Below are 56,025 nucleotides of genomic sequence, written 5' to 3'. Positions count from 1 at the left end.
TCTCCGCAGGCGCGGTGTTCATGGGCGCCAACACCTATATCGGCAATGCGCCGAACTTCATGGTCTATGCCATAGCCCGACATCGCGGCGTGAAGATGCCGGGCTTTTTCGGCTATATGGCATGGTCGGGCCTGGTGCTGATCCCGACGTTTCTGGTGGCGGGTTTTCTGTTCTTTGGGTGAGCCGGCGAATAATCACATGCGGTTTGCGCCGCCCCTCATCCGCCTGCCGGCACCTTCTCCCCGTATAGAGACGGGGAGAAGGGAGATGGCCGCGACGCCGGCGCGCTTCCTGCAACGCTGATGACTGGCGAAACCATTGCGGAAGGCTTCCTTCTCCCCGTCTCTATACGGGGAGAAGTGCCCGGCAGGGCGATGAGGGGCGGCGCTATCGTTTGCAGACTGTCATTGCGGCTGCCTCAACCCACTCCCACATAGCGCCTGACCGCCGACGGATCGGCGCGCAATTGCTCGACATCGACCGTCTCGCGGTTGCGGCCGTTTTCGATGAAGGCAACACGGTCGGCGACCGAAAGCACCGCATCGACCCGTTGCTCGACCAGGATGGTCGAGACGCCCATGCCGCGCAGCGTCGACACCGTCTCGCGGATCTTGGCGATCATCGACGGCATCAGCCCCTCGGTCGGCTCGTCGAGCAAAAGCACCTGCGGTTCGAGGCACAGCGCGCGCGCCATGGCCAGCATCTGCTGTTCGCCGCCGGACAGCGTACCGGAGCGTTGCCTCAGCCGCTGACGCAGCAGCGGAAAGAGGTCGAGAACGTTTTCCCGCGTCGCCTTGCCCTTGCCGCGCGCCATCAGGCCGATCTCGATATTTTCGGCCACCGTCATCTCAGCGAACAGCCGCCTTCCCTGCGGCACATAGGCGACGCCGGCCTTGGGCACCTCGTGCGCCGGCAGTCCTGTCAACTCTAGGCCAGCCAGTTTGATCGAGCCGGCGCTTGAGGGAACCAGCCCCATGATGGCTTTCAGCGTCGTCGTCTTGCCGGCGCCATTGCGGCCGAACAGGCACAGCACCTCGCCCTTGTTCAGCACGAGGTCGAGCCGGTAGAGCACCTGGACCTCGCCATAGAAGCAGTCCAGCCCCGAGATTGCCAACGCGTCGGACTTTGCATCGGTCATGGGGAAGTCCCCAGATAGGCTTCCTGCACCGCTGCGTTCTCGCGGATCGCTTCGGGCGTGCCTTCGGCGAGGATCTTGCCTGCATTGAAGACCGTGATGCGGTCGGCCAGCTGCATCACGACAGGCATGTTGTGCTCGATCAGGAGCACGGTTGCGTCCCTGGCGATCTCGCGCACCAGGGTGATGAAATTGTCGATCTCGCTGTCGGCCAGGCCTTGCGTCGGCTCGTCGAGGATCAGCAGGCGTGGCTTCAGCGCCAGGCCCATCGCCACTTCCAGCAGGCGCTGGTGGCCATAGGACAATTGCCCGGCCGGCATGTCGGCGCGGTCGGCCAGGCCGGTGCGTTCGAGTGCCGCCATGACAGCGGCCTGTATCGCGCTCTTGGAAGGGCCGTGCCGCAGCGTCAGTTGCACGGGCAGCGCGACGTTGGCGTAAACGGACAGGTTGGCATAGATGCTGGTGATCTGGAACGTGTAGGCGATGCCCTGGCGCACCCTGACATAGGTCGGCAGGTTGGTGATGTCGGCGCCGTCGAAGATGATGGCTCCCGAAGAGGGCTGGATGCGGCCGCTGACCATGCTGACGAAGGTGGTCTTCCCGGCGCCGTTGGGGCCGATGACGGCGCGGATCTCGCCCGGCATCAAGGTAAAGTCGACATTGTCGACGGCCCGCAGGCCGCCGAAATTGCGCGACAGGCCCTTGGTGGTCAAAAGCGGCGTCATGGCAGCCACTCGAGCCAGCGCTGGCGAATGCTGCCCAAAATGCCTTTTGGGAAAAACAGCACCAGCAGGATCAGGGCAACGCCGACGATCAGCAGATAGGCTGATGTGTAGCCACTGCTAACGTCGATGACATAGTACATGAACAGCGTGCCGATCAGCGGCCCGAGCGTGGTGGCGGCGCCGCCGAGCAGCACCCACAGCAGCGGCAGGATCGAGTATTGCACCGAGGCGAAGCTCGATCCGACATAGCCGAACAGCAGCGCGTAGGCAGCACCCGACGCCGCGCAGATGGTGCCGGAGACGACGACGGCGGCGAGCTTGTTCGAAAACGTGTCGTAGCCCAGCATCTTCGTCCGCTCCTCGTTCTCGCGGATAGCGACCAGAACGCGGCCATATCTGGAGCGGACTATAGCAAGCGTGACGAGCAGCACGATCGAAAACAGCGCCAGCGCCGTCATGTAGCGCACGGTCGGGTTGGTGAGATCGAGCGATGTCGCACCGAAGGTGAGGATACGCGCCGGCTGCGGCACGACCATGCCCTGGTCGCCGCCGGTCCACGTCGCGAAATAGAGGATGATCAGGTAAGACACCTGCGCGAACATCATGGTGACGATCATGAAGGCAACGCCCGTGGTGCGCAGGGCCAGCAGACCAATGGCCAGCGAAAGAACGGCGCCGCAGGCAATTCCAGCGGCGAAGGCCGCCGGCACGTTCCAGCCGAGATGGATGACGGCAAGGCCGGCGCCGTAAAGCCCGGCGGCAAAGAACATCGCATGGCCAAGGCTGAGCAGGCCGACATAGCCGAACAGCATGTTGTAGCCCGTGGCGAACACCGCCAGCACCATGATGCGGGCGAGCAGGCCGTGATAATACTCCGGCAGCAGGAAGCTCAGCACGAAGAGCAGCGCGATGACGCCGAGATGCAGGCCGTAGGCCTTTGCCGGCGAAGCTTCGCTCATCGCGATGCCGTCCCGAACAGGCCTTGCGGCCGGAACACCAGCACCATGGCGACCAGCAGCGTGGCGATGATCTTGGCCAAAGTCGGCGAGAAGAACATCGAGATGATGCCGTCGGACATTCCGATCAGCACGGCGGCGACGACGGTGCCGCGCAGCGAACCGAGGCCGCCGATGATGACGACGATGAACGACAGCAGCAGCGGATCCTGCCCCATCAGATAATGCGCCTGGCTGATCGGCACGATCAGCACCGCGGCGATGGCCGCCAGCATGGCGCCAAGCGCGAAGACGCCGGCATAGACGCGGCCGACGGGGATGCCGAAGGCCTGCGCTGTCTCGCTGTCATACTGCGTCGAGCGCATGACGAGGCCGATCCTGGTTCGCGTCAGCACCAGCCACGTCGCGATCAGCAGCAGCGCCGAAGTGGCGATAACAGACAATTTGTAGCCGGAGTAGCCGAACCACGGCAAAAGGATGCGGTAGCTGAACGGCGGCTCCACCGGCCGCGCCTCGGGACCATAGAAGGTCAGCGCCAGCTGCTGGATGATGTAGAGCATGCCGATGGTGGCAACGATGGTGGCTTCAGGATTGTAGTTGAGCCGGCGCAGCACCAGCCGTTCGGCGACCAGCGCGATGGCGCCGACGATCAGCGGCGCGATCACCAGCGCCGCCAGGAAGCCGAGCGCAGGATGGCCGCCGATGGCCGTGGTGATCGCCCAGGCGAGCACGGCGCCCAGCATGAAGAACTCGCCATGCGCGACATTGACCACCCGCATGACGCCGAACACCAGCGACAGCCCAAGCGCCGTCAGCGCCAGCACCGCTGAGGTGACGAGGCCTTCGAGGGCGGCGAGGAGGAGGTGAGGACCGAAGTGCATTCAGGGGCGCCCTTACCCTCCCCCTCGTGGGGAGGGTGACCGCGAAGCGGTCGGGTGGGGGGTGGGGCATGGGCCGTCGCAGCCCCCACCCCGTCTCACAAGCTTCGCAAATGCGAAGCCTGTTCGCCGACCCTCCCCACAAGGGGGGTAAGGCGCCTCACAGCGCCTGCGTCGTATAATCCCCCTCGGCCTCGTAAAGCCCGTCCTCGATCTTGGTCTTGTGCACGACCTTGAGTTTGCCGCCCTCGACCTTGGAGATATTCTGGATGCCAAAGCACTGGTGGATCTTGCCGTTGAAGGTTTTCGGTCCCTGCGGATGCTCCGGACCTTCGGCGAATGCAGTCAGCGCCTCGGTCGCCTCGACCAGCTTGGCGCGGTCTTCCGGGCCCTTGTAGCCGGCGTCTTCCATCGCCTTCTTGACGACATAGAGCGTTTCCCAGCAGCCGAACATGTGGGCCGCGGTGGAGACGTCCTTGGGATCGCCGACGGCGGCGCCATTGTCGTCGATGCCGACAGCGGCGCGATAGGCCTTCTGCGCCTCGGAATCATCGGCCTGAGCGTAGCGTGGCGAGCCTTCCCAGAAGTGGCTGCCGTCGAGGAATTCGAGGCCGGGGCTGTTGATGTCGGTGGCTTCGAGCGAATCGATGAAGCCGAACAGTTGCGGCCGGTTCGAGCCGTAGAACTCGCCGAGCTCCTTGACGAAGGTGAGCACGGCCGGGCCGACCATGACGTGGTAGATCACCTCGGTCTCGGCCGGGATCTGCGGGAAATACTTGGTGAAGGACGATTCCGTCGGCGGGATGGCGATCTGCGCGATGACCTCGGCGCCCTGCGCCTTCAGCGCCGGCGGCAGGTAGTCGCGGTGGTCGTAGCCGAAGGCGAAATCGGGGAAGATCTGCGTCACCTTCTTGCCGGCATTGGCCGCGATCCACGGCGCCATCGACTGGATCTGGCTTTTCACGTCGGTGATGCCGGGCTGGAAGACATAACGGTTCAGCTTGGTCGAGGCGACGTGGTGGCCTTCGCTGACGACGAAATAGGGCATCTTGTTTTCGCCAGCGGCGGGCGCCGAGCCGATGACGACATGCGAGAACAGCGTGCCGAAGACGATGTCGGTCTTGTGCTGGGTGGCGAACTTGCCGACAACTTCGGCGCCACGGCCGGGATCGGTGCCGTCATCCTCGATGATCACTTCGACCTGACGGCCATTGATGCCGCCGGCGGCATTGATCGCCTTGACCGCGGCAGCAGTGGTCTTCTCGTACCACCGGCCATAGGCAGCGCCGATGCCGGTGCGGTGCGACTGGAAGCCGATCTTGATCGGCGCCGAGATCTGCGCCTGGGAATAGCGGACGAAGCCGGGCGCAAGGCCGAGGCCGGCGCCCGCGGCCAGACCCTTCAGCGCCGTGCGGCGGGTGAGACCAGTCTTGGAGAGGTCGAAAAATCCGTTCTTGTCAGCCATGTTCGTTCCCCTGTTTTCAGTTTTGACCAACGATAAGGCGGCTTCGGCATCCTCGCTCGGAGGAGGCAAAAAATTGCATGTGTACAAACTAAATCACCAAAGCCTTGGTGTGGCAAGCGAGCTTCCCCAAGGATATCGAGGCCGCTCTTTTCTCATCCGCCGGTCGGCGTGGCAAGCAACCAGAGGCCGAAGACGGTGTAGGCGATCATCAGCAAGGTAAGCGGGAACTGGCTGAGTGCCGCTCGGGAAGGCTGCGGGTGCAGGCGCCAAGCGAAGCCGTGGGCGACGAGGACGGCCAGCACATGGCCTGATATGATGGCGCCGGCCTGGACATTCCACAGCCACCACGCCGAGTCCGCCCCGGCAACGATGCCGGCCTCGACCTGCATGTCGGCGGTGCCGAACAGGTTCCAGCCCAGCGCGAACGGGTCGGACAGTGCAGCAAGCGCATATTGGCCGTCGACGAGCAGCGCCGTCAGGTAATGCGCGACATGATAGGCGAGTGCGATCGGCACGATCGACCACACCAGCAGGCCGGAGGCCTGGCCGAGGGCGTGATCGCTGCTGGCAAGACGCTGGCCAAGCCAGACGGCGAGCAGGAACACCGCCGCCAGCAGCACGAATGTCAGGACGAGCCCGAGCGTGCCGCTGCCGATCACCGCGCTGCGGCCAGGGAATTCGAGCGGGTTGATGCCGAACAGGCCGAGCCAGAAGAAGGTTTTCGACAGGCCGTCGAAGGACACCGACGACAGGGCCAGCAGCAGGAAGGCGATGCCGCTGGTTGGTAGCGGCTCCGCAGCGAGCAGTTTGGCGCCCGGCCAGCAAAGTGCAAGCCGGCCGTCTTCGTTGCGCTCGACGACGGCGAAACGCGCCACCATCGAAAAGAAGACCGTCAGGAATTCGCCGCAGCGGCTCCAGGCGCGATAGCCGAACGCTAGCATGGCCAGGAAAGTGAACAGCCAGTAGAGGCCGGCGGCCAAGGCCAGCCGCGCCGGGTCGTCGGGCGCCGGATCGATGAGTTCGAACCAGGCAAAGGCGAAGAACAAGAGGACAGCCGGCCAGCAGCCGATCCATCGCGGCAGACGCCATCTTCCTTCACCGAACAGGCGCGAGACGAGACGCCACGGGCCAACCCAAGGGTTCAGCCATGACCAGAGGTCGCCGAAGACACCTTGCAGCAAGGTGACGCCGGCCCACAGCAGGGTCCAGATCACCAAAGGCAGTGGGTTGGAGAGTGGGTCGCGGCTGCCGAAAAGGCCCGCGGTAATGAGGATTGCAAAGCCGGCAAAGGATATCAGGCTGATGGTGGTGTGGGCGGCGTCGCCGAGAGCGAATAACGGCAGGCGGCGGCGCCAGAAGCGATCGAGCGAATCCGCCGGCAACAGCGCCAGGACGAGGAAGCTGACGGCAACGGCGAAGGCGCCGCCGATCAGATAGTAGCCGGTCGGCAGGAGCAGGACGTGGCCTCGGTCGGAGGCGTGGGCGAAGGCGGGGGTGGGGAGGAGGGCAGATGCAGCAATGGCGAGAGCTAACCCTTGACGACGGCACCCTACGGCGCCCCCCTCTGTCCTGCCGGACATCTCCCCCACAGGTGGGGAGATTGGCAGTTCGCGCGATTGGCGCCCTTCTTGCGACGTTGAAAATTGGCGAAAGTGAGGATGAAATCCAATCTCCCCCCTTGTGGGGGAGATGTCCGGCAGGACAGAGGGGGGCGCGAAGGAACTCATCCTATCCAAGATTGCCATCTTGGCTGGCGTGGTCACCTCTCACACCTTGACCAGTTGCTCCACGCGGTCCTTTTCCCCGAAAATCCTGATATACCGCTCGATCTCTTTCTCGTCGCCCGTCGCCTTGGCCGGGTTGTCGGAGAGCTTCACCGCCGGCCTGCCATTGGCCTCGGTGACCTTGCAGACCAGCGATATGGCGTCCAGGCTGTTGGTCTCCGTCGGCGCGCAGCCTTCGAAGTCGTTGGTGAGGTTGGTGCCCCAGCCGAAGGACATGCGCACCTTGCCCTTGAAATGGCGGTAGGTCTCCTCGATGGTTTCGACCTCGAGCCCGTCGGAGAAGATCAGCAATTTCTGCTTGGGATCCTTGCCCTTGTCGCGCCACCAGGACAGGATTTTTTCGCCGCCTTCGATCGGCGGCGCGCTGTCGGGCCGAAAACCCGTCCAGTCGGCCACCCAGTCCGGCGCATCGCGCAGGAAGGACGCCGTGCCGAAGGCATCGGGCAGCACGATCAGCAGATTGCCGCCATAGTAGCGCTGCCAGTCCTGCAGCACTTTGTAGGGCGATTGTTTCAGCTCTTTTTCCGAATTGGCGAGGGCGGCAAACACCATCGGCAGTTCATGTGCGTTGGTGCCGAGCGCTTCGAGGTCGTTGTCCATGGCCAGAAGCACGTTGGAGGTGCCGGTGAACGCCTCGCCGATGCCTTCCTTCAGCGCTTCGACGCACCAGCGCTGCCACAGGAAGGAATGCCGCCGGCGCGTGCCGAAGTCCGAGATGCGGATGCCGGGCAATGCCTTCAGCCGCTCGGTCTTGGCCCACATCTTGGCCTTGGCGCGGGCATAGAGCACGTCGAGCGCGAACGGTCCGAACGCCCGCATGGCGGCGCGAGATCGGAGTTCGTTGATGATCGCCAGCGCCGGGATCTCCCACAGCGTCGTGTACATCCACGGCCCGCTGAAGGTCAGTTCATACTGGCCGTCGCGCTTGGACAGCTCGTATTCGGGCAGCCGGAAGCCTTCCAGCCAGGCGAGGAATTCCGGTTCGAAGATCTGCTTGCGGCCGTAGAAATTGTTACCGCCGAGCCAGATCATCTCCTTCTTGGAGAACCGCAGCGTGCGGGCATGGTCGAGCTGCTCGCGCAGTTCGCCTTCATCGATCTCATCGGCAAGCCGCACCGAAGTTGTGCGGTTGATCAGCGAGAAGGTGGTGTCGACCTTGGGATACATGCCCCAGATCATCTGCAGCATCAAAAGCTTGTAGAAATCCGTGTCGAGCAGGCTGCGCACGATCGGATCGAGCTTCCAGGTGTGGTTGTAGACCCGCCGCGCAATATCGGTCTTAGCCATGTTTCAACACCGCCTTCGCTGCCTGCTATCCACAACCGCGACAGGCCTCATAGCATCGAATTGGCCAAAACGCTGCCCGGTTTCAGGCTGGCCCGACAAAAAGAAAACCCTGCATGCGACGGAAAGACCACTGACGGCGGCCGCAAGCCGAAGGCCCGGTGTCAGCTCCCGGTTTTGGCGCCGATGACCCTGAGCGCCGGACGCTTTCGGCGGCTGACGATGCGGCCCGCCACCGGGGCGTCGGCGCGGCCGTCGTCCTGCGCCTTCTCGGCGAACAGCCAGTCGATGAACACCTGCACGATCGGCGTCGCTCTCATCTCGTTGCGGCAGACGACATAGAAATCGTCGACCGCCGGCACCGACAGGCTGAACGGCGCCACCAGCATGCCCCTGGCCAGCAGCGCGCTTGCCGTCACCGAATCGCCCAACGCCACGCCATGGCCATGCACTGCCGCCTCGGTCGCCATGCGCGCATCGCCGAGATGATGGCGGCGGCCCCTCTCCAGGTCCAGCGCATCGGCGGCCGCCAGCCAGGTGTGCCATTCGCGGCCGTCGTCGCCATGCAGGAAGACGTGATCGGCGAGGTCGCGCACGCTGCGGATCGGGCGGTTGTTGATCAAGGTCGGGCTGACTACGGGAAACAGTTCGAGGCCCGACCATTTGCGCATCCAGCAATCGGTCCAGCTGCCGTCGCCATAATGCACGCAGACATCGATATGCGGCGCCCGCAAATCCTTGGGGTCGTTGGAGGGGATAAGCGTCAGCCTTATGTCGGGATATTGCGCCATGAAACTGCCGAGCCGCGGGGTCATCCACAGCAACAGCAGCGCCGGCACGCAGGAGACCGAAAGCGTGCCGCTGCTCGCCGGCCTTGTCATGCGCTGGGTGGCGGCGGCGATGCTGTCGAAGGCGCTCGATACCGCCGGCAGAAGTTCGGCGCCATGCGGTGTCAGTTTGACCCGCTGGCCGACACGCTCGAACAGCTTGACACTGAGCGACTGCTCGAGAGCCTTGATCTGGTGGCTGATGGCGCCATGCGTGACGTTCAGCTCACTCGCCGCCTTGGTCAGCGAGCCATGCCGGGCCGTCGCCTCGAAGGCGCGCAGCGGATTCAGCGGAGGCAGGCGTTTGGCCATGGGTATCAACTTTGTTGTGAGATTTTCTCACAGGAAACACCCTAACAATATCAATTGATTTTTCAATGCCGCTGCCAGACACTTGAGCCCGGAACAGCATCAAGACGTGAAATCTGCAGGCAGCCAGCGGGACAGCGGCCCGGCCGGATGACGGTCGGTTCGCTGGCGTCACCGGCGGCACTGCATCAGCCCAGGAGGAGCGGATATGGGTTACGATCGCGGCAAGCTCGACGCGTTGCGTCGCAAATATGGCGAGAGCCATGGCGGCGAGATGTTCGACCCGAAGTTCTGCAAGGTCGCCGACAAGATCTTTTCCAAGACCGGCACGCGGCTCGCGCCCTATTCCGGCATCCCGACCTTCCTTGCCGCGCCCTACCGCGAAATAGCGGCTGACAATCCGGATTTCGGCGACCTTCAGGTGGCGATGATCGGCGTGCCGATGGACCTCGGTGTCACCAACCGGCCGGGCTCGCGTTTCGGGCCAAGGGCGCTGCGCGCCATCGAGCGCATCGGCCCCTACAATCACGTGCTGGAATGCGCGCCGACGCATGAGCTCAGGGTCGCCGACATCGGCGATACGCCGTTCCGCAGCCGCTACCGGCTGGAGATCAGCCATGAGGATATCGAGCGCCGCACCAACCAGATCGTCGATGCCGGCGTCATCCCGCTGTCGATCGGTGGCGATCATTCGATCAGCCATCCGATCCTGAAGGCCGTCGGCAAGAAGGCGCCGGTCGGGTTGATCCATATCGACGCCCATTGCGACACCAGCGGCCTGTTCGACATGACCAAATTCCACCATGGCGGGCCGTTCCGCAACGCGGTGCTCGACGGCGTGCTCGATCCGACGCGCACCATCCAGATCGGCATCCGCGGCTCGGCCGAGTATCTGTGGGAGTTCACCTACGAGTCCGGCATGACCGTGGTCCATGCCGAGGAGGTGACCGGTCTCGGCATTCCTGCCATCATCGAGAAGGCGCGCAGAATAGTCGGCGACGGCCCGACCTATGTCTCCTTCGACATCGACAGCGTCGATCCGGCCTTCGCGCCCGGCACCGGTACGCCGGAAGTCGGCGGGCTGACGACGCGCGAAGTGCTCGAACTGCTGCGCGGCCTCAAAGGTCTCAACATCGTCGGCGGCGACGTCGTCGAGGTGGCGCCGCAATACGACGCGACCACCAACACGGCCCATGCCGCCGCACAGGTGCTGTTCGAGATCCTGAGCCTGATGGTGTTCAGCCCGGCGATAACAGGCAAGGGAGCCTGACGGACTTCAGAAGCAAAGGCGGCCGCCGCGCTGGAGCCGGCGGCCGTATCAAACAAACAAAGCTTCCAGACAGGGGAATAACAATGACGATCCGCAGGACATTCACATCCATCGCTGCCGTGCTGATGCTTGGCACAGCCGGTTTCGGCCTTTCAATTCAGGCCGCCAGCGCCGATGCGCTGGCAGACATCACCAAGGCCGGCGCCATCAATGTCGGCGTCTTCGCCGACTTCCCGCCCTTCTCCTCGGCCAGCGCCGACATGAGCCTCAAGGGCTATGACATGGATGTCGCGCAATACATTGCCGATACGCTCAAGGTGAAGCTCAATCCCGTCGCCGTCACCGGCCAGAACCGCATCCCGTATTTGAACGACCACCGCGTCGACATCCTCATGAGCGTCGGCTATTCGAAGGAACGCGAGCAGGTCATCGACTTCGCCGCCGCCTACGCGCCCTACTACATCGCCGTGATCGGTCCGGCAGCACTTGCGGTCAAGGGCAAGGAAGACCTTGCCGACAAGTCGATCGCCGTCAACCGCGGCACGCTCGAAGACACCTCGCTCACCGAGGCGTCACCCGCGTCGGCCGATATCAAGCGCTTCGACAACTACAATTCGGTGATCCAGGCCTTCATCTCAGGCCAGACGCAATTGATGGTCGTCGGCAACGATGTCGGCGCGCAGGTGCTGGCCAAGCAGGACGCGCTGAAGCCGGAGCAGAAGTTTCAGCTTCTGACCTCGCCTTCGCATATCGGCCTCAACAAGAACGAGGACAGCCTGAAGAAGGCGGTCAACGATGCCGTCGCCAAGATGCTGGCCGACGGCAAGCTGGACGAAAGCTCCAAAGCCTGGCTGAAGACGCCGCTCAACCCCGACAACCTCAAGGATTGAGTTTCCGTGGCCTTTGCCTGGCTTCCAGGTGCTGTCGGCGACATCGCGCGCGGAGCACTCACGACGATTCTGTTGATCGCCGTGACCACGCTCGCGGGAACGTTCCTCAGCATCCTGGGCGCCGCCGGAGGCCGAAATGGCCCGGTGCTGCTCAAGCGGGCAATCGCCTGGTATGTCGAAATCATCCGCAACACGCCGTTTCTGGTGCAGCTGTTCTTCATCTTCTTCGGGCTGCCCAGCCTCGGCATCCGGCTCGATCCGGTGCTGGCCGCCATGCTGGCGATGACGCTCAATATGGCGGCCTACACCATCGAGATCGTCGGCGCCGGGCTTGACGCCGTGCCCGGCGGACAGACGGAAGCAGCCCTGGCACTAGGCTTGAGGCCACGCCAGGTGTTCATCAAGATCGTGCTGCCGCAGGCGCTCAAGGTGATCTTTCCGGCGCTGACCAGCCAGATCGTCATCATGATGCTGGAGTCGGCCGTGGTGTCGCAGATCGCGGTGCGCGAACTGACCTATGAGGCCGACATGCTGCAGGCGCGCACCTTCCGCTCCTTCGAGACCTATTTCGTCGTGACGCTGGTCTATCTCGTCCTGTCGATGGCCTTGCGCCGGCTGTTGGTCACGGGCGGGCGCCGTGCGCTCGGGGCTGGCGTGTCATGATCGAATTCACCTTTTGGGACATCGTGCGCAACCTGCTGCTCGCCGCCCGCTGGACGGTGCTGCTATCGCTTGCCGCCTTCGTTGGCGGCGGCATCGTCGGGCTGATCGTGTTGTTCTTCAGGATCGCCAAAAACAAATGGAGCCGGCGCATCGCCTCCGGCTACATCGCCCTGTTCCAGGGGACGCCGCTTCTGATGCAGCTGTTCCTGATGTTCTTCGGCCTGCCGATGCTCGGCCTGCGCATCGAGCCATGGACGGCGGCGGTGCTCGGCCTCACCTTCTTCGCCAGCGCCTATCTCGCCGAAATCTGGCGCTCCGGCGTCGCCGCGCTGCCATTGGGCCAATGGGACGCCGGCGCCAGCCTCGGCCTGCATTATCTGCAGGAACTGAGGCTGATCATCCTGCCGCAGGCGTTTTCGATCACCCGTGCGCCGACGGTCGGCTTCCTGGTCCAGCTGATCAAGTCGACGGCGCTGACCTCGATCATCGGCTTCGAGGAACTGGTCAGGACCTCCAACGCCATCAACAACGCGACCTTCGAACCGTTCAAGGTCTATGGCCTGGTGGCGCTGATCTTCTTCGTCATGTGCTTTCCGCTGACGCAATACGCGCGGAGGCTTGAGAAGCGGGTGCCGGCGCGCTGAGTCCTGGAAGCTGCCATACTTTCACCTTCGGCAGATGTTGCGCGAACGGCGATATGATAAAATATCCCGGCACCCGAACGTGAACCTTGGTCCGAAAGCCCGGCTTGGCTAGAGTTCCAAGCATGCTGAATGCCATTCACCACGTAGCGCTCATCTGTACAGACTACGACCGGTCGCGACGGTTCTATGTCGAACTCCTCGGTCTCGATCTGATCCGGGAGGTCTTTCGGGAGGAGCGGCAGTCATGGAAGGCCGACCTGCGGATCGGCTTCGCCCAGTTGGAATTATTCTCCTTTCCCGACCCAGCGATGCGGCCGTCCCATCCAGAGGCGACAGGCCTGAGACATCTGGCATTTGCCGTGGCGAATCTTGATCCCGTAATTATGCGCCTGGAAGCCGCAGGCGTTGCCGTTGAGCCAATCCGGATCGACCCATATACAGACCAACGGTTTACCTTTTTCAGAGACCCAGATGGATTGCCGCTGGAACTCTACGAAGCCCCATAAGGAACGGTTCGCTTTCGCGACGGGCGCTGTGCACTGACGGTCTGATGCTGCGCAGTTCGGCCTGAAGGGGTACTGACGGTGAGGCGCGTGCGCGCCAAAAATCATTCCCGCCAGAACGGCTTCGCGATCTCGGCTTCCACCTGTTTCATGGTCAGCCCGATGTCGTCGATGAGCTCCGGCAGATCCATCGCCATACGTGCCAGCTCGTGCCGGAAGTAGGCACGACCGCGCCACGCCTTGATCAGGCCTTTCAAACTGGGCCGGTTCTGCGTGTGTCCGGCCGCCTTCGATTGCCGTTCGCTGGGGTTGAGGCGCATCGCGCCGTAGACATCGGATAGGTTGGTTAGAATCGTTCTCATGGGTGCGATCCTCGATATCAATGGCCCGGTCTGCGGGGGTATGCTGGGAACGTGAGCCTCGGCGAGGGAACGCGCCATCGGTCAGATGCAGTGTTTCGCGTCCTGCATTTGTAGTATTTTGCTGTGGTAGCAGTTGAAACCATGCCGATCCGATGACAGGGACCTTTATGGACCGCCCCGCGACGTCTTCACCGGCTGACGCGCTATCGGGCCGCGAGCGCGCGGTGGCGGAAAGATTTGCCTCGGGCCTGACCTATCGCGAGATCGGCGAGGCGCTGTTCATCGCGCCGTCGACCGTCCGCACCCATCTCGCCGCGATTTACGAGAAGCTCGGCGTCAACAACAAGATCGCGCTTGCCTCGCACATCAATGGCGCCGCACGCGCCGTGCTGGCACCCTCGCTGGCCGATGCCTCGCCGGTGCTCGCCATGTTTCCGATCGAATGCCTGAGCGGCGAGGAACGCTGGCGCCGCTTCGCCGACGGCCTGTCGTCGGACATCAGCATCGATCTCGCGCGCTATGCCGATCTGCCGGTCATCGCCTTCCACACCATGAAGTCGCTCGGCAGCGCACCCGCCGATTTCGTTGCCGATGGCAAGGCGCTGGGCGCCACGTATATCGTCTCGGGCCAGCTGCGCGCCGACGACCGGCGGGTCAGGCTAACGATCGAGCTTGCCGACGCAGGCAACGGCGTCAGCCTGTGGAGCGAGCGCTATGACCGCCCCGTCGAGGACATTTTCACGCTGCAGGATAGTCTGACCGAGAGCGTCATCAACGTGATCGCCGGCAGCCACGGAGCGCTCGCCACGGTCGGCCGCAATGCGATCCGCCGCAAGCCGCCCGCTAGTCTGCGCGCCTATGATCTTTATCTGCTTGGTGTTGAACGGCAAGACACCTTTAGCCGCGCCGGCATTGCCGAAGCGATTCGCCTGTTTTCACGCGCGCTGGAGCTTGACCCCACCTTGGTCAGGGCCTGGACCCAGCTTGCCTATGCCTATTCGATGGAGGCCTGCCAGGGCTTCAGCGACGATGCGCAGGGCTCGATCGAGAAGTGGCGGGCATCGGTTGAAAACGCGATGTTGCTTGATCCGATGGACAGTGCTGCCTGCAATTGCCTTGGTGATCTCAGGGGATGTCTCGGCGACTTCGAAGGAGCGGAGCGCGCGTATCGCCGCGCCTTCGAATATGGCTCCAATCACGCCGACACGCTGGCGCTGCTGGCCGGCAGCAAGGCGCTGGTTGCTGGCGATCCGGCCGAAGCGATGCCGCTCATCGAGCGCGCCATGCTCCTGAATCCGCTGGCGCCGTCTTGGTATTTCCGCATGCAGGGCCGCATCCAGTTCGCCGCCGGCAGGCATCGTGAGGCCATCGCATCGCTACGCAGGGGAGCGCTGGATTCTCCCAATGTGATCATGTTCCTGGCGCTGGCGCATGCGGCGGTTGGCGAGGCCTTGGAGGCGGCCGGGTTAGCGGCCCGGTTGCAGACCGAGTTCCCGGAGTTTTCGGTCGAACGCTTCATCGCCGGCTACCCCGTGACCAACCCAGATGCCGTCGAGGCCATTCGTCAGGCCGCAAAGCTGGCGAAACTCGGATAAGGTGGCACGCAGGGGCCGGGCGGGTAGCCGTAGCCCTTCTTTCACGGCCGAGGTTCGTTCAACTTTGCCAGGAATATCCGTTACGTCATCGTGTCGGTCGCTCGAAATAATGACTTGTCCTGGATCGCGGAGGGGGATGTGACATGGTGGATTCTGATCGGATCGACAAGCTGATCGCAGCGGTGCCCACCGCCTTGGCGCTTCGCGCCGGGTTGGACCTTGGCATCTTCACCCGGCTCGGTGGCGATGCCGCGACTGCCGGCAGCCTTGGGGCCGCGCTCAAAGTCGAGCCCGATCGTCTGTCGCGGCTCCTCTACGCGCTCGCCAGCATCGGTCTTCTCGAAGTCGAGGATGGTCAATTTCGAAACGGAGCCGAAGCGTCCGCCTTCCTCGACGCGTCCAAGCCGAGCTATCGCGGCGGCGATCATGCGCTCCTGCGCGAGCTCTGGGGAGCCGACCTTTTGACCGCAGACTCGCTGCGACAGAACCGGCCGGCTGCGCTGCACGACTTTTCCGAAGCGGGACCTGAGTCCGCGGCGGCCTTCAGCCGTATGCTCGCACCGGGCGGGGTGATTTTCGGCCGAAATCTGGCCCGGGAGATAGACCTCTCGGCGGTCGGTTCGGTGATCGACATCGGCGGGGGCGCCGGGACCATTCTGGTCGGACTTCGCGAGCAGCGGCCGCGGATTGCGGCGACGCTGATGGAACTCCCTACGGTCGCAGCGGTCGCGCCAGCTATCCTGTCGGAATACGGTGCCGACGACGTGGTTGTCGAAGTGGGGGACATAACTGTCGCGCCATCGGTCGGTCGGCACGATCTGGCGATCCTGAAGGCCGTCGTCCAGGTCCTTCCGCCTGACAAGGCGCGCAGTTCGATCCTGAACGCGGCGCGTTGCCTCACACAAGGAGGCGAGATTGCAATTGCTGGGTGGGGTGTCGTGGATGACGACCGCCTCGGCCCGCCCGAGGGTGTCTTTTTGAATCTCACCTTCTTGAACCTCTATCGCCACGGCGAATCGTACACTGAAGGTCAGTATCGCGCGTGGATGACCGAGGCTGGATTCCGGGATATCTCCAGGTCACGCCTGACGGACGGCTGCACCTTGTTTCGTGCGCGCCTCACAGGCTGAGACGGTTCGGACCTTCACATCTGACCGGCTCAATAACAGCTATCCGCCGCCGCAAGTGCTTCGGCACGGTGAGCTTCGTCCAGCGCGCCAATCCGTCGGACCGATGTATAGAACCTGACATAGTTGCCCGAACACAAATCGAACAAGTGCAGAAACGCCGGAACCTGTTCACCGTACACTGCAGTCGCGGCGAGCTTTGCGTTGTTGATTGGGGAAGCGAACCAGGCATCGTATCCCCGGTATCGACCCCAACGTCTGTCGCGCATCTGTCGGTAGCGCATCCGCAGCCGTTCAATCGCAGCCGTCTTTGCGGCCAGCTTTTGCTCCGAGTTACCGGAGTTGGAATAGACTTGCGTCAACTCGTTCCGGGTCTGGGAGACAAGCGCAAGAAATTCAGCTTTGCGCCTCCGGGCGGCTTCGTAACGGCGCAATGCGGCGGTATCGCCAGCCGCGCGCAGCCATTTTCTCACACCGGTTGTTTCGACGGCGACAGCGAACGCCTCATTGAATGCGGAATCGCCGTTCACGTAGACGCGCTGGTGGGCGAGTTCATGAAAAACCAACCCTGCAAGATAGGTTTCATCCTCGCCGAACATCGTGCTTAGCAGCGGATCACTTGACCAGCCAAGCGTGGAATAAGCAGTGATGCCCGTCACATAGACGTCCATGCCCTGTCCTTGAAGTTCGACAGCGGTTTCAGTCGCGGACTTCCTGGAGAAATATCCCCGGTAGGGAACGCAGCCGAAAACGGGAAAACACCATGTTCGCGGCGTCAGCGAGAATTCCGGCGCGGCGAAGACGGCCCATGTCACCGAGTCCCGACCGATATCAACGTAGCTGCGGTAGCTGTTGTTGTCGGGCAGCGCCAGTTCATCTGTTGCGAACTGTCGTATGGCGCTCGCCGATGCCATTCGGGCGCGCAATGCCTTCGGCGTCGAAGGATCCTCGATCAGTTTTGCGACATCCTTGCGTGTCGTCATGATCTGCAGATGACCCTCCACGGATTGCGCGTAGTAGGAAATGCTGGTGCAACCGGCCATGCCGGACACCACGATCACAACGGCAACCAATCGAAAGAATGCGCGCATCACGATTTGCCCAAAGCTGTGCTCACCCGTTCCGACAGGGCGATTGTCGCGATGCCCCAGGTCCAAGCAGTCGCATGAATTTGATCGAGATCTATAGTTTTCTAAAGAATCCGGACAGAATATTCGGACCCACTTCGCCGGGCCGCAGTCTGATCCCATCCTCGAAGCAGTTCAGCGTCAGGCACTCGAAGCCGGCATGTGCGAGGAGTGCCACCAGCGAATCACGATCGAAGTGGTGCAGGTGCTCGTTGGGAAGACGCATACGCCACGTCCGGAACCACGCGTCACCTTCCGTGCCGAGCTCGCGCCAGCGGCAATAAGGGACGGCGATGGCCAGGTAGCGGGTCTGAAGACCGGTGAGAAAACCCAGATCCGGGATGTGCTCAAGCACGTCGAACATGGCGACGAGATCCCACGAGCTGGAGAGCGCCTCATCCCACTCGACAAAGCGGACGTTCTTGGGCAGCGGAAATCTGGTTATGTCGCAGCCGGCGCAGTCGGCGACCCCGGCTATTTTCGCGGCTTCGATGAATGTGCCCGTGCCATATCCAATCTCCAGCACGGACCGAGGAATCTCGCCGGTTATTCCCAGCACCCAGCCAAGTCGCTGATATCCGAGCTTGATGGTCCGGTCACTCAGGTCCTCGTAGTAGGAAATGTACTTCTTGTCGTACTGGATCGGGGTGAAGTCGATCTGGTGGATCACGCCAAGCCGGTCCAGCTCGTAGTTGTCCAACATTAGCGTGCGGCCTCCGGCTTCCGAGTTCCTTACATGGCGGAGCTAAACCAATGCAACCAGACAACGGCTCGGTCTCTCTGCTTTCGCGATCAGCAAGAACGTCGCCGAACTTGAAGCCAATCTCGGGACACGGCTCATTGCATCGATCTCCGGCGCGATCGTGAAGTCGGTTTGGGGCGTGGCGCTGCATCGATGCCGGTGCTGTCGCGGCAACGGTCGAGCCGAGGTAGGCATATAGCTTTCCTGTTGGGAATAGGCCTTGACATCTTGCCGTTCGAATTGTCCATTCGTTGCTTGACCGGGCCGAACGGGGCGGCGAGGGCGGACAGGGGGCAAACCGGCGCGTGGATAGACAGTCGAGTCGAGTGCTGTTGAGGACGGTTGGGCTGACAAAAGCCTTCCGAGGGCTGGTTGCCCTGCGGGATCATTCCATCGAGCTCCACGAAGGTGAAATCGTTGGGGTGATCGGCCCGAATGGCTCGGGCAAGAGCACGCTTTTCAACCTGATCACCGGCTTCTCCCAGCCGAATTCCGGTAGCATCGAGATGAAGGGCCGTTCGATCGTCGGCCTGCGCACATCGCAGATCGTCGCGATGGGCATCGCCCGCACCTTCCAGGGTTCTCGCCTGTTCGGCAGCCTCAGCGTCGCACAGAACGTGCTGACGGCGGCGCAGCTGCGCCATCCTGTCGGCCCCGCCGATACCGTGCTGCGCGGTCAGCGCTATCGCGAGCGGGTGGCCGCGACGCAGCGGAAGGCCGACGAACTCCTCGACCTCATGGGCCTGACAGCGCAGGCCGGCAGGACCGCCGCGGATCTTCCTTACGGCGATCAGCGGCGGCTGGAGATTGCGCGAGCGCTCGCGACCGGCCCGCAGCTGCTGCTGCTCGACGAGCCCGCAGCCGGGCTTGATTCCAACGAGACCAAGGTGTTGGCAACGCTGATCCGGACGATCCGTGACCGCTACGGCGTAACCGTGGTCGTTGTCGAGCACGACATGGACCTGATCATGGCGCTGTGCGAACGCATCCAGGTGCTGGCGACTGGCGAGGTGATCTGCGTCGGAACACCGGAGCAGGTACGCGAACACCCGAAAGTGCGGGAGGCGTATCTTGGCCACGCCTAGCCCCGTTTTGCTCAGCGTCGAGAACCTCGAGGTCAATTTCGGCGCGGTGCGTGCGCTGAAGGGCATTTCGCTCGACGTCCATGCCGGCGAGGTGGTGGCACTGGTGGGGGCCAACGGCGCCGGCAAGAGCACGACCTTGCGCACCATTTCCGGTCTGTCGCGGCCGCGCAGCGGCAAGATCATCTTCGATGGCAAGCCGATTGGAGGTATCGCCCCGTCGCGGATCGTAGGTCTGGGCATCGCGCAGAGCCCGGAGGGCAGGCGCCTGTTCGGCGGCCTGACGGTAGCCGACAATCTGCGACTCGGCGCCTGCACCCGCACCGACAAGGAGGCCGTCGCTAGAGACAGCGAGCGCATGTTCACGCTGTTCCCGATTCTCAAGCAAAGGCTGAAGCAGCTGGCCGGCACGCTGTCGGGCGGCGAACAGCAGCAGCTTGCCCTGGCGCGTGCGCTGATGGCGGCGCCGCGCCTGCTGCTGCTCGACGAGCCTTCGCTCGGCGTTGCGCCGCTGCTGGTACGCCACATCTTCAGCGCGCTTGCCGAACTCAAGCGCCAGGGCATGACGATGCTGCTGGTGGAACAGAACATCACGCTTGCCCTGGATCTCGCCGACCGCGCCTATGTGCTGCGCACGGGTCAGGTGGCGCTTTCGGGCCGGTCCGCGGAACTGCGCGACAGCGAACGCGTGGCGCAGGCATATCTCGGGGCGGCAACATGACCAAGCTGGACTATATCCTGCAGCAGATCGTCAACGCGGTGAGCCTAGGCAGCCTCTACGCACTGGTGGCGGTCGGTCTGTCGATCGTCTTCGGCGTCCTCAAGCTGACCAATTTCGCGCATGGCGACGTCATGATGGTAGGCGCCTTCGGGGTTGCCTTGCTGGTCGGCATCGGTGTTCCGTTCCCGGTCGCCGTGATCTGCGGCATCGCTGCGGCCGCCATCGCGGGCTTCCTCATCGAACGCATCGCCTATCGTCCGATCCGCGACGCGCCCGACGTCGCGCGACTGCTGACAAGCCTGGCCGTCACCTACATCATCGAGAACGTCGGCATCCTGGTGTTCACCTCCTCGCCGCGCAATTTTCCACTCCCCGATATTCTCAACACCTCCTGGGAAGTGTCGAACGGCGCCATCACCTTCACCAGCATCAATCTCCTGACCATCGCGCTGACCTTCGTGTCGCTGCTGCTCCTCGGCTGGTTCATCACGCGCACCACGACTGGGCTCGGCATGCGCGCCGCAGCCGAGGACATGTCGGCGGCACATCTTGTCGGACTCAACGTCAACCGGCTGATCATCGTCGCCTTCATCGTCGCATCCGCCTATGCCGGCCTCGCCGGCATTCTGTGGGCGGCACAGGCCGGCGTGGTGCAGCCGCAGATGGGCTTCACGCCGCTCCTGAAGGCTTTCGTGGCGGCGATCATCGGCGGCTTCGGGTCGATCGCGGGCGCCCTGGTCGGCGGTTACATATTGGGCGCGCTGGAGATCTTCATCGTCGCATTCCTGCCGAGCAGCGTCTCGTCCTATCGCGACGCAATCGTCTTCGCCGTGCTGATCGCCTTTCTACTGGTGCGCCCGGGCGGGCTGCTCCAGCCAAACCGGGAGATAAAGCTGTGAGCCGGGAAGCGCGGATCACACTCCTGGTCTTCGTCGCCCTGGTGGCGGGAGCAGTCGTCGCTTTCGGTGCGCCGCACGTGCTGAGCGACTATTTCGTCCGGATTATCCTGCTGATCGCGCTGAATGCGATCCTGGTGCTGGCGCTGTCGCTGAGCAACGGTTTTACGGGCGTGTTTTCGCTCGGTCATGTCGGATTCATCGGCGCCGGCGCGTATATTTCGGGGATCCTGTCGATCCCGGTGCAGCAGAAGATGGCATTGCTGCCGCATCTGCCGACGTTTCTGCATGCTTTCAGCCTCCCCTTCCTGCCGGCGACGCTGGTGGCAGGTCTTCTGACCGCGCTGCTTGCGGTGGTCGTCGGTTATCCCTTGATGCGCCTGTCGGGCTATTTCGTTTCGGTGGCGACGATGGGATTCTTGATTATCGTCAACGTGGTGCTGATCAATGCGTCGGATTTCACCCGAGGCGCCCGCACTTTCACCGGCGTGCCGCTGGAGACGACGTTGCCCTGGGTGATGGGTTGGCTGGCCATCACGCTGTTCGTGCTGGCGCGCCTGGTCTATTCGCCTTTCGGACGCGCCATGAAGGCGGTGCGCGACGACACCATCGCGGCCAGCGCCGTCGGTATCGGCGTGCTGCGGACCAGGCTGATCGCCTTCGTCATCGGTGCTTTCTTCTCAGGGGTCGGCGGGTCGCTCTACGCGCATTATCTCGGCTCGTTTTCGCCAAACACCTTTTACTTCGCGCTGACGATGAGCCTGATCACCATGCTGGTGCTGGGCGGCATGGGCTCCCTGACCGGCGCGCTGGTCGGCGTCATCTGCGTTTCGCTGTTGTCGGAGGTTTTGCGCTCGGTCGAACGCGGCTTCACGATCGGCGATTTCGCTGTGCCAGCCCTGTTTGGCGCCAGCCAGATCGTGCTCGGCTTCATCTTCATTCTAATCATGATCTTCCGGCCGAAGGGGATCATGGGGGACCGGGAGCTTACGTTCGGATTAACCCAAGGATCGGCAAAGGTGAACCAGACAGAGGAACGAAAACGATGATCAAACTCACTCGACGCGGCACCATCGGCCTGGGACTGGGCGCATTCTTCGCGCTTGCCTCGGCCAGCACGGCACTTGCTGCCGACACGATCAAGATTGGCTATCCGGCAAACCTGACCGGCATTCAGGCCTCGCTCGACGGTCCGATGCTGAATGGCGCCAAGCTGGCAGCAAGCCAAATCAACGCCGCCGGCGGCGTGCTCGGCCAGCAGATAGAACTGGTAGTCTACGACTCCAAGAGCGATTCGACGACGATCTCGACCGTCGCCAGCCAGTTGATCGACAGCGACAAGGTCGTCGGCATCATCGGCTTCGCCGATTCCGACTCGGTGCTGGCCATCGGACCGCAGGTCCAGAAGGCGCAGATACCATTCATCACGCCCGGCGCGACCTCGCCGAAATTGCCGAGCCAGCTCGGTAACGAGATCTTCCTCGCCGCTTTCGGCGACAACGTTCAGGCTGCGGTTGGCGCGGAATTTGCGCTGAACAAGCTGAACGGCAAGACGGCCTACCTGCTGACCGACATCGGCACCGAATACACAACGCTGCTGTCGGACTACTTCGTCACCGCCTACGAGCATGGCGGGGGCAAGATTTTGGAGCGCGACACTTACAAGATCGGCGACAAGACCTTTACCGCCCAGATCGCCAAACTGAAGGCGCTGTCGCCGCAGCCTGACTTCGTCTATGCCTCGTCGAATGCCGAGGAAATCGGCCTGATCTTGAAGCAGATGCGCCAGGCCGGCATCAACCTGCCGGTGGTCGGCGGCGACGGCTACGACACGCCCTTGCTGATCCAGGTCGGCGGCGACGCGGCCAAGGACACCTACTTCACCACCCACGCCTATATCGGTGAGGGCGCCACCCCGAAGGTGCAGGCCTTCATCGACGCCTACACCAAGTCGGTCGGCAATGCCCCGGAGAACGCCTTCGCTGCGCTCGGCTACGACTCGGTCAAGCTGATGGCCGACGCAATCAAGCGCGCCGGCGCGCCGGATCCGGCCAAGATCCGCGACGCGCTGGCCGCCACGTCCGGGCTCGACGGCGTGACCGGCACGATCACCTACCGTCCGGGCATTTCTGTGCCGGACAAGTCGGTCTCGGTCATCAGTGTCAAGGACGGCAAGCTTGTCCTGGCAAGTGAAGCGGCACCGACCTTCGTCGCCGAGCCGTGATCTTGTCCATTCCGGGTTCGCTTTGGGACATCTACAGGTCGCGGCTCTCCGCCGCGACCTTCACCGACCTGACGCATGCCTTTCATCCGGGCCAGCCGCATTTCCCGGCCTTCCCGGACGAGGAGCGTGGTGCGTTGCTCGATTTTTCGAAGGGCGACGCCTTCCAGGTCCACCACTACGCCTTCGTCGGGCAATGGGGCACCCATGTCGACCCGCCGGTGCATTTCATTGACGGCGGCCGCTCGATCGACCAACTGCCGGTGTCGGAGATGCTTCTGCCGCTAGTCATCCTCGACATCAGCGACAGGGTCGCCGCCGATCCCGACGCGACGCCGACGCTGGACGACATTTCCGCCTGGGAGACCCGGAACGGCCGTATCCCGGAGAAGTGTTTTGTCGCGCTTCGCACCGGGTGGTGGCCGCGCTGGCCAGACCCCGAGACGTTTCAGAACAAGTCGCCCGACGGTATCTCGCATGCACCGGGCTGGTCGAAGCCGGTGCTGGAGGAGCTTTTGGAACGCCGCGGCGTCACTGCGATCGGGCACGAGGGCATGGACACCGATCCCGGCCGCGCCACTTCGGCAGGCGATGCAAGCCTGGAATACTATGTGCTGTCCCGCGACTGCTGGCAGATCGAGCTCTTGGCCAATCTCGACAAGGTGCCCGAAGCCGGAGCGTTGATAATGGCAAGCTGGCCAAAGCCAAAGGCCGGGTCCGGCTTTCCAGCCCGCGCTGTCGCGATCCATGAAGCGGCCAGCTGAACGCCTGAAACCGCAGCTGGCGGCGGTCTAGGGACCGCCGCACAACGATCATCAGACACGGAATTCAGACATGGATATAGACACAGTCCGCGATGCTTTTCCGGCGATGGCGAGAGGTGCCGCGCCGAAGCAGCGGATTTTCTTTGACAATCCCGCGGGAACCCAGATGGCGAGCCGATCGATCGAGCGTATGACGCGTGCCATGATCGAGACCAACGCCAATCTCGGTGGCTATTTCGAAACCTCACTTGCGGCCCAGGCGATGGTCGACGACGCGCATCAAGCGATGGCCGATTTCTTCAATGCCGCGGACCGGCGTGAGGTGGTGTTCGGCCAGAACATGACGACTCTGACTTTCGCCGTCTCGCGCGCCATCGGCCGCGATCTGAACGCCGGCGACGCCATCGTGCTGACGCGCATGGATCATGACGCCAACGTCGCACCCTGGCTGATGCTGGCGGAGGACCGGGGGCTTGAAGTGCGCTGGATCGACCTTGATCCAAAAACGTTCGAACTCAACCTGTCGACGCTGGAGGCGACTATCGACGAGGAGGTCAAGCTGGTCGCTGTCGGGTATGCCAGCAACGTTACCGGCACGATCAACGATGTGAAGCGGATCGCGCAGCGCGCACGCGCGGTCGGGGCGCTGAGCTATATCGACGCGGTGCAGTTCGCGCCGCATGGGGTGATCGACGTCCAGGAGATTGGCTGTGATTTCCTGGTCTGCTCGGCCTACAAATTTTTCGGACCGCATCACGGGGTGTTGTGGGGCCGGTTCGATCTGCTGCAGGCGCTGACCGCCTATAAGGTGCGCGCGGCTTCGAACACGCCACCTGGAAAATTCGAGACGGGGACGACTAGCCGCGAGGCGCTTGCCGGGGTGCTTGGCGCGGTCGAGCACTATGCCTGGCTCGGACAGTCCTTCGGCAATATCCACCCGCAGGCGACGCGGCGTGAGCGCATCGTCGCCGGCATTGAAGTCGCTGACCGTTATGAGCGCGTCCTGACAGCACGGCTGATTGCCGGACTGTCCAGAATTGATGGCGTCGTCATCCAGGGTATAACCGATGCGGCGGCGCAGGCGCGCCGGGTTCCGACCGTGTCGATCACCGTCGACGGGACCGATCCCGCCGACATCGCCAAGGCAATGGCAAAAGAAGGCATCTATCTCTGGCACGGCCACAATTACGGTTTGGAGCCAATCAAGCGGCTGGGGCTTGCGGACCGCAACGGCGTCGTGCGCATAGGGTTGGCCCATTATAATACCGAGGCGGAAGTCGATTTCCTGTTGGCGAAGCTGGCGGACTGGATGAAGATGCGGATCTGACATGCGCGATAGAAACGGAACCCCGAGGATCGGCGTCAAGCTGCGCCATGCCAGACAAGTGCTTGGCCTCAGTCTGGAGGAGCTCGGCGCCCGCATCGGGCTAACAGAAGGTTATCTCTCGAAGATTGAGAACGACCGCGCGACGCCCTCGATGGCGGCTCTGCACCGGCTGGTGCAGGCGCTGGGCATCAACATGAACGCGATGTTCGGCACGCTACAGCACAATGCCTCGGAAGTGTTCGTGTTGCGACAAAACGAGCGTCAGCACATGGAGACGGGACACCGGCGTTCGGGCAACCATGTCGTGCTCGAGCAATTGGTGCCATCCGGCCCGGAATATCTGCTGCAGATCAACATCCACGTGATCGAGGCCGGTGGCGGCAGCCTCGAGTTGATCAGCCATAAGGGGCAGGAATTCGGCTACGTGCTCGAAGGTTCTGTCGAGTTGCTGGTCGAGGCGAACGTGGTGGCGCTCGATGCCGGCGACGCGTTCTATTTCAACTCCGAACTCGGCCACGGCTACCGCAATATCGGTTCGACCACGGTCCGTATCCTCTGGGTCAACACGCCGCCGACATTCTGACCGCCTGCATCGCGGCGCCGGGCGTTCTGGAGGCGTCGTTCAATGAGCCGATGTCCATAGGACAACGGCCGCCGGGCACCTGGCAACCGTCTGGTTCAGTGACCAAAAGCAACCGACGGCGCCAATCGATCCCGCCGCAGCCAGCGCCCGAGAAGCAGCGCCGCCACCACGGCCAGCCCCGATGACAGGCCGATCCAAATGCCGACGCCGTGCAGGCCAAAATGGAAGGCGAGCAGCACGCCGAGCGGCAGGCCGACGCCCCAATAGCCGATCGCGGCATAGATCATCGGCACCTTGGTGTCGTGCAGGCCGCGCAGCATGCCGGCGGCAACCGCCTGCGCGCCGTCGAAGACCTGGAACAGCGCGGCAAAGGCCAGGAACGACACGGCAAGCGCGATCACCCTGGCATTGGCCGGGTTGCTCAGATCGATGAAGGCGCTGATCAGCGGATGCGGCCACAGGATCATCACCAGTCCCATCAGCGCCATGAACGAAACGCCGATGACAAAGGCGGTCCAGCCGGCGCGCGAAACGCCTTCCGGATTGCCGGCGCCGTGCGCAAGGCCGACGCGCACCGTCACCGCCTGGTTGAGGCCAAGCGGCACCATGAAGGAGATCGAGGCGATCTGGATGGCGATGGCATGCGCGGCCAGCGAATCCGCATCGATCAGGCCCATCAGCAGCGCTGCCGCATTGAAGATCGTTACCTCGAAGGCCAAAATGCCGGCGATCGGCAGGCCGAGCCGCAACAGACCCTTGAAGCGCGGCCAGTCGGCGCGCCAGAAACGGCCGAACAGACGGTAACGCCGGAACTTCTTCTCTAGCATCACCACAACAGCCAGGCCGATGAACATCAGCGTTGAGGACAGCGAGGTGGCAAGGCCTGAGCCGGCAATGCCCATCGGGGCGACGCCGAGATTGCCGAACATGAACACCCAGTTGAAGAAGACGTTGCAGGCGACGGCGACGAAGACGATGACCAGCGCCCAGCCCGGCCGCTCCAGCGCCGAGATGAACGAGCGCAGCACGATATAGCCGTAGAAGGGCAGCACCGCCCATTCGAGCCAGCGCAGATAGATGCCGGCCTGATGGGCCAGCACCGGGTCCTGGCCCATGGCCAATAGAATGGCTTCACCGTGCCAAAGCACGAGCCAGATCGGGAGCGAGATCAGGATCGCCAGCCACAGGCCCTGGCGCACGGTGCGGCGCAGGTCGCGCACCGAATAGCGGCGGCGGCCGAGCTCGGTCGCGATCATCGGCGAGGTCGCCAGCATCAGGCCGAGGCCGAAGATCAGCGGCATGAAATAGAGGTTGGCGCCAAGCGCGCCACTGGCCAGCGTATCGGGCCCCAGCCGACCCATCATCATGACGTCGGTCGCCGTCATCGCGGTCTGGCCGAGATTGGTCAGCACCATCGGCCAGGCGAGCGCCAGCGTTGCCCGGATTTCCTGACGCCAAAGATTTTCCGGCGCGCGAGCGCCGGCTTCGATCGCAGACATTTTCCTGCTCTTTCCAGTTGCGGCGCGTCGGCAAGGAGCCGGAATCCGCATGTCAAACGGCAAAACCTTCGGCTTCGCGGCGTTTGCGCCAGCTTTTGTACGAAACGCGACATGAAGGCAAGAGAGGAGGGGCGGGAACAGATTGAGCCAGCCGGAACAGCCGGCCATCAATGCGCGCCGCCGAGGTCCATTTCACATGCGGGCGATGGGCTGCTACGGATTGCATGAACGACGAGGTGCGACGACAGATCCCGGATTTTCCAGGAGGCAGGATGCAGTTCAGGCGCAGAAAGAACACGGCCGCGATCCCGCGGACAGCGCCGTCCTTCGAGCACATCGTCACCGAAGCGAGCGACAGTTTCCTGTGGCGGCTCGACGACTACCCGTGGGAGCGCAATGTCTGGAACTTTCATCCGGAATACGAGATCCATCTGCTGCGAAAATCCTCCGGTGTGGTGCTGGTCGGCGATCACATCGGCGAGTTCGGACCGGGCTATCTGACCATCGTCGGTGGCGGTCTGCCGCATGATTGGGTGACCGCGGTACAGTCAGGAGAGCTGATCGAAGGCCGCGACATCGTCCTGCAGTTCGATGCGCAGAGGCTGCGGGGGTCGGCGGGCCTGCTGCCGGAATTGCGCGAACTGGAACCGTTCCTCGAACGCTCGCTGCGCGGCATGGTCTTTCACGGCCAGGCCGCGCTGGAAGGCGCCGAGCTGATGGAGCGGATGGGTGAAGTTAGCGGGCTAAGCAGGTTCTGCCTGTTCCTGAACCTCGTCGATCTTCTCGCCAGGACCGACGAATATGAATTACTGTCGTCACCGGATTTCTCGCCGGTTCTCGATGCCGCTTCGCTCGACATCATCCAGCGCACGCTGACCTATTTGTTCCAGCATTTCGCTGAGGATCTGAAACTGCCTGAAGTGGCGGAACTGGCCGGCATGACGGAGAGCACGTTTTCGCGGTTCTTCCGGAAGAACACCGGCAACAGCTTTAGCGACCACCTTGCCAAGCTCAGGCTCTGGCAAGCCTGCAAGCTCTTGGCGGACACCGACGTTCCGATCACCGACATCTGTTTTCAGGTCGGCTACATGAACATCTCGAACTTCAACCGTGCCTTCATGCGCAAGCATCGGATGACGCCATCGTCCTATCGGCGGCTGTCGCGACAGCGGCTGACATTGCGCGCATAGGCGTGTCCTAAACCACCGTTTCAAGCTCGATCGATACTCACGTGACGGGCGCTGTATTCGAGCGCCGGTTTTTGCGCTGCACAATGCATAAAAGTACAGGTCTGCTGCAACGGGGCTTCTAGCGTGGCCCGCTGCAACTCCGCATCTTGGCGATGGGTGGCACGTCACTCGGGCGATGGTGAGGATCGCGTAACCCGAGGACTTCCGCTTTCTGCGAAATGTTCCTGGAGGAGAAAGATCATGAAACCAATTCGGCTTGCTGCCAGCCTTGGCGCAGCTTTTATGCTTTCCGCTACCGTTTCCACCATCGCCCTGGCGCAGGCGCCGGTCTGCTCGGCGCCGGTCAAGGTGCTGGCGCAGCCACGCGACGGCCTGACGCTTCTGGAGGACTCCAAGGCCGAGTTCCAGAAGCTCTCCGGCGCCAGTTTTCAGATCGATTATCTCAATGAGAACGACCGCCGGGCGAAATCGCGCGCCGATGCGTCCACCGTCGGCAACTACAACGTCTACTATGTCGATGAAGCCAACGTGGCGCTGTTTGCCTCGTCGAAATGGATCGTGCCGCTCACCGACTACTATCCGGCGGACTACGACTATGCCGATTTCGATCCGGGCCGCCAGAAGGTCGCCACCTATGACGGCAAGGTCTGGTTCGCGCCGCTGACCGGCGGCGGCGACCTGATGGTCTACCGCAAGGATATTCTGGAGGCAGCCGGCATCCAACCGCCGAAGACGCTGGACGAACTGATCGCCGACGTGCCGAAGCTGACCAATCCGGACAAGGGCATCTACGGCATCGCGCTGCGCGGCGCACGCGGTTCGGGCGCCAATGTCTGGCGCTGGATGCCGTTCTTCAAGGCCTATGGCGGCCAGTGGTTCGATGGCGACAAGCCGGCCTTCAACTCGGATGCCGCCGTCAAGGCGACCGAAACCTACCTGAAGCTGTTCAAGGATTCCGCGCCCGGCACGCAGACCGGCAGTTGGGATGAATCGACCGGCGCCTTCCTGTCGGGCCAGGTCGCCATCCTCGTTGAATCGACGCCTCTGTCGGGCATGGCGGTCGATCCGAAGACCTCGCAGGTGGTCGGCAAGATCGGCTTCCTGCCGCCGCCGGCGCCGCTCACCGGCGGTGGCTATGGCCATGGCCTCGCCATCGCGGCAAAGGCCAATGCCGACGATGCCTCGAAGAAATGCGCCGGCCTGTTCATCGCGTGGGCGACATCGAAGGAAAACGAGAAGCGCCGGCTCGACGCCCACCAGTTCGGTGAGCTGAACCGCACCAGCATCCTGTCCAGCAAGGAATTCGCCGACATTTACGGCGCCGATCTCGGCCAGGCGCTGGCCGAGACAGGCAAGGTCACGGCGGTCAACTTCTGGCAGGATCCGCGCTGGCCGGATCTTGGCGACCGCTGGGGCATCATCCTCGAGGAACTGGTCACCGGCACCCGCACCGACGTCAAGGGCGGCCTCAACGAGCTCGAAGCCTATGCCAACGAGCTGGTGAAGAAATAAGCCATCCTCCCCCCTGCGGCGCGCGGTCCGCGGCATTCCTGTGAATGCCGGGACCTGTGCGCCGCGGGTCTCCCTTTCTCACCACCGCCGTTCGAGCTGGACATCGCGCGAAGAGGTCCAGCCATGTTCAATCGCTCGAGACGCAGCCAGGGATAGACAGATGCCGCGACGCTCATCCTTGCCGGTCACCTTCGTCGTGCCGACGCTGGTCATTCTTCTGATCCTGTCGATGGTGCCGACGCTCTACGCGATCGTCATCGCCCTGCAGAACCGCGAGCTGTCCTCGACGGCCTATTCCTATGTCTGGTTCTCGAATTTCGTCGACCTGTTCTTCGACCGCCGCTTTCTCAACGCCGTCTGGGTGTCGGTGAAATGGGAGGTCGTCACCGTTGTCGCGACCATGGCCGTGGCGATCGGACTGGGCGTGCTGATGTTCGAGGTGGCGTCGCCGCGCCTGCGCAACATCTACTGCCTGCTGTTCATCATCCCGGTCCTGCTGCCGCGTGTCTCGGCAGCCTTCGTCTGGAAGTTCGCCTACCACCCGCTCTACGGCATCGCCACTTACCCCTATCGGCTGCTGACCGGCGGGCTGATCTTCGATCCGCTGTCCAAGCCAGCGACGGCATTGTTTGCCGTCGCATCGGTCGATGTCTGGCAATGGGGCCTGTTCTTCGCCGTCATCGTGCTGAAGCTGCTGGAGACCTTGCCGCCGCAGCCGATCGAGGCCGCACGGCTCGACCACGCCAGGCGCTGGCAGATCCACGCCTATGTCACCTTGCCGATGCTGAAGGCGCCGCTGATCAGCCTGATGTTCGTCAAGATGATCGAGTCGCTGCGCTCCTTCGACCTGATCTATGTGATGACCCGCGGCGGACCGGGCGTGGCGACCGAAACGCTCGACATGTACGCGTTCTCGCAAGGCTTCATCGAGTCCGGCAAGGTGTCCTACGCCTCGGCGATGGCCGTGCTGATGATGATCGCCACCGTCATCACCTTCACCATGCTGTGGAAGCGGGTGCAGGCATGAGACCATCTCGCATGAAACTGGGCCGCCTGATCGGCAAGGCCGTGCTGGCGTTTGCCGGCTTCATGGCGGTGTTTCCGCTGCTGTGGACGGCGCTCAATTCGCTGAAGAACAATGTCGACATCATCACCCGCGTTCCGCGCGTGGTGTTCACGCCGACGCTGGCCAACATCAGCTACATCATCGGCCGCGACAGCGTCATGACCGGCCTCTACAACTCGGTGATCGCCTGCGGGGTCGCGGTTTTGATCGGCGTTGTGCTTGGCCTGCCTGCGGCTTATGCGGTGGCGCGTTATCCCAACCGCTGGGCCGGCGACATCCAGTTCTTCGTGCTGTCGCTGCGTTTCCTGCCGCCGGTGGCGGTGGCCATCCCGCTGATGGTGATCTGGCTGCAGCTCGGGCTCTACGACACGCTGGCGGCGCTGATCGTCACCTATTCGCTGCTCACCATCTCGGTGATCATGTGGCTGGCCATCCCCGCCTTCCAGGCCGTGCCGAAGGAGGTCGAGGAAGCCGCCTTCGTCGATGGCTACGGCGCCTATTCGGTGTTTTGGCGCATCGCGCTGCCGGTCGCGGCGCGCTCGCTGATCGGTGCGGTTGCCTTCAGCTTCGTGCTGGTCTGGAACGAGTTCCTGATCGCGCTGATGCTGTCCAGCTCCAACGCCAAGACCTTGCCGATCGTCGCTTCGGAACTGTCCCAGCAAGGCATGAACGTGCCGTGGGGCATCCTGAATGCCTCGGTCGTGCTTTTGTCGCTGCCACCCCTTTTGTTTCTCGGCGTGCTCAGCGGTTTCCTGAATTCCGTTTTCCGGCAGAAAAAGACTTGAAGTGAGGACGACACGATGCGGGCTTTGGTTCTTGAGAAAAAGGGCGAGCTGGCCCTGCGCGAGATTGCGTTGCCGCTCGATGTCGGGCCGGACGACGTCAGGATCGCCATCCACACGGTCGGTGTCTGCGGCAGCGACGTGCACTACTACACCCATGGCGCCATCGGCAGCTACGTCGTGCGCGCGCCGATGGTGCTTGGCCACGAAGCGTCCGGAACGATCGTCGAAATTGGCGCCAATGTCAGGGCGCTGAAGGTCGGGGATCGCGTCTGCATGGAGCCGGGCGTGCCGAACCTGTCATCGCGGGCAACGAAACTCGGCATCTACAATGTCGACCCCGACGTAAGCTTCTGGGCGACGCCGCCGGTGCATGGCATTCTTGCGCCGCAAGCCGTCCATCCGGCGGCATTCACCTACAGGCTGCCGGACAACGTCTCCTTCGCCGAAGGGGCGATGGTCGAACCCTTTGCTATCGGCATGCAGGCTGCTGCCCGCGCGCGCATCGTTCCGGGCGACGTGGCGGTCGTCGTCGGCTGCGGCCCGATCGGCATCATGATCGCGCTGGCGGCCCTTGCCGGCGGCTGTTCGAAAGTGCTGATTTCCGATTTCTCCGCCCCCAAGCTCGACATTGCGGCGCGCTATCCGGGCATCGTCCCGGTCAACATCGGCGAGCGGTCGCTGGTCGATGCGGTGGCGGAGGCGACCGACAATTGGGGAGCCGATATCGTCTTCGAGGCCAGCGGCAGCCCGAAGGCGTTCGCCAATTTGTTCGATGTCGTACGCCCCGGCGGCGCGGTGGTCCTCGTCGGGCTGCCGGTCGAGCCGGTGGCGCTCAACGTGCCGGCGGCCATATCGAAGGAAGTGCGCATCGAGACGGTGTTCCGCTACGCCAACATCTTCGACCGCGCCCTGCAACTGATCGCGTCAGGCAAGGTCGACCTCAATCCGCTGATCACCGGCACCTATCCCTTCGACGACAGCATCGAGGCGTTCGAGCGGGCGGCCGCGGGCAAGCCGGAAGACGTCAAGCTGCAGATCCTGATTTCGAGCGAGAAGGGCTGACCCAACCATGTCCGCGATTACCTGCTCCCATGTCGAGAAATCCTATGGCGCCACGACTGTCATCCGCGACCTGAACCTCGCCATCGAGGAACATGAATTCGTCGTCTTCCTTGGCCCTTCCGGATGCGGCAAGTCGACCTTGCTGCGCATGCTGGCGGGGTTGGAGGACATCAGCGGCGGTGAGGTCTCGATCGGCGGCAAGGTGGTCAACGACCTCGACCCGGGCGACCGCGGCATTGCCATGGTGTTCCAGAACTACGCGCTCTATCCGCACATGACGATCTTCGACAACATCGCCTTCGGCCTGAAGCGGCAGAAAGTGGCGAAGGCCGAGATACAAAAGCGCGTCGAGGCGGTTTCGAAGACGCTGGGTCTGGATCCCTATCTCGGCCGCAAGCCGGCCGAACTGTCAGGTGGTCAGCAGCAGCGTGTCGCCATTGCCCGCGCCATGATCAAGACACCGAAAGTGTTCCTGTTCGACGAGCCGCTGTCCAATCTGGATGCCAAGCTGCGCAACCACATGCGCATCGAGATCGCCCGGCTGCACCAGTCGTTGAAGACCACCACCGTTTATGTCACCCACGACCAGCTGGAGGCGATGACGCTCGCCGACCGCATCGTGCTGTTGCGCGACGGCAGGATCGAACAGATCGGCTCGCCGGCGGAAATCTACGAGCGGCCGGGCAATCTGTTCGTTGCCGGGTTCATCGGGACGCCGAACATGAATTTCATCGAAGTCACTGTCGGCCGCAAAGGCAACGGTTGGACACTGACCAGTGCCGGAACCGTCTTCACCATCGATGGCTCACGCTTCAAACTTCAACACGGCGAGCGTGCGGTGCTTGGTATCCGGCCTCCGGACCTGAAGACCGCCGGCGCCAATGCCGACAGTCTTCTGGAGGGCACGGCCGATCTCATCGAGTTTCATGGCAATGACGCGCTGGTGATCTTCGGTTCCGGCGGCAAGGAAATCAGCGCGCTGGTGCCAACCCGCGAATGCCCTACCGTCAACAGCCATGTCCGCTACACGGTCGACGAACAGAGCATGCATCTGTTCGATGCCAAGTCGGGTGCATCCCTGCTGAGACAGTAGCTCTACTTTATGGCGTCCAGCATCTGCCGTTGGCGGTGCATCTCGAGGAAGACCCTGTAGTCGCGGTCGAAACGTCCGGATGATTTCGGGTTCGACGCGCGCGTCCTGCCGCCTTGCTGCATGGCAAGACAGGCCGCAGTGAGATCGGGAAACAGCCCGGCCGCGGTTGCCGCGACCATGCCGGTGCCGAGCAGCACCGCCTCGTCGGCCAGCGGCTCGATCACCGTGCAGCCAGTGGCGTCGGCATAGAGCTCCATCAGCAGCGGGTTCTTGGTGTGGCCGCCGGTGACATGCAGCGTATCGATCAAATAGCCGTTCTCGTTCAGCGCCTCCAGCACGTGGCGCACGCCGAGCGCGATGCCGACGGCGGTGCGCCAGTAGAGCTTGCACAGGCTGTCGAAGGAGGAGTCCAGCGTCAGCCCGCTGACGACGCCGACCGCGTGCGGATCGGCGAGCGGCGAACGGTTGCCATGGAAATCCGGCAGCACATGCAGCCTCGCGGCAAGGCTCTCACCCTCGGCAGCGCGCAGCTCGGCGACACGCCTGGCGATCTTTGCATGCATGGCGGCATCCGGCTCGCCGCCGGCGCCGTGCCAGCGGATGATGTGGTCGAGCAGGGCGCCGGTTGCCGACTGGCCGCCTTCCGACAGCCACAGCTTCGGCAGCGCCGCGCCGTAGTAAGGACCCCAGACACCGGCGAAAGGCTGCGGGTCGGGCGACATCGCCATGACGCAGCTCGACGTGCCGGCGATCAGCGCCAGATGCCGGCCGATGTCCTGTTCGTCGCCGGCAAAACCGCCAAGCACGCCAAGCGCGCCAGCATAGGCATCGATGACGCCGGCGCCGACCCGGCATTTTTCGCTCAGGCCAAGCTCCGCCGCCGCTTGCGCCGTCAGGCGGCCGATATCGGTTCCGACCGGGCTGGCCCTCTCGGGCAGATTGCCATGCTCGAAAAGATCGTCGAGACCGACGAGCTCGAAGAAGTCACGGCGCCAGCCGGTCTCTTCATGCGCCAGATAGGTCCATTTGGCGGTCAGCGTGCATTGCGAACGGGCCAGCGAGCCCGTCGCTTGCCAGGTCAGGAAATCGGTGAGGTCGAATAAAGTGCCGGCCTGCGCCCACGTCTTGGGCAGGTTGCGCTTCAGCCACATCAGCTTCGGCGTTGCCATTTCCGGCGACATGACGCCGCCGATGTAATTCAGCACGGCGTGGCCGCTTGCCGTGCATTCGTCGGCCTCGGCAATGGCGCGGTGGTCGAGCCAGACGATGGTGTCCCAGCGCCTGTCGCCCGTGACCGAGACGCTGAGCTGGCCGCCATCCACACCCCGCACCACCAGCGAACACGTGGCGTCGAAGGAAATGCCGACAATATCCTCGGGCTCGACGCCGGCCTTTTCGCGGGCAGTGCGCACGGCGGCGCAGACGGCCGACCAGATATCGCGCGAATCATGCTCGGCGTGATCGGGCTTCGGCTGGTTCATGAGGATCGGCCGCTCGGCGCGGCCGAGCAAGGTGCCACTGGTGTCGAGAATGCCCGCGCGAGCGCTCCCGGTGCCGACATCGACCGCGCAAACGAACTGTTTCGTCAAGATGCTCTAACTCTCGCTCCCAGGCCTGCAATCAGATCGGGCAATTGCAGCATGTCAGCGAATATAAAGTCCGGTTCACTCGACGCAAGCCGCGCTTTCAATGTGGGATTGCCGGCATGCGAGCCGCCGGTGAAGGCAAACACGCGCATGCCCGCCGCCCGCGCCGCAATGATGCCGGCCGGGCTGTCCTCGACGACGAGGCATTTGCGCGGATGGGCCCGCATGCTGGCGGCGGCGTGCAGGAACAGGTCGGGCGCCGGCTTGCCGCGCGGCACCATGGCGGCGCTGAACAGATGCGGCTCCATCAGCCCGAGCAATCCGGTGACGTCGAGCGCGTAACGGATGCGGTCGAGCGTGCCCGAGGACGCGACGCAGAACGGCAGTGCCAGTCTCGGCAGCATCTCCTTGACGCCGGTGATCGGCTTCAGTTCCTCGCGGAATCTGCGCATCAGTTCGACGCGCATCGCAGTCAGGTGCTGGTCGGTGATCTCAAGTCCGAAGTCGCGGCCGAGCATCTCGCGCACGCTTTTCATGCTCTTGCCGAGGAAATGCTCGTAGGCGGCATCCTCACTGACGCTGCCGCCGGCGAGCTTGATCATGCCGAGCAGCGCCGAGACGGACAGTGCCTCGCTGTCGACCAGGACGCCATCGCAGTCGAAGATGACCAGTTCAGGCGTCATGGCGGCGAATGGCTCTTAGAGCTTGCCGGCGAGGTAGCGCGTCAGCGTGGCGCGCGCGCCGTTCGCCCACAGCACGTTGAGCGCATGGGCGAAGGCCTCGACAAACGCCGTCGCGCGGCCGACATCGCCATAGATGTCCTCCATGGCAAGCCAGGCGGCCGGCGCATCCTTTGCCGCCTTTGCCGTTGCCTGCAGCCGGTCCCAGCTCGGGTCGTTGGGCTCGATGACGGCGCGGCTGTCCGTCGTGCCGAAGCAATAGCGGCACCACAATGCCGATTCCAGCGCCAGGCCGGCGACGCCTTTTCCGGCCTTCAGCCGGTCGGCGATGGTCGGGATGATGAATTTCGGCTGGCGGTTAGAACCGTCGAGGCAGAGCCGGCGCACCGTGTCGCCGATCTTGGGATTGGAGAAGCGGCTCTCGATGAGCTGGTAATAGTCTTCCAGAACCGTGTCCGGCACCGGCGGCACGGTCGGAATGATTTCATCCCGCTCGAGCTTGGCCAGAAAACCGCTCACCAGCGGCTCCTGCATCGCCTCATGGACGAAATGAATGTCCATCAGGCCGGCCGGATAGGCGATGGTGGCATGGCCGCCATTGAGGATGCGGATCTTCATCAATTCATAGGGCGCAACGTCCTTGACGAACTGCACGCCGACCTTTTCCAGCGGTGGCCGGCCATCGGTGAAATGGTCTTCCAGCACCCATTGCCGGAACGGCTCGCAGAACACCGGCCAGTTGTCCTCGAGGCCGAAATCCTTGGCCAGGATGCCGCGTTCACGGTCGGTGGTGGCCGGCGTGATGCGGTCGACCATGCCGTTGGGAAAGGCGACATGCTCGCTGACCCAGTTCGCCAGATCCTCATCGATCAGACGCGCCAGCCCAATGACGCCGTCGGAGGTGACATGGCCATTGTGAGGAATGTTGTCGCACGACATCACGGTGAACGGCACCGTGCCCTCGTCGCGGCGGCGCACCAGCCCGGCAAGGATGATGCCGAACACGGTCTTCGGTGTGGCACCCGGTTGGGCGTCGGCAACGATGTCGGGATGGGTCGGGTTGAACACGCCCGACGCCGGGTCGATGAAATAACCGCCTTCGGTGATGGTCAGCGACACGATCTTGATCGCCGGGTCGGCAAGCCGTTCGATGATGCCGGCCGCATCGCCCGGCATCAGGAAGTCGATCATGGCGCCGGTCACACGGGCGCTCATATGGCCGCTATCCTGCTCGACCACCGTGGTCAGCCAGTCCTGCTCTTCCAGTTTGGCGCGGCCGATCTTTTCGCCGTCGAACACGCCGGCGCCGATCAGCGCCCAGTCATGGCCGATGCCCGCATTGAACAAATCGTCGAGATAGACGGCCTGATGCGAGCGATGGAAATTGCCGACGCCGAAATGCACGATCCCGGCCTTGAGTGCGGCGCGGTCATACTTCGGACCGGCGACCTCGGGGGGCAGCCTGGAGAGGTTTGAAGACGAGAGTTTCACGGTCATCTGTTTTACCCTTTGGCCGGGCTTCGGCCTTCGTTACGCCCTCTCCCCGTCTTCACGCGGAGAGGATAAGGGGCCTCTGATGTCGGCCTCTGCTCCCCGCGAAGGTACGAGGAGCAGAGGCCGTCCCCCGCCCTCAACTCATCCACTGGCCGCCATCGACATTGTAGGTCTGGGCGACGATGTATTCGGCGTCGCTGCTGGCCAGAAAAACCGCCATGCCGGTCAGATCGTGCGCCGTACCCATGCGGCCATAGGGCACCGCCTCGCCAACCAGTCTCTTCTTCTCGCCCTTCGGCCGGTTTTCATATTTGGCGAACAGTGCGTCGACATGATCCCAGTGCTCGCCGTCGACGACGCCAGGCGCAATCGCGTTGACGTTGATACGGTGCTTGATCAGGTCGAGCCCAGCCGACTGGGTCAGCGAGATGACGGCAGCCTTGGTGGCGCAATAGACGCCGACCAGCGCCTCGCCGCGCCGCCCGGCCTGGCTCGCCATGTTGATGATCCGGCCGCCCCGGCCAGCGGCGATCATCGAGCGGGCGGCTGCCTGCAGCATGAACAGCGTGCCGGCGACATTGACGGAAAACAATTTGTCGTAGCTTGCCTTGGTGATCTCGACGATCGGTGCCAGGTCGAACAGAGCGGCGTTGTTGATCAGGACATCCAGACCGCCGGTCTTCGCCTCCACGGCTTTCACCGCCGCCTCGATCGAGGCGAGGTCGGTGACGTCGAGTTTGACCGCATAGGCCTTACCGCCGATCTCGGCGGCCGTCTTCTGCGCCGCCTCGAGATTGATGTCGGCGATGGCGACGGTGGCGCCTTCGCCGGCATAGGCTTCGGCGAAGGCCCTGCCGATGCCACGGGCCGAACCCGTGATCAGCGCGGATTTGCCGGCCAGTCGCATGCTCACATCGCCTTCCCGTCGGCGCCGAAGCGATGCAGCTTGGCCTTGTCGGGCGTCAGATAGATGGTGTCGCCGTGACGGACGGCGAGTTCGCCGTCGGCACGCACCGTCAGCGGACCGACGCCATCGGCCTGGACATGCAGGAAGGTGTCGGAGCCGAGATGCTCGGCGACGCCGACGGTGGCCTTCCATTCGCCCGCCGTGGTCGAGATCTCCAGGTGCTCGGGGCGGATGCCGATGGTCTTGGCGCCGTATTTGGCAGCCGGCGCGCCTTCGATCAGGTTCATCTTCGGCGAGCCGATGAAGCCGGCGACGAACAGGTTCTTCGGCGTCTTGTAGAGTTCCATCGGCGAGCCGACCTGCTCGATGTTGCCGGCATTCAGCACGACGATCTTGTCGGCCATGGTCATGGCTTCGACCTGGTCGTGGGTGACATAGATCATGGTCGTCTTGAGCTGATGGTGCAGCTCGCTGATTTCCAGCCGCATGGTGCCGCGCAGTGCCGCGTCGAGATTGGACAGCGGCTCGTCGAACAGGAAGGCCGAGGGCTGGCGCACGATGGCGCGGCCGATGGCGACGCGTTGGCGCTGGCCGCCGGAGAGCTGGCCGGGCTTGCGTTCGAGGTAGTTGGTCAGATTGAGGATGCGCGCCGCATCCTTGACCTTCCTGTCGATGGTGGCCTGGTCCTCGCCCGCCATCTTGAGCGGGAAGGCGATGTTCTTTCCAACCGTCATGTGCGGATAGAGCGCGTAAGACTGGAACACCATGGCCAGCTTGCGCTTGGCCGGCGCCTCGCCGGTGACGTCGCGGCCATCGATGTTGATGGTGCCGCCGCTGGTGTCCTCCAGGCCGGCGATCAGCCGCAGCAATGTCGACTTGCCGCAACCCGACGGGCCGACAAAGACGACGAACTCGCCATTCTCGATCACCAGGTCGAGGCCGGGGATAATGGACGTCGTTCCGAAGGATTTGGAGACGTTCTTGAGCGTGATGTTTCCCATGGTTTCCTCCCCGAGGGGTTATTGTCCGGCGTCTGTTGCTTGCGGGGGTCTTACTTCACCGCACCGAATGTCAGGCCGCGCACCAGCTGCTTCTGGCTGAACCAGCCCATGATCAGGATCGGCCCGATGGCCAGTGTCGAGGCGGCCGAAAGCTTGGCCCAGAACAGGCCTTGCGGGCTGGAGAACGAGCTGATGAAGGCGGTCAAGGGTGCTGCTTCCGTGGTCGTCAGCCGGATCGTCCAGAACGCCTCGTTCCAGGCCAGGATGATGTTGAGCAGCATCGTCGAGGCGATGCCCGGCACCGCCATGGGCGTCAGCACATAGACGATCTCGTTCCACAGCGAAGCACCGTCCATGCGCGCCGCTTCCAGAATCTCGCCCGGTATTTCGCGGAAGTAGGTGTAGAGCATCCACACCACGATCGGCAGATTGATCAGCATCAGCATGACCATCAGGCCGATGCGGCTGTCGAGCAGTCCAAGGTCGCGGAAGATCAGGTAGATCGGGAACAGCACGGCGACCGCTGGCATCATCTTGGTGGACAGCATCCACATCAATATGTCCTTGGTCCTCTTGGTCGGCGCGAACGCCATCGACCATGCAGCCGGTATGGCGACCAGCAGGGCCAGGATGGTCGAGCCGACCGAGAGCAGCACCGAGTTGAAGAAGAACTTGAAATAGCCGCTCTGCGCCTGAACCTCGGTATAGCTCTCAAACGTCCCCGACGGGATCAGGTTGAAGCCCTGGATGGCCTCCTGCTCCGACTTGAACGAGGTGATGATCGTATAGAAGATCGGGAAGAAGATCAGCAGCGCGACGATCCAGGCGGCAACGGTCGCGATTGTCTTGTGCTGGGTGGTGACTGCACGTGCCATCGTATCCTCCCTTACTTGTCCAGGTTCTTGCCGACGGCGCGCATGGCGAAGAAGGCAACGATGTTGGCGAGAATGACAGCGATGACGCCGCCGGCGGATGCCTGGCCGATTTTGAACTCCAGCAAGGCCTTCTGGTAGACGAGGAAGGGCAGGTTGGTGGAGGCGTATCCCGGACCGCCATTGGTGGTGACGAGGATCTCGGCATAGACCGACAAAAGGAAGATCGTCTGGATCAGGATGACGACGGTGATGGCGCGCGACATGTGCGGCAGCGTCAGATAGATGAAGCGGCTGACGAAGCCGGCGCCGTCCATCTCGGCGGCCTCCTTCTGCTCACCGTCGAGCGACTGCAGCGCGGTCAAGAGGATGAGCGTGGCGAAAGGCAGCCATTGCCAGGCGACGATGATGATGATCGCCATCATCGGGTGCTGCCCGAACCAGTCGATCGGCTGGGCCCCGAAGAAGCGCGCTATGTCGGCAAATACTCCGTATTGCGGGTGCATGATCATGTTCTTCCAGACCAATGCTGCCACCGGCGGCATGACGAAGAACGGTGAGATGACGAGGATGCGCACGATCCCCTGGCCCCACATCGGCTGATCGATCAGAAGCGCCAGCATGATGCCGCCGATCACCGTGATCAGAAGCACGCTGACCACCAAGGTGAGCGTGTTGAGGATCGATTGCAGGAAGGCCGGGTTGGAATAGAACAGCGCGTAGTTCGAGAAGCCGACGAAGCCGTCTCGGATCGGATTGAGCGGATTGTACTGCTGGAAGGAGAACCAGATGGTGATGACCAGCGGCACAATCATCCAGACGAACAGCAGCACGACAGATGGTGCCATCATGAAGCGGGCAAGCGAACGGGTCTGCTGAGTAGCCATGACGGTCACCCTTCAATGGTCAGACTGAATTTTCAAAAGGCGTTAAAAGCGGCCGCCCGAACTGGGAACTCGGGCGGCCGTTGCCGGTCAAGGAGGCGACCGGCATTCGGCACCGGGAGGAGCCTTACTTGATGTATCCGCCTTCGGTCATTGCCGCGGTGGCAGCGTCCTGGGCCTGCTTCAGGGCATCGTCGACGCTCGACTGGCCGGCAAGAGCCGCCGAGAAGAGCTGGCCGACGGTGGTGCCAAGGCCCTGGAATTCAGGGATGGCGACGAACTGGACGCCGACATAGGGCACCGGCTTGACGGTCGGATGCGTCGGATCGGCGGCATTGATGGAGTCGAGCGTCATCTTGGCGAACGGAGCCGCCTTCTGGTACTCGGCATTGGCATAGAGCGAGGTGCGCGTTCCCGGAGGAGCGCTGGCCCAGCCTAGCTTGGAAGCGACGAGCTCGGAGTAATGCTTGCTGGTTGCCCAGGCGACGAACTTCTCGGCCGCGTCGGTCTTCTGCGTACCGGCCGGAATGGCCAGCGACCATGCCCACAGCCAGTTGCCGCGCTTGCCGAGACCGTTGTCAGGCGCCAGCGCATAGCCAACCTTGTCGGCAACCTTCGAGCTCTTCGGGTCGGAGACCATGGATGCGGCGACCGTGGCATCGATCCACATGCCGCACTTGCCCTGCTGGAACAGCGCCAGGTTTTCGTTGAAGCCGTTGGACGAGGCGCCCTCGGGGCCGTCGGCCTTCATCAGGTCGACATAGAACTGCAGCGTGCTCTTCCATTCGGGCTGGTCGAACTGCGGCTTCCAGTTCTCATCGAACCAGCGGGCGCCGAAGGAGTTCGACATGGCGGTGAGGAAGGCCATGTTTTCACCCCAGCCGGCCTTGCCGCGCAGGCAGACACCGTTCACGCCATTGGCGCGGTCGGTCATCTTGTCGGCGGCCTGCTTGATGAAGTCCCAGGTCGGCGCATCGGGCATCTTCAGCCCGGCCTTGTCCATCAGGTCCTTGCGGTACATGACGAAGGAGCTCTCGCCGTAGAAGGGCGCGGCATAGAGCTTGCCGTCGACCGAAAGGCCGCCTGCGATGGCCGGCAGGATGTCCTTGGCGTCGTAATCGTCGCCGAGCTTGTCGAGCGGCAGCAGCCAGCTCTGCTTGGCCCAGATCGGAACTTCATAGGTGCCGATGGTCATCACGTCATACTGGCCGCCCTTGGTGGCGATGTCGGTGGTGACGCGCTCGCGCAGCACGTTCTCTTCGAGCGTGACCCAGTTGAGCGTGATGTCGGGGTTCGCCTTGGTGAAGTCCTCCGTCAGCGTCTGCATGCGGACCATATCGGCATTGTTGACGGTGGCGATGGTGATGGATTCGGCATGAGCGGCGAACGCAAGCGCGCTGGCCGACAACAAGCCCAGGGTGAGCGTGCGAAGTTTCATCAAATTCCTCCCTTGAACCAAGATGAGCATTTGCCTTGGCTTTGGGCAATTACTCACTTGGCTTGAATTATGTCAAGTCGGATTCGATGCTGCAGCGCAGCACTCGGCAACGCTGATGGACAACGGGCATGTGGAGATTGCGAAGACCAGCCTCGCCCGTCGCCGGATATCCAGGCGAGAGGACAGGGGGCTTGCGGTATCGAATGCGGTTGCTGGACGGCTTGCCGTCAGCAGGCGATCTCGGCCAGCAGCCAGTCACGGAAGGCGCGGATCTTCGGCACGGTGCGGCGCGCCTGGGGATAGACCAGCCAATAGGCGTGGCCGTCGTCGCCGACCAGATCGAAAGGCTGCACCAGGCGGCCGTCGGCGAGCTCCGCCTTGAACAGCGCCCTGGTCAGGATCGCCACGCCATGGCCGGCGATTGCCGCATTGGCCTCATAGGCCTGCGCGCCCATGCTGCTGCCGGGTCGTCTGGCAAGATCGTGCGAGTGCACGCCGGCCGCCGAGAACCACTCCGTCCACCAGATGTCGCCGGGATCGAGGATCGGCAGCCGCAAGAGATCGGCCGGTTCGTTGACGCCGCCGATGCTTGCCGCGAGCTTCGGGCTCAGCATCGGCGTGAAGTCGGCATCGAGCAGCTTGTACGCTTCCAGGCCCGGCCATTTGCCGCCGCCCGAGCGGATGGCGATGTCGGTATCCTCGCGGGCAAAGTCTGTCAGGCGGCTCGACGTCTCGAGCCGCACGGCAAGTGCGGGATGGGCGATCTGGAACGATCCCAGCCGGTGTGCCAGCCAGTTCGAGGCAAAGGTCAGCACCGTGGTGACACACAGCAAGCCGTCGGCGCCGCCACGCACCGCGGCATAGGCCTGGCCAAGAATGGCAAAGGCCTCGCCGACAGCGGGCGCCAGACGCTGCCCGGCCTCGGTCAACACGATCTGGCGCGGCCGGCGCAGGAACAGCGGTGCGCCGACACGCTCTTCCAGCACCTTGATCTGATAGCTGACCGCCGCCTGCGTCATGGCGAGTTCGCCGGCGGCCTTGGTGAAGGAAAGATGCCGCGCCACAGCGTCGAACACCCTGATCGCCTGCAGCGGCGGGAGTTGCGAAACCTGTCGCGAGCTGAGGTCCGGCATAAGGCCTCCTTATGGGTCATAACAGATGTTCGATTGGCGAAGGCGGCCGGCAAGACCGACATACAGCATCAGCCCATCATTCGGGTTCAGGATAGCGGAGGTTGACGATCATGACCATGGCGCAGCAAAAATGCACTCCAACCCCGGATCATCGCTGGATTTCGTGGCTGACGGACGGATTTGGCTGGTTCGCAATAAAAAGGAGGGCACATCTGGACGTCAGGGACCTGTCGCCGCATCTGCAGCGCGATCTCGGCTTCCTCGATGGCAACGACCCATTCGGGCGGCACGAATAGCCCGTCCGATGTTATCAGCCCAGTTGACCTTTATCGCAAATCCACAAGTTCCAGGTCAGATGCTGGCCAGCAGGGCGGTGGCGGTCCGTTCATCGGTGATGAGACCATTGATCAGCCGCCGGTTGGCGGCCGCCAGTATGCCCGGCAGCTTTCGTTCGCCCATCGCCAATGCGATGACCAGCGATTTTTCGCGCGACGGCAGCGAAGCCGACGACACCCGGTCGTTGGTGATGCCCTCGATCATGCGGCCTTCGCGGTCGAACACCCAGCCGACAATCTCGGCGATGCCGCCGGCCTTCTGCAAAGCCTTCAGTTCGCTTTCCGAAATGAAGCCGTCCTCGTAGAGCGGCGCCTTCGGGCCGAGATCGCCAATGCCGATGAAGGTGACATCGGCCTCCGCCGCCAGCGCCAGCGTCGGCTGGATCATCGGCTGGTTGAGCAGCATCTCACGCTCCTCCGGCGAAGAGGCGATGACCGGCAGCGGCATCGGGAAGGACCGCGCCTTGACCCTGTCGGCCATGGTGAAGATGACGTTGTAGAAGGCGGCCGAGCCGTCCGGCGAGATGTTGCCGGTCAACGACACCACCTTGTGTTGCGGGCATTCCATCGGCGGCAACTGTTCGATCGCCGCCTTCAGCGTGCGCCCGGTACCGATCGCCATGACGATCGGGGTCGGCGACCGCAGCCGCCGCTCGATCTCGGCGGCAGCCGCCTCGGCGATGCCGATGGTTGTGGAGGACGAATTGGGATCGCTCGGCACCACCTCGACCAGATCAAGCGCGAAGCGCGATTTCAGCCGCGCCGCCAGATCAAGGCAGTTGGCGATCGGATGATCGACGCGAACCTTGATCAAGCCCTCGGACACCGCCAGCGACACCAGCCGCTGCGCCGTCTGCCGGGAGATGCCGAGCGTGGCGGCAATCTGGTCCTGTGTGTTGCCGGCAACATAATAAAGCCAGCCGGCGCGCGCCGCGTCGTCCAGCCTGTTGCTGCCACCATCCTGCCGGGTATTCACGTGCTGCCTCCCGAAACCGCCGGTCATGAGAGCGGCCCACGCTCACTTTCGCAGGGAACGGCCCGCTGCGCAATTGTCAATCTCCAGGGCAATTGCTTGCACCCGCCGGCGCAAGCGGGGCCAAGTTTTCTTCTCCCACGATGTCGGTGTCAGGTAAAGAAGCGCGGTTGCGGTCCCGACAGGCGGCACGTTCTTCGGTCCCGAAGGTTTATCTCCCGGCGCAAACCCTTTAAGGGATCGCAAAAAGGAGCGCTGCATGACACCGAAAGCGGTTTTCTGGGATATGGACGGCACGCTGGTCGACAGCGAACCGCTGCACGAGGCAGCCCTGGTGGCCGCGATGCGCAATGTCGGCCTCGTGCCGCCCGATGATCTGCATGAGCGCGTGCTCGGCGTCGCGGCCTGGCCGGTCTACGAGATGATGCGCGACGAATTCGGCCTGGATCTGCCTTTCGACGACTGGATCGTGCGCAAATACGAGCACTATCTGCCGCTGGTCGAGCGCTTGCAGCCGCGTCCCGGCGCGATCGAGATCTTCAACGAGTTGCGGGCGAGAGGCGTTGCGCAAGCGGTGGTGTCGAATTCGGACCGGATGATCGTCGACGCCAATCTGAGCATGGTCGGCCTGACCTACCCCGGCATGAAGACGATCAGCCGCAACGACGTGCGCGAAGGCAAGCCGCACGCCGAGCCCTTCCTGCGCGCCGCGTATCTGGCCGATGTCGACCCCGCGCAGGCGGTGGCGATCGACGACAGCTGGCCGGGCGCCATGGCTGGGTTGGCGGCGGGCATGAAGACGATCTTCTGGCCGGAGAAGCCGATGGAAGGACCACCCGGTGCTATCGTCGTCAACAGCGCCGAGGAATTGCGCGCCGAACTCGGTCTTTAATTCCGGTAAACCGGCTCCTGCTCGTCGAGGATCGCCTTCAGTTCGCTGAGATGGCGTTCGGCCTGGCCGGGATAGTCGTCCATCTCGCTTGCCGCCTTCTCGGCGATAGCATCCGACAGCGTCCGCAGTGGCCGGCCGGTCCACAGCGCCTTGATGTAGGTCTCGGCGGCGCGCTCGAAATAGAACATGCGGTTGAAGGCATCGGCGACCGTATCGCCGATGACCAGCACGCCGTGATTGCCCATCACCATCACCTTGACCTTGGGATCGACGAGAAGCTGCGAGCAGCGCTCGCCCTCTTCCTCGAAAGCCAGCCCGCCATAATGCGCGTCGACGACATGGCGGTTGAAGAACATCGCCGAATTCTGGTCGATCGGCGGCAATGTCGAGTCCGCGAGCGACGCCAGCACCGTGGCGTGGATCGAATGCACATGCATGACGCAGCGCGCATGGCGCACATTGCGATGGATGGCCCCGTGCAGGCCCCACGCCGTCGGGTCCGGCGCGTTGGGGCCTGAGAGCGTGTCGGGATCGTTGGCGTCGATCATCAAAAGGTCGCTCGCCTTGATGCGCGAGAAATGCACCTGGTTGGGGTTCATCAGGAACTGCGTGCCGTCATCGTTGACGGCCAGCGAAAAATGATTGGCCACCGCCTCGTGCATGTTGAGCCGCGCCGTCCAGCGAAAGGCACAGGCGAGATCGACGCGCTCCTCATAGAAGGGCAGGTTGGTCAGCGTTTCCTTTTGCAGGCGGGCAATGCTCATCGAAAATCCTCCGGTTTCGGCAAGAATGCCGTGACCAGCCCATGCCCGCAACCGGTTTTGGTTGGTGCAGGGACGGCTATCTCAGGCTGCCGTGCTGGCGGCAGCAGTGCCGGCTCGCAAGCCACCATGCTCGACGATGAAATCGATCACCTCCTGCAGTCCCTTGCCGCGCGACAGGTCGGTGAAGCCGAACGGCCGCTTGCCGCGCATGCGACCGGCATCACTCTCCATCACATCGAGATTGACGTTCACGTAAGGAGCGAGGTCGCTCTTGTTGATGATGAGGAAGTCGGAGCGGGTGATCGCGGGTCCGCCCTTGCGGGGGATTTCTTCGCCCTGGCAGACCGAGATGACATAGAGCGTTAGGTCGGCGAGATCAGGCGAGAAGGTGGCGGCGAGGTTGTCGCCGCCGGATTCGATGAAGACAATGTCGAGATCGGGGAATTTTCTGTTCATCTCGGCGATCGCCTGCAGATTGATCGAGGCGTCCTCGCGGATCGCGGTGTGCGGGCAGCCGCCGGTCTCGACACCCATGATGCGGTCCTCGGGCAGCGCTTGCAGCCGCGCCAGCATCATGGCGTCTTCCTTGGTGTAGATGTCGTTGGTGACGACGGCGATCGAGAATTCGTCGCGCAGCGCCTTGCAAAGCTTTTCGGTCAGCGTCGTCTTGCCCGAGCCGACCGGACCGCCAATGCCGACGCGCAGCGGGCCATTTGTCTGTGTCATGCGGGAAACTCCGTGATGGCGAGGATAGCAAAGCCGAGCCCGATCAACAGGCAGAGCGGCGAATAGTAGCGCAGGTCGAGCCGCGCGAAAGGCTGTTCCGGCGCCAGCCGCCGCCACCATGGCGTGAAGCCGGCAATGCCGCGCCCCAGGAACACCAGCCCGATGAGCAACGACGTGGCGGCGAGACCCTCCCTGGGAAAGGGCGAGGCAAAGACGCCTTCGAGCGCCAGCGGCCAGAGCGTCGCCAGGCACAGGCACGCGGCAACGGCGAAACTGGCGAACGGCGTCGGCATCTCGTCGACGCCGCGAAAGCCGACCACGGCGCGGGCGCAGGATGCCGCATCCTTGCCCGGCCAGATGCCGCCAATTCCCCAATAGACATGCAGCGCGGTGATCAGAAGCAGGACAAGGGATAGCGCGAAGGCGAGAAGGATCATGAGCGGAACAATCGCGAATACTGGGTTTCGTGTTTCATCGCCATGACATCGGAAACAAAGGCGCAGCCACCGAGATCATCCAGTGTCGAGCGCGCGGCGCGGGCTGCGGTCGCCAGGGCCAGCGGCTCGAAGCCGGCTAACAACACGGTGGCGCCGCTCTGGCCAACGATGCCAAGGCGGATCGCCGCCTGGGCGAGGTTGGAGAAGAAGGTCTGCAGGAAGGCGGACAGCGCATCCTGAAGCGCAATTGAATTGCCGCCGGCAATGGCACCGACGGCGACGCAATAGGCGCATTCGGCAGGCAGGCGCTCCAGCACCGGGTTGGGCCAGGCCGCCACCGCTTTGAGGAAGGCAACACCTTGCAGCATGGTCTCGGTGTGCCGTTCGCGCGAACCGGCCAGCGCTTCGGCGAGTGCGGCTATGTCATGGAGATCGCCAGTGCCGCGTGCCCGGCGCCAGCTTTCTGCAAACAGCACCGCATCGTTCCAGCCCGAGCCCATCTCGACCAGCGTTTCCAGCCAGCCAACGAGGCTCTCGCCGTCGGCAACCAGCCCGTCATGCACCACGCGTTCGAGACCATGGCTGTAGGAAAAGCCGCCGACGGGAAAGGCCGGCGACAGCCACGCCATCAGCCGCAGCAGGGCGATGTTCGAAGGCTGGTCAGTCATGGTCGTGATGGTGGCCAGCATGACTATGGGAATGGGAATGCGACTCGCCGTGAGAGTGAGAATGCGCTTCCGCGTGGCTATGCACATGGCCGTGATCATGCCCGCCGGAATAGGCGCCGCGCACCGGCTTGAACGGCTCGGAGACGTCACGCACCGTGGCGCCGAGCCCCTCCAGCATCGCCTTGATGACATGGTCGCGCAGGATGAGGATGCGCCCGGCCTCGATGCTTGCCGCGAGATGACGGTTGCCGATGTGCCATGCGAGTTCGGCCAGATGCACGCCGTCGCGGGCGCGGATGTCATAGACCTCTTCCGGCGCCGCGATGATCTCGATATGGCCGCCATCCTCCAGCACCAGCCGGTCGCCGTCGTTCAGGGCCACGGGTTCGGGAAGGTCGACCAGCACCTTGCTGCCGTCGGCAAGTTCGATGGCCCGGCGGCGCAGATGCCGCTCGTCATGGGCGAGCACTGCCCGGCCGGATGGCGCTGTGGCTCCCGCACTGCCAGCAGGCAGCACCGAGATGGCGCGCGGGAATTTGGTGAAGTCGGTGTTGAGGTTGAGCTTCATTTCATGGATCCCCCATTAGCTTGTGCCCGCGCACGCGCCGGCCGCGCCAGCACGCGGTCGAAATAGGCGTTGACGCGTTCGGACCCGATCGGAAACCGGCCTGCACGTGCCCAACCACCCATGTCGCCAAGCAGCACATCGACAGCCGAGAACCGGTCACCCAGCGCGAAGGGCCGGTCGCCCAGCCGCCGCTCCAGCGCCTTCAGTTCCGAGGCAAAATCGTAGGCAGCCGCCGGGCCGACATCGACCCGAATTTCCTTTGGTAGGAGGAATCGATGGCGCAGCTTGTTCCACAGCGGCGCTTCAAACTCGCTCTGCGCAAAATGCATCCAGGAATCCATCTCGGCCCGGCCGGCAACGCCCGGATTGGCGCCCATGCCCTTGTCCGCGTGCTTGTCGGCGAGATAGACGCAGATCGCCGCCGAATCCGTCACCGTCAGCTCGCCATCGATCAGGATCGGCACCTTGCCCGAAGGGTTGAGTGCGTAGGCTTCCGGTGAGCGCAGCTTGACCTCTACGAATTCATAGGGCTGCCCGAGTTCCTCGAGCATCCAGAGAACGCGGCTGACCCGGGATCCGCGCGATCCAACGGCCTTGTACATGCAAAACCTGCCTTTCTCGAACAAGCTAGACCATCGCGTTCGCTCAGACGATGGTGTCGAAGAGCCGCAGGATGAACGATATCTGATAGATGAGCGCCGCCGTGACAAAGGCGATGTGGAAGCGGCGATCACGCACCAGGATCGCGACGATGCAGAGCGTGACGAAGACCGGCGTGCGGAACAGATACTCGTTGCCGAAGCGGGCGAAATGCTCCGGCCCTTTCAGCAGCGTGTCGATCACGTCGAGCAGGTAGGTCGCCGCCAGCAGGCCGAAGAACCAGGCCCGGCGCGAATAGAAGAAATCCTCGTAGCTGGTGTAGTCCAGCATCGAATCCGGAAACAGCAGTGCGCACAGCAGGAACAGCGTGATCGCGTAGAAGATGATGAACAGGTACTTGCCGAAGGTCCAGGTCTCGATGGCGTAGAGGCCGAACTCCCACCACCAGAAATGCACCAGCATCAAAAGCACCGAGGCGACCCAGGCCAGATGCACGGGATAGAGCCGGTACTGGCCGGGATGCTGGACGATGCGCGCCACCCCCGACAGCAGGCGAGCGACGCCAAGCCCGATCACCATGCCCATGACGATGCGGATATGCGGAAAGATGTCGTGGGGAGAGGCGATTTCGGTGGCCATGGGCCTCAACAAGCAAGGTGGTGGTGGAGCGCGCGCTCGGCATTCATAGATTGCTAGTCTCGCAGAAAATCGTCCATCGAAAGCGGACCGCCAGGCCAAAATCGTCCATCGAGCACCTGCTTGGCTGTAAACGGCGGTTCGCTTGGAAATTGCGATTTCCGCAAGCCCGTCTCCTGTATCGCAACAGGCAAGGCGTCCTTGTAGGCCTCATCAAAGATCTGAGCGGGATATCGACGAAGACTGGGACTATCCTTGACTATGCCTTCGATCCAGACACGCTGTTCGGAAATCGACGACTGCCAGCTGTGGCATCTATGGCCCGGCTGGAACTCCCATTTCAGGAGATGTGCAATCAGCACCCGCATCCGGCTGCGGATTTCTCTTCGGTCGCTCCTCCCCAAGCTTTCTATCTCCTCGGCAAGATTCTCGCGGTCGAGATCGGAGACGCGACCCTCGCGCAGCAACGCGCCCTGTTCGGCGCACCACTGGGCGTAGTCTGTTTCATAGGGCGTCATGGCCCTGAGACGGTCGATCCTGTTCATGTGCGTATAATGCCCTAAAGCGCGCCGAGTTTAAACGGCATCCTGAGATGGGCACTGGCCAAGGCAGCTCAAAACAGAAAATACCTCTGCGCCATCGGCAGCACCGTCGCCGGCTCGCAGGTCAGCAATTCACCGTCGGCGCGAACCTCGTAGGTTTCCGGATCGACCTCGACATGCGGCGTGGCGTCGTTGAGCACCATCGAATGCTTGCCGATGCCGCCGCGGGTGTTTTCGACGGCGACGAACTGCTTGTCGACGCCAAGCCTGCCATGCAGCCCCGACTCGAGCGCGGCTTTCGAAACAAAGGTCACCGACGAGTTGGTCCTGGCCTTGCCATAGGCGCCGAACATCGGCCGGTAATGCATCGGCTGCGGCGTCGGGATCGAAGCGTTGGGGTCGCCCATCGGGGCAGCGGCGATCATGCCGCCGATCAGCACCATGTCCGGCTTGACGCCGAAGAAGGCCGGATTCCACAGGACCAGGTCGGCGCGTTTGCCGACCGCGATCGATCCGATATCCTTCGACAGCCCGTGCGCGATGGCCGGATTGATCGTGTATTTGGCGATGTAGCGGCGGACGCGGAAATTGTCGTTGTTACCGGTCTCCTGCGGCAGCGAGCCGCGCTGGCGTTTCATCTTGTCGGCGGTCTGCCAGGTGCGGATCGCGACTTCGCCGACCCGGCCCATGGCCTGGCTGTCCGATGAAATGATCGAGAAGGCGCCGATGTCGTGCAAAATGTCTTCGGCTGCGATGGTCTCCTTGCGGATGCGGCTTTCGGCAAAGGCGATGTCCTCGGGGATCGACGGCGACAGGTGATGGCAGACCATCAGCATGTCGAGATGCTCGGCCAGCGTGTTGACGGTGTAGGGCCGCGTCGGATTGGTCGATGACGGGATGACGTTTGGCAGCCCGCAGACCTTGATGATGTCGGGCGCATGGCCGCCGCCGGCGCCCTCGGTGTGGAAGGCATGGATGGTGCGGCCCTTGATCGCCGCGACCGTGTTTTCGACAAAGCCGGATTCGTTCAGCGTATCGGTGTGGATCATCACCTGCACGTCGTAGTCGTCCGCGACCGACAGGCAGCAGTCGATGGCCGCCGGCGTCGTGCCCCAGTCCTCGTGCAGCTTCAGCGAACAGGCGCCGCCCAGCACCATCTCCTCGAGTGCCGCGGGCAGCGAAGCATTGCCCTTGCCCGACAGGCCGATGTTCATCGGGAAGGCGTCGAAGGACTGGATCATGCGCGCCATATGCCATGGCCCCGGCGTGCAGGTGGTCGCCAGTGTGCCATGCGCCGGGCCGGTGCCGCCGCCGAGCATGGTGGTGATGCCGCTCATCAGCGCTTCCTCGATCTGCTGCGGGCAGATAAAATGGATATGCGCGTCGAAGCCGCCTGATGTCAGGATCTTGCCTTCGCCGGCGATGATTTCGGTGCCGGGACCGATGATGATGGTGACGCCATCTTGCGTGTCAGGATTGCCGGCCTTGCCTATTGCCGCAATCCGCCCGTCCCTGAGCCCGATATCGGCCTTGAAGATGCCGGCGCCGGCGTCGACCACCAGCGCGTTGGTGATCACGGTGTCGACGGCGCCCTGGGCTCGGGAAACCTGGCTCTGGCCCATGCCGTCGCGGATGACCTTGCCGCCGCCGAACTTCACCTCCTCGCCATGGATGGTGAGATCCTTCTCGACCTCGATGAACAGTTCGGTGTCGGCAAGCCGCACTCTGTCGCCGACGGTCGGGCCGTACATCTGCGCATAGGCGGCGCGGGTAATTCTGGCCATCAGCGATTGCTCCCAAAATGCGGCTTGCCAAAATGCGGTTTGCCAAAATGCCGTTGGAATGAAGTCCGGCTGCACATTGCCGCCATCCAATGGTCACGCAATGACCCGCTGGGCGACACTTTCTGATCCCATTTGGCGGTTGAGCTTGGGGGGTCACCCAAAACCGACCGTTTGCCAAACGATGGAAAGGAAAATCCATGCGCAAAACGATAGTTCTTGCCGCTGCCGCCAGCCTGATGCTGGCGGGCGCCGCCAGTGCCCAGCAGCAACCCGCGCAACAGCCCGCTCCGGCGCCGACCGCACCTGCCCCCGGGGCGACCAAGCCCGCCCCCGGCGCTCAGCCGGCGGTGCCGACGATCCAGAGCGTCAGCATCGTCGACATCACCGAGCTGCCAAAGGATACCCAGACGCAGGTCAACCAGGTGATCGCCCAGCGTGGCGATGACGGTTTGAAGAAACTGCGCAGTTCGATCGACGCCACGCCCAAGGTGAAGTCGGCGCTCGAAGCCAAGGGGCTCAGTTCGGCGCAAGTCGTCGCCGCCAGCATGGAACCCAATGGCGCGCTGACCCTGATCACCAAGAAGGCGAGCTGACGATAGAATGCGGCGGGCCGGCATCCGGTCGGTCCGCCGCATCAAAGGGCCGAGAGCGATCGACGCCGTCGACCTCACAGCTTGCCCATCACCTTCTGCTGAAATCCGTAGACCTCGCGCTTGCCGCCGAGCGGTACCAGCGTAACGTCGCGCTCCTGTCCCGGCTCGAAGCGCATGGCCGTGCCGGCGGCGATGTCGAGGCGCATACCTCTGGCGCGCTCACGGTCGAATTTCAGCCCCTCATTGGTCTCGAAGAAATGATAGTGGCTGCCGACCTGGATCGGCCGGTCGCCGCTGTTGGCCACTTTGAAGGTGACAGTCGGCAGACCCTTGTTCAGCTCGATGTCGCCGCCCACTGTTATGATTTCACCGGGGATCATCGTCACCCTCACAGAACGCCGAAGACGAGGCCGAGACCAACCGCAGCGCAGGCCGCACCCGCGGCGCGGGCCAGGCCACGGAACCGGATGCCAAGACCGAGACCGGCGGCGATGCCGGTGGCATGGAGAGCCGCGGTGGCGGCGGCAAAGCCGGCCATGTATTCGAGCCCGCCGGCATTCTCCGGCACCTCGGTGCCATGCGCGTGGCCGTGGAACAGCGCGAACAGGCCGATGATAGCGACGCCGGCCGAGACCGGCAGATCGACCGCCAGCGCCACCAGCAGCCCGAGCGCAACGACCGAGGCCAGTATGCCCGGTTCGACGAAGGGCAGCGGCATATGCAGCATGCCGAGCGCGCCGCCGGCCAGCATGACGCCGACAAAGGCCGCCGGCCAGGCAAGAACCGCCTTGCCGCCCTTGAGCGCCGCCCACAGTCCGACCGCGATCATGACCGTCATGTGATCGAGGCCGGAGAGCGGGTGGATGAAGCCGGCCGTGAAGGAGGAAGTCGTGCCGATACCGACATGGGCATAGGCAGGCATTGCAGCGGCTAGCAGCAGGATCGCCGACAGGCACAGGCGTTTGGCAGGGATCATTCTATTCGCCTTTCGGTTGTCTCGGTCGTGGAATTCATGCCGCCTTGCGGGGTCCGCAGCCTTCGGCCTTGAGGACGCGTTTGGTCGAGGCAGGGTATTTCTTCAGCATCGCTGCCGGGCGGATCGGCCGCGCCGAAAAATTGCCGCCGCAATTGGGGCAGATGCCGCCCAACACCTGTTCCACGCAGTTGGCGCAAAAGGTGCACTCGAAGGTGCAGATCAGCGCATCATCTGCCTCCGGCGGCAGGTCCTTGTCGCAGCATTCGCAGTTGGGGCGCAGCTCAAGCATTTTGTCCTCCTCACCGGATCGGTTCGTGCACGGTCACCAGCTTGGTGCCGTCGGGAAACGTCGCTTCGACCTGCACGTCGTGGATCATCTCGGCGATGCCTTCCATGACTTGCGCGCGGGTGACGACATGGGCGCCGGCCTCCATCAGTTCGGCGACAGGGCGGCCGTCGCGAGCGCCCTCGACGACGAAGTCGGTGATCAGCGCGATCGCCTCCGGATGATTGAGCTTGACGCCGCGATCGAGCCGTTTGCGCGCTACGATCGCGGCCATGGCGATCAGCAGCTTGTCCTTTTCCCTCGGCGTCAGGTTCATGCGTTTTCCAAAGCTGGTAGAGACAGGCCTACAGTGACCATAATTTGGGCAACCCCGCCCTTCCGTTGAGCAATTCGACGAGTGGAACCAGCCGCTGGCGCAGCTGGTAGCCATCCCCGGCATAGAGCCTCGCAAGAAGCTTGCCAGATTTCTTCACGCTCCAGACACTGGCGCTGCCGTGGTCGCCGACGATCTCCAGAACCGGATCGAGCAGGGCTTCGGCCCGCGGCGATACCAAAAGCAGCGTCGCCATCGCGATCGCGCCACCGGCAATCGCCGGGCGATCGAGCGTGGCGGCGATATCGGGTCCGATGCGGAAATCCTCGGCATGAACAAGGGAGCCATCCTGGCGCACACGCCAGCGGTCGTGGAAATGCCCCTGCGTGGCGCGTTCGCCCATCGCAAGGCGGCCGAAGACGGCGGCTTCCAGCACCAGCGCCTCGGCGCCGACGGCAAGCTCGACGTCGAGCGTGCGGGCAAAGGCCGCCCGGTCGAAGACGATGGTTTCCTGCGGCAGCCAGGCAATGCGGCCGTTTTCACCGACCGACAGATTGACCCGCACCTCGGCACGGTCGGATGCGGCCCGATAAATCTTCTCGCAGGCCTGGGTCGTGATCGAAGCCGAAGCAGCCGCGCCGACATCCACGTCCCAGGCGATACGGTCGCCGCCGGTCATCCCGCCGGCGGTGTTGATCAGCACCGCTTCGAGCGGATCGGCCGAGACAGAAGGCATCCTTATCTTGGCGGCGCCGTCCTGATAGAGGCGCCGCAGGCGCGTGCGACCCTCACCAAGCGCGCAGGAAAGCCGCGCCACGCCGGCAACGCGCTGCGTCGAAATCCCGCCATG

Annotated in this window: 61 protein-coding genes (2 of these 61 cut by a window edge); 25 read left to right on the top strand and 36 right to left on the bottom strand. The window is 63.3% G+C overall.

The genetic code is table 11. The annotated features are described in order from the left end of the window. Positions 1-182 carry the 3' end of a sodium:proton antiporter gene (locus HB777_28515; GenBank protein QND68937.1) on the top strand. It extends 1,201 nt beyond the left edge of the window, so 182 of the gene's 1,383 nt are visible here — the last part of the coding sequence; its start codon lies beyond the left edge, outside the window; its stop codon occupies positions 180-182. 236 nt (positions 183-418) lie between these two features. On the opposite strand, the gene HB777_28510 is transcribed toward HB777_28515, so the two are convergent. The 8 genes from HB777_28510 to gcvA (HB777_28475) form a co-directional block, all read right to left on the bottom strand. Then, complete coding sequence (locus HB777_28510) at positions 419-1,138, bottom strand: ABC transporter ATP-binding protein (protein ID QND67487.1); 720 nt, start codon at positions 1,136-1,138, stop codon at positions 419-421. Beyond that, entirely contained in the window at positions 1,135-1,860 is a 726-nt protein-coding gene (locus tag HB777_28505) for an ABC transporter ATP-binding protein (GenBank protein ID QND67486.1), read from the bottom strand. Before HB777_28505 ends, HB777_28510 begins: the two co-directional genes overlap by 4 nt. After that, complete coding sequence (locus HB777_28500) at positions 1,857-2,819, bottom strand: branched-chain amino acid ABC transporter permease (protein ID QND67485.1); 963 nt, start codon at positions 2,817-2,819, stop codon at positions 1,857-1,859. The genes HB777_28505 and HB777_28500 overlap by 4 nt, the downstream gene beginning before the upstream one ends. Then, entirely contained in the window at positions 2,816-3,697 is an 882-nt protein-coding gene (locus HB777_28495) for a branched-chain amino acid ABC transporter permease (GenBank protein QND67484.1), read from the bottom strand. The genes HB777_28500 and HB777_28495 overlap by 4 nt, the downstream gene beginning before the upstream one ends. A gap of 157 nt (positions 3,698-3,854) precedes the next feature. After that, positions 3,855-5,159, bottom strand: coding sequence for an ABC transporter substrate-binding protein (locus tag HB777_28490; GenBank protein ID QND67483.1), 1,305 nt, complete (start codon positions 5,157-5,159; stop codon positions 3,855-3,857). A gap of 152 nt (positions 5,160-5,311) precedes the next feature. Continuing rightward, positions 5,312-6,739 (bottom strand): hypothetical protein, encoded by a 1,428-nt coding sequence (locus HB777_28485; protein ID QND68936.1) that lies wholly within the window; start codon positions 6,737-6,739, stop codon positions 5,312-5,314. 186 nt (positions 6,740-6,925) lie between these two features. Continuing rightward, positions 6,926-8,230 (bottom strand): nicotinate phosphoribosyltransferase, encoded by a 1,305-nt coding sequence (gene pncB, locus HB777_28480; GenBank protein ID QND67482.1) that lies wholly within the window; start codon positions 8,228-8,230, stop codon positions 6,926-6,928. 161 nt (positions 8,231-8,391) lie between these two features. Next, positions 8,392-9,366: a transcriptional regulator GcvA gene (gene gcvA / locus HB777_28475; protein ID QND67481.1), complete on the bottom strand. Its 975-nt coding sequence runs from the start codon at positions 9,364-9,366 to the stop codon at positions 8,392-8,394. Between the two features lie 205 nt (positions 9,367-9,571). On the opposite strand from gcvA (HB777_28475), the gene speB reads away from it, so the two are divergent. The 5 genes from speB (at position 9,572) to HB777_28450 (ending at position 13,336) form a co-directional block, all read left to right on the top strand. Beyond that, a complete protein-coding gene (gene speB, locus HB777_28470; GenBank protein QND67480.1) occupies positions 9,572-10,633 on the top strand; it encodes an agmatinase in 1,062 nt (353 codons plus the stop codon). A gap of 83 nt (positions 10,634-10,716) precedes the next feature. Beyond that, the gene (locus tag HB777_28465) at positions 10,717-11,523 is read left to right on the top strand and encodes a transporter substrate-binding domain-containing protein (GenBank protein ID QND67479.1); all 807 of its coding nucleotides are present in this window, start codon (positions 10,717-10,719) and stop codon (positions 11,521-11,523) included. 6 nt (positions 11,524-11,529) lie between these two features. Then, positions 11,530-12,186: an amino acid ABC transporter permease gene (locus HB777_28460; protein QND67478.1), complete on the top strand. Its 657-nt coding sequence runs from the start codon at positions 11,530-11,532 to the stop codon at positions 12,184-12,186. After that, on the top strand, positions 12,183-12,830 hold the full coding sequence (locus tag HB777_28455) for an amino acid ABC transporter permease (protein ID QND67477.1): 648 nt from the start codon (positions 12,183-12,185) through the stop codon (positions 12,828-12,830). Before HB777_28460 ends, HB777_28455 begins: the two co-directional genes overlap by 4 nt. 122 nt (positions 12,831-12,952) lie before the next feature. Beyond that, complete coding sequence (locus HB777_28450; GenBank protein QND67476.1) at positions 12,953-13,336, top strand: VOC family protein; 384 nt, start codon at positions 12,953-12,955, stop codon at positions 13,334-13,336. A gap of 101 nt (positions 13,337-13,437) precedes the next feature. On the opposite strand, the gene HB777_28445 is transcribed toward HB777_28450, so the two are convergent. Beyond that, positions 13,438-13,653, bottom strand: a complete 216-nt coding sequence (locus HB777_28445; GenBank protein ID QND68935.1) for a DUF1127 domain-containing protein — start codon at positions 13,651-13,653, stop codon at positions 13,438-13,440. Positions 13,654-13,847: 194 nt separating this feature from the next. Here HB777_28445 and HB777_28440 point away from each other — a divergent pair, with 194 nt between their 5' ends. Both HB777_28440 and HB777_28435 read left to right on the top strand, forming a co-directional pair. Beyond that, on the top strand, positions 13,848-15,290 hold the full coding sequence (locus HB777_28440) for an adenylate cyclase (GenBank protein QND67475.1): 1,443 nt from the start codon (positions 13,848-13,850) through the stop codon (positions 15,288-15,290). A gap of 143 nt (positions 15,291-15,433) precedes the next feature. Further along, positions 15,434-16,420 carry a 16S rRNA methyltransferase gene (locus tag HB777_28435; GenBank protein QND67474.1) on the top strand — a complete coding sequence of 329 codons (987 nt, stop codon included), beginning with the start codon at positions 15,434-15,436 and terminating at the stop codon, positions 16,418-16,420. Between the two features lie 29 nt (positions 16,421-16,449). On the opposite strand, the gene HB777_28430 is transcribed toward HB777_28435, so the two are convergent. Both HB777_28430 and HB777_28425 read right to left on the bottom strand, forming a co-directional pair. Further along, on the bottom strand, positions 16,450-17,508 hold the full coding sequence (locus HB777_28430) for an aminopeptidase (protein QND67473.1): 1,059 nt from the start codon (positions 17,506-17,508) through the stop codon (positions 16,450-16,452). A 91-nt stretch (positions 17,509-17,599) separates the two neighbouring features. After that, positions 17,600-18,247, bottom strand: a complete 648-nt coding sequence (locus HB777_28425; GenBank protein QND67472.1) for a class I SAM-dependent methyltransferase — start codon at positions 18,245-18,247, stop codon at positions 17,600-17,602. A gap of 344 nt (positions 18,248-18,591) precedes the next feature. On the opposite strand from HB777_28425, the gene HB777_28420 reads away from it, so the two are divergent. The 8 genes from HB777_28420 (at position 18,592) to HB777_28385 (ending at position 25,880) form a co-directional block, all read left to right on the top strand. After that, the gene (locus HB777_28420) at positions 18,592-19,371 is read left to right on the top strand and encodes an ABC transporter ATP-binding protein (GenBank protein ID QND68934.1); all 780 of its coding nucleotides are present in this window, start codon (positions 18,592-18,594) and stop codon (positions 19,369-19,371) included. Beyond that, positions 19,358-20,089, top strand: a complete 732-nt coding sequence (locus HB777_28415) for an ABC transporter ATP-binding protein (GenBank protein ID QND67471.1) — start codon at positions 19,358-19,360, stop codon at positions 20,087-20,089. The genes HB777_28420 and HB777_28415 overlap by 14 nt, the downstream gene beginning before the upstream one ends. Beyond that, positions 20,086-20,988 carry a branched-chain amino acid ABC transporter permease gene (locus HB777_28410; protein ID QND67470.1) on the top strand — a complete coding sequence of 301 codons (903 nt, stop codon included), beginning with the start codon at positions 20,086-20,088 and terminating at the stop codon, positions 20,986-20,988. The genes HB777_28415 and HB777_28410 overlap by 4 nt, the downstream gene beginning before the upstream one ends. Further along, on the top strand, positions 20,985-22,034 hold the full coding sequence (locus tag HB777_28405) for a branched-chain amino acid ABC transporter permease (GenBank protein QND67469.1): 1,050 nt from the start codon (positions 20,985-20,987) through the stop codon (positions 22,032-22,034). The genes HB777_28410 and HB777_28405 overlap by 4 nt, the downstream gene beginning before the upstream one ends. Then, positions 22,031-23,209: an ABC transporter substrate-binding protein gene (locus tag HB777_28400; GenBank protein ID QND67468.1), complete on the top strand. Its 1,179-nt coding sequence runs from the start codon at positions 22,031-22,033 to the stop codon at positions 23,207-23,209. Before HB777_28405 ends, HB777_28400 begins: the two co-directional genes overlap by 4 nt. Positions 23,210-23,211: 2 nt before the next feature. Beyond that, positions 23,212-23,970 carry a cyclase family protein gene (locus HB777_28395; protein ID QND67467.1) on the top strand — a complete coding sequence of 253 codons (759 nt, stop codon included), beginning with the start codon at positions 23,212-23,214 and terminating at the stop codon, positions 23,968-23,970. A gap of 70 nt (positions 23,971-24,040) precedes the next feature. Then, positions 24,041-25,297, top strand: coding sequence for a cysteine desulfurase-like protein (locus tag HB777_28390; GenBank protein QND67466.1), 1,257 nt, complete (start codon positions 24,041-24,043; stop codon positions 25,295-25,297). Position 25,298: 1 nt separating this feature from the next. Further along, positions 25,299-25,880: a cupin domain-containing protein gene (locus tag HB777_28385; GenBank protein QND67465.1), complete on the top strand. Its 582-nt coding sequence runs from the start codon at positions 25,299-25,301 to the stop codon at positions 25,878-25,880. Positions 25,881-25,975: 95 nt separating this feature from the next. On the opposite strand, the gene HB777_28380 is transcribed toward HB777_28385, so the two are convergent. Beyond that, a complete protein-coding gene (locus HB777_28380; GenBank protein ID QND67464.1) occupies positions 25,976-27,379 on the bottom strand; it encodes an MATE family efflux transporter in 1,404 nt (467 codons plus the stop codon). A gap of 272 nt (positions 27,380-27,651) precedes the next feature. Here HB777_28380 and HB777_28375 point away from each other — a divergent pair, with 272 nt between their 5' ends. The 6 genes from HB777_28375 to ugpC all read left to right on the top strand — a co-directional run bounded on the left by HB777_28375 (position 27,652) and on the right by ugpC (position 34,087). Beyond that, positions 27,652-28,569 (top strand): helix-turn-helix transcriptional regulator, encoded by a 918-nt coding sequence (locus tag HB777_28375; protein ID QND67463.1) that lies wholly within the window; start codon positions 27,652-27,654, stop codon positions 28,567-28,569. A 240-nt stretch (positions 28,570-28,809) separates the two neighbouring features. After that, positions 28,810-30,081: a sugar ABC transporter substrate-binding protein gene (locus tag HB777_28370; protein ID QND67462.1), complete on the top strand. Its 1,272-nt coding sequence runs from the start codon at positions 28,810-28,812 to the stop codon at positions 30,079-30,081. A gap of 160 nt (positions 30,082-30,241) precedes the next feature. Further along, positions 30,242-31,108 (top strand): sugar ABC transporter permease, encoded by an 867-nt coding sequence (locus HB777_28365; protein QND67461.1) that lies wholly within the window; start codon positions 30,242-30,244, stop codon positions 31,106-31,108. Between the two features lie 11 nt (positions 31,109-31,119). After that, the gene (locus HB777_28360; GenBank protein QND67460.1) at positions 31,120-31,932 is read left to right on the top strand and encodes a carbohydrate ABC transporter permease; all 813 of its coding nucleotides are present in this window, start codon (positions 31,120-31,122) and stop codon (positions 31,930-31,932) included. Positions 31,933-31,947: 15 nt separating this feature from the next. Next, on the top strand, positions 31,948-32,994 hold the full coding sequence (locus HB777_28355; protein QND67459.1) for an NAD(P)-dependent alcohol dehydrogenase: 1,047 nt from the start codon (positions 31,948-31,950) through the stop codon (positions 32,992-32,994). A gap of 7 nt (positions 32,995-33,001) precedes the next feature. Then, positions 33,002-34,087, top strand: a complete 1,086-nt coding sequence (gene ugpC / locus HB777_28350; GenBank protein ID QND67458.1) for a sn-glycerol-3-phosphate ABC transporter ATP-binding protein UgpC — start codon at positions 33,002-33,004, stop codon at positions 34,085-34,087. Between the two features lie 2 nt (positions 34,088-34,089). Here the strand turns inward: ugpC and HB777_28345 are convergent, their stop codons facing one another. The 9 genes from HB777_28345 to gcvA (HB777_28305) form a co-directional block, all read right to left on the bottom strand. Beyond that, positions 34,090-35,676 (bottom strand): FGGY-family carbohydrate kinase, encoded by a 1,587-nt coding sequence (locus tag HB777_28345; GenBank protein QND67457.1) that lies wholly within the window; start codon positions 35,674-35,676, stop codon positions 34,090-34,092. Then, a complete protein-coding gene (locus HB777_28340) occupies positions 35,673-36,356 on the bottom strand; it encodes an HAD family hydrolase (GenBank protein QND67456.1) in 684 nt (227 codons plus the stop codon). The genes HB777_28345 and HB777_28340 overlap by 4 nt, the downstream gene beginning before the upstream one ends. Positions 36,357-36,371: 15 nt before the next feature. Beyond that, positions 36,372-37,850: a mannitol dehydrogenase family protein gene (locus tag HB777_28335; GenBank protein ID QND67455.1), complete on the bottom strand. Its 1,479-nt coding sequence runs from the start codon at positions 37,848-37,850 to the stop codon at positions 36,372-36,374. A gap of 133 nt (positions 37,851-37,983) precedes the next feature. Beyond that, positions 37,984-38,754, bottom strand: coding sequence for an L-iditol 2-dehydrogenase (locus tag HB777_28330; protein ID QND68933.1), 771 nt, complete (start codon positions 38,752-38,754; stop codon positions 37,984-37,986). A 2-nt stretch (positions 38,755-38,756) separates the two neighbouring features. Next, positions 38,757-39,755: an ABC transporter ATP-binding protein gene (locus HB777_28325; protein QND67454.1), complete on the bottom strand. Its 999-nt coding sequence runs from the start codon at positions 39,753-39,755 to the stop codon at positions 38,757-38,759. A 50-nt stretch (positions 39,756-39,805) separates the two neighbouring features. Beyond that, a complete protein-coding gene (locus HB777_28320) occupies positions 39,806-40,630 on the bottom strand; it encodes a carbohydrate ABC transporter permease (protein ID QND67453.1) in 825 nt (274 codons plus the stop codon). 11 nt (positions 40,631-40,641) lie between these two features. Continuing rightward, positions 40,642-41,514: a sugar ABC transporter permease gene (locus HB777_28315; protein QND67452.1), complete on the bottom strand. Its 873-nt coding sequence runs from the start codon at positions 41,512-41,514 to the stop codon at positions 40,642-40,644. Positions 41,515-41,638: 124 nt separating this feature from the next. Next, positions 41,639-42,949: a sugar ABC transporter substrate-binding protein gene (locus HB777_28310; GenBank protein ID QND67451.1), complete on the bottom strand. Its 1,311-nt coding sequence runs from the start codon at positions 42,947-42,949 to the stop codon at positions 41,639-41,641. Positions 42,950-43,176: 227 nt separating this feature from the next. Next, the gene (gene gcvA, locus HB777_28305; protein QND67450.1) at positions 43,177-44,082 is read right to left on the bottom strand and encodes a transcriptional regulator GcvA; all 906 of its coding nucleotides are present in this window, start codon (positions 44,080-44,082) and stop codon (positions 43,177-43,179) included. 110 nt (positions 44,083-44,192) lie between these two features. Between gcvA (HB777_28305) and HB777_28300 the strand changes: the two genes are divergently transcribed. After that, positions 44,193-44,378, top strand: coding sequence for a hypothetical protein (locus HB777_28300; protein ID QND67449.1), 186 nt, complete (start codon positions 44,193-44,195; stop codon positions 44,376-44,378). A gap of 55 nt (positions 44,379-44,433) precedes the next feature. On the opposite strand, the gene HB777_28295 is transcribed toward HB777_28300, so the two are convergent. After that, positions 44,434-45,393, bottom strand: a complete 960-nt coding sequence (locus tag HB777_28295; protein ID QND67448.1) for a sugar-binding transcriptional regulator — start codon at positions 45,391-45,393, stop codon at positions 44,434-44,436. Between the two features lie 256 nt (positions 45,394-45,649). On the opposite strand from HB777_28295, the gene HB777_28290 reads away from it, so the two are divergent. Further along, entirely contained in the window at positions 45,650-46,282 is a 633-nt protein-coding gene (locus tag HB777_28290) for an HAD family phosphatase (protein QND67447.1), read from the top strand. Here HB777_28290 and HB777_28285 read toward each other — a convergent pair. The 9 genes from HB777_28285 to ureC all read right to left on the bottom strand — a co-directional run bounded on the left by HB777_28285 (position 46,279) and on the right by ureC (position 53,010). After that, positions 46,279-47,046 (bottom strand): hypothetical protein, encoded by a 768-nt coding sequence (locus HB777_28285; GenBank protein ID QND67446.1) that lies wholly within the window; start codon positions 47,044-47,046, stop codon positions 46,279-46,281. The genes HB777_28290 and HB777_28285 overlap by 4 nt on opposite strands. An 81-nt stretch (positions 47,047-47,127) precedes the next feature. Then, positions 47,128-47,772 (bottom strand): urease accessory protein UreG, encoded by a 645-nt coding sequence (ureG, locus tag HB777_28280; protein QND67445.1) that lies wholly within the window; start codon positions 47,770-47,772, stop codon positions 47,128-47,130. After that, positions 47,769-48,209: a DUF3995 domain-containing protein gene (locus tag HB777_28275; protein ID QND67444.1), complete on the bottom strand. Its 441-nt coding sequence runs from the start codon at positions 48,207-48,209 to the stop codon at positions 47,769-47,771. Before HB777_28275 ends, ureG begins: the two co-directional genes overlap by 4 nt. Beyond that, positions 48,206-48,877 carry an urease accessory protein UreF gene (locus HB777_28270; GenBank protein QND67443.1) on the bottom strand — a complete coding sequence of 224 codons (672 nt, stop codon included), beginning with the start codon at positions 48,875-48,877 and terminating at the stop codon, positions 48,206-48,208. Before HB777_28270 ends, HB777_28275 begins: the two co-directional genes overlap by 4 nt. Then, a complete protein-coding gene (locus HB777_28265; protein ID QND67442.1) occupies positions 48,870-49,445 on the bottom strand; it encodes an urease accessory protein UreE in 576 nt (191 codons plus the stop codon). The genes HB777_28270 and HB777_28265 overlap by 8 nt, the downstream gene beginning before the upstream one ends. Then, positions 49,442-50,047 carry a glutathione S-transferase family protein gene (locus tag HB777_28260; GenBank protein ID QND67441.1) on the bottom strand — a complete coding sequence of 202 codons (606 nt, stop codon included), beginning with the start codon at positions 50,045-50,047 and terminating at the stop codon, positions 49,442-49,444. Before HB777_28260 ends, HB777_28265 begins: the two co-directional genes overlap by 4 nt. Before the next feature lie 43 nt (positions 50,048-50,090). Then, a complete protein-coding gene (locus HB777_28255; protein QND67440.1) occupies positions 50,091-50,684 on the bottom strand; it encodes a hypothetical protein in 594 nt (197 codons plus the stop codon). A gap of 53 nt (positions 50,685-50,737) precedes the next feature. Beyond that, entirely contained in the window at positions 50,738-51,226 is a 489-nt protein-coding gene (locus HB777_28250) for a DUF29 domain-containing protein (protein ID QND67439.1), read from the bottom strand. Positions 51,227-51,294: 68 nt separating this feature from the next. Further along, complete coding sequence (gene ureC, locus HB777_28245) at positions 51,295-53,010, bottom strand: urease subunit alpha (protein ID QND68932.1); 1,716 nt, start codon at positions 53,008-53,010, stop codon at positions 51,295-51,297. Between the two features lie 194 nt (positions 53,011-53,204). On the opposite strand from ureC, the gene HB777_28240 reads away from it, so the two are divergent. Continuing rightward, positions 53,205-53,600 carry a hypothetical protein gene (locus HB777_28240; protein QND67438.1) on the top strand — a complete coding sequence of 132 codons (396 nt, stop codon included), beginning with the start codon at positions 53,205-53,207 and terminating at the stop codon, positions 53,598-53,600. Positions 53,601-53,674: 74 nt separating this feature from the next. Here HB777_28240 and HB777_28235 read toward each other — a convergent pair whose 3' ends face one another. The 5 genes in view from HB777_28235 to HB777_28215 are tightly spaced (at most 34 nt apart) and all read right to left on the bottom strand, a layout consistent with a single transcriptional unit that may run on beyond the window. Next, the gene (locus HB777_28235) at positions 53,675-53,980 is read right to left on the bottom strand and encodes an urease subunit beta (GenBank protein QND67437.1); all 306 of its coding nucleotides are present in this window, start codon (positions 53,978-53,980) and stop codon (positions 53,675-53,677) included. A gap of 8 nt (positions 53,981-53,988) precedes the next feature. Further along, complete coding sequence (locus HB777_28230) at positions 53,989-54,576, bottom strand: HupE/UreJ family protein (GenBank protein ID QND67436.1); 588 nt, start codon at positions 54,574-54,576, stop codon at positions 53,989-53,991. Positions 54,577-54,610: 34 nt separating this feature from the next. Then, positions 54,611-54,865, bottom strand: a complete 255-nt coding sequence (locus HB777_28225) for a DUF1272 domain-containing protein (protein QND67435.1) — start codon at positions 54,863-54,865, stop codon at positions 54,611-54,613. Between the two features lie 10 nt (positions 54,866-54,875). Continuing rightward, positions 54,876-55,178, bottom strand: a complete 303-nt coding sequence (locus tag HB777_28220; protein QND67434.1) for an urease subunit gamma — start codon at positions 55,176-55,178, stop codon at positions 54,876-54,878. Between the two features lie 28 nt (positions 55,179-55,206). After that, positions 55,207-56,025: the 3' portion of an urease accessory protein UreD gene (locus HB777_28215; GenBank protein ID QND67433.1), read on the bottom strand. Its footprint extends 27 nt past the window's final position; the window shows 819 of its 846 coding nt (coding positions 28-846); the start codon falls outside the window, past its right edge — the gene reads right to left on this strand; the stop codon is at positions 55,207-55,209.

The organism is Mesorhizobium loti, from assembly GCA_014189435.1.
GTDB lineage: Bacteria > Pseudomonadota > Alphaproteobacteria > Rhizobiales > Rhizobiaceae > Mesorhizobium > Mesorhizobium loti_G.
Note: the sequence above shows the minus strand (reverse complement) of the source record. Positions and strands in the feature narration are given on the sequence as shown.

Bases quoted from the DNA above. Each gene is read 5' to 3' on its own strand.
- HB777_28250 (QND67439.1), bottom strand. From the start codon at position 51,226: ATGAACAGGATCGACCGTCTCAGGGCCATGACGCCCTATGAAACAGAC.
- HB777_28300 (QND67449.1), top strand. From the start codon at position 44,193: ATGACCATGGCGCAGCAAAAATGCACTCCAACCCCGGATCATCGCTGG.
- HB777_28450 (QND67476.1), top strand. From the start codon at position 12,953: ATGCTGAATGCCATTCACCACGTAGCGCTCATCTGTACAGACTACGAC.
- pncB (QND67482.1), bottom strand. From the start codon at position 8,230: ATGGCTAAGACCGATATTGCGCGGCGGGTCTACAACCACACCTGGAAG.
- gcvA (QND67450.1), bottom strand. From the start codon at position 44,082: ATGCCGGACCTCAGCTCGCGACAGGTTTCGCAACTCCCGCCGCTGCAG.
- HB777_28255 (QND67440.1), bottom strand. From the start codon at position 50,684: ATGGCCACCGAAATCGCCTCTCCCCACGACATCTTTCCGCATATCCGC.
- HB777_28335 (QND67455.1), bottom strand. From the start codon at position 37,850: ATGACCGTGAAACTCTCGTCTTCAAACCTCTCCAGGCTGCCCCCCGAG.
- HB777_28240 (QND67438.1), top strand. From the start codon at position 53,205: ATGCGCAAAACGATAGTTCTTGCCGCTGCCGCCAGCCTGATGCTGGCG.
- speB (QND67480.1), top strand. From the start codon at position 9,572: ATGGGTTACGATCGCGGCAAGCTCGACGCGTTGCGTCGCAAATATGGC.
- HB777_28510 (QND67487.1), bottom strand. From the start codon at position 1,138: ATGACCGATGCAAAGTCCGACGCGTTGGCAATCTCGGGGCTGGACTGC.
- HB777_28465 (QND67479.1), top strand. From the start codon at position 10,717: ATGACGATCCGCAGGACATTCACATCCATCGCTGCCGTGCTGATGCTT.
- HB777_28390 (QND67466.1), top strand. From the start codon at position 24,041: ATGGATATAGACACAGTCCGCGATGCTTTTCCGGCGATGGCGAGAGGT.
- HB777_28310 (QND67451.1), bottom strand. From the start codon at position 42,949: ATGAAACTTCGCACGCTCACCCTGGGCTTGTTGTCGGCCAGCGCGCTT.
- HB777_28325 (QND67454.1), bottom strand. From the start codon at position 39,755: ATGGGAAACATCACGCTCAAGAACGTCTCCAAATCCTTCGGAACGACG.
- HB777_28505 (QND67486.1), bottom strand. From the start codon at position 1,860: ATGACGCCGCTTTTGACCACCAAGGGCCTGTCGCGCAATTTCGGCGGC.
- HB777_28355 (QND67459.1), top strand. From the start codon at position 31,948: ATGCGGGCTTTGGTTCTTGAGAAAAAGGGCGAGCTGGCCCTGCGCGAG.
- HB777_28230 (QND67436.1), bottom strand. From the start codon at position 54,576: ATGATCCCTGCCAAACGCCTGTGCCTGTCGGCGATCCTGCTGCTAGCC.
- HB777_28435 (QND67474.1), top strand. From the start codon at position 15,434: ATGGTGGATTCTGATCGGATCGACAAGCTGATCGCAGCGGTGCCCACC.
- HB777_28270 (QND67443.1), bottom strand. From the start codon at position 48,877: ATGACTGACCAGCCTTCGAACATCGCCCTGCTGCGGCTGATGGCGTGG.
- HB777_28490 (QND67483.1), bottom strand. From the start codon at position 5,159: ATGGCTGACAAGAACGGATTTTTCGACCTCTCCAAGACTGGTCTCACC.
- HB777_28500 (QND67485.1), bottom strand. From the start codon at position 2,819: ATGAGCGAAGCTTCGCCGGCAAAGGCCTACGGCCTGCATCTCGGCGTC.
- HB777_28370 (QND67462.1), top strand. From the start codon at position 28,810: ATGAAACCAATTCGGCTTGCTGCCAGCCTTGGCGCAGCTTTTATGCTT.
- ugpC (QND67458.1), top strand. From the start codon at position 33,002: ATGTCCGCGATTACCTGCTCCCATGTCGAGAAATCCTATGGCGCCACG.
- HB777_28365 (QND67461.1), top strand. From the start codon at position 30,242: ATGCCGCGACGCTCATCCTTGCCGGTCACCTTCGTCGTGCCGACGCTG.
- HB777_28380 (QND67464.1), bottom strand. From the start codon at position 27,379: ATGTCTGCGATCGAAGCCGGCGCTCGCGCGCCGGAAAATCTTTGGCGT.
- HB777_28360 (QND67460.1), top strand. From the start codon at position 31,120: ATGAAACTGGGCCGCCTGATCGGCAAGGCCGTGCTGGCGTTTGCCGGC.
- HB777_28265 (QND67442.1), bottom strand. From the start codon at position 49,445: ATGAAGCTCAACCTCAACACCGACTTCACCAAATTCCCGCGCGCCATC.
- HB777_28440 (QND67475.1), top strand. From the start codon at position 13,848: ATGACAGGGACCTTTATGGACCGCCCCGCGACGTCTTCACCGGCTGAC.
- HB777_28495 (QND67484.1), bottom strand. From the start codon at position 3,697: ATGCACTTCGGTCCTCACCTCCTCCTCGCCGCCCTCGAAGGCCTCGTC.
- HB777_28220 (QND67434.1), bottom strand. From the start codon at position 55,178: ATGAACCTGACGCCGAGGGAAAAGGACAAGCTGCTGATCGCCATGGCC.
- HB777_28260 (QND67441.1), bottom strand. From the start codon at position 50,047: ATGTACAAGGCCGTTGGATCGCGCGGATCCCGGGTCAGCCGCGTTCTC.
- HB777_28340 (QND67456.1), bottom strand. From the start codon at position 36,356: ATGACGCCTGAACTGGTCATCTTCGACTGCGATGGCGTCCTGGTCGAC.
- HB777_28410 (QND67470.1), top strand. From the start codon at position 20,086: ATGACCAAGCTGGACTATATCCTGCAGCAGATCGTCAACGCGGTGAGC.
- ureG (QND67445.1), bottom strand. From the start codon at position 47,772: ATGACACAGACAAATGGCCCGCTGCGCGTCGGCATTGGCGGTCCGGTC.
- HB777_28425 (QND67472.1), bottom strand. From the start codon at position 18,247: ATGTTGGACAACTACGAGCTGGACCGGCTTGGCGTGATCCACCAGATC.
- HB777_28320 (QND67453.1), bottom strand. From the start codon at position 40,630: ATGGCACGTGCAGTCACCACCCAGCACAAGACAATCGCGACCGTTGCC.
- HB777_28385 (QND67465.1), top strand. From the start codon at position 25,299: ATGCGCGATAGAAACGGAACCCCGAGGATCGGCGTCAAGCTGCGCCAT.
- HB777_28330 (QND68933.1), bottom strand. From the start codon at position 38,754: ATGCGACTGGCCGGCAAATCCGCGCTGATCACGGGTTCGGCCCGTGGC.
- HB777_28285 (QND67446.1), bottom strand. From the start codon at position 47,046: ATGAGCATTGCCCGCCTGCAAAAGGAAACGCTGACCAACCTGCCCTTC.
- HB777_28375 (QND67463.1), top strand. From the start codon at position 27,652: ATGCAGTTCAGGCGCAGAAAGAACACGGCCGCGATCCCGCGGACAGCG.
- HB777_28290 (QND67447.1), top strand. From the start codon at position 45,650: ATGACACCGAAAGCGGTTTTCTGGGATATGGACGGCACGCTGGTCGAC.
- HB777_28315 (QND67452.1), bottom strand. From the start codon at position 41,514: ATGGCTACTCAGCAGACCCGTTCGCTTGCCCGCTTCATGATGGCACCA.
- HB777_28235 (QND67437.1), bottom strand. From the start codon at position 53,980: ATGATCCCCGGTGAAATCATAACAGTGGGCGGCGACATCGAGCTGAAC.
- HB777_28455 (QND67477.1), top strand. From the start codon at position 12,183: ATGATCGAATTCACCTTTTGGGACATCGTGCGCAACCTGCTGCTCGCC.
- HB777_28225 (QND67435.1), bottom strand. From the start codon at position 54,865: ATGCTTGAGCTGCGCCCCAACTGCGAATGCTGCGACAAGGACCTGCCG.
- gcvA (QND67481.1), bottom strand. From the start codon at position 9,366: ATGGCCAAACGCCTGCCTCCGCTGAATCCGCTGCGCGCCTTCGAGGCG.
- HB777_28275 (QND67444.1), bottom strand. From the start codon at position 48,209: ATGATCCTTCTCGCCTTCGCGCTATCCCTTGTCCTGCTTCTGATCACC.
- HB777_28445 (QND68935.1), bottom strand. From the start codon at position 13,653: ATGCGCCTCAACCCCAGCGAACGGCAATCGAAGGCGGCCGGACACACG.
- HB777_28400 (QND67468.1), top strand. From the start codon at position 22,031: ATGATCAAACTCACTCGACGCGGCACCATCGGCCTGGGACTGGGCGCA.
- HB777_28430 (QND67473.1), bottom strand. From the start codon at position 17,508: ATGCGCGCATTCTTTCGATTGGTTGCCGTTGTGATCGTGGTGTCCGGC.
- HB777_28485 (QND68936.1), bottom strand. From the start codon at position 6,739: ATGTCCGGCAGGACAGAGGGGGGCGCCGTAGGGTGCCGTCGTCAAGGG.